The 57,671-nt window shown below is 47.3% G+C and carries 54 protein-coding genes and 3 other annotated features (2 of these 57 cut by a window edge); of the genes, 40 read left to right on the top strand and 14 right to left on the bottom strand.

The features are described from left to right. Positions 1-82, top strand: partial view of an ABC transporter permease gene (locus VN447_RS12035; protein WP_325525602.1) — the end only. It extends 578 nt beyond the left edge of the window; 82 of the gene's 660 nt are visible here — the last part of the coding sequence; its start codon lies off the left edge, out of view; its stop codon occupies positions 80-82. A gap of 17 nt (positions 83-99) precedes the next feature. Next, on the top strand, positions 100-1,170 hold the full coding sequence (locus VN447_RS12030) for an ABC transporter ATP-binding protein (RefSeq protein ID WP_325525601.1): 1,071 nt from the start codon (positions 100-102) through the stop codon (positions 1,168-1,170). A gap of 2 nt (positions 1,171-1,172) precedes the next feature. On the opposite strand, the gene uvsE is transcribed toward VN447_RS12030, so the two are convergent. Then, complete coding sequence (gene uvsE, locus VN447_RS12025) at positions 1,173-2,126, bottom strand: UV DNA damage repair endonuclease UvsE (protein ID WP_325525600.1); 954 nt, start codon at positions 2,124-2,126, stop codon at positions 1,173-1,175. Positions 2,127-2,290: 164 nt separating this feature from the next. Here uvsE and VN447_RS12020 point away from each other — a divergent pair, with 164 nt between their 5' ends. From VN447_RS12020 to VN447_RS12000, 5 genes are all read left to right on the top strand, one after another. Beyond that, a complete protein-coding gene (locus tag VN447_RS12020; protein ID WP_325525599.1) occupies positions 2,291-3,922 on the top strand; it encodes a putative manganese-dependent inorganic diphosphatase in 1,632 nt (543 codons plus the stop codon). Between the two features lie 68 nt (positions 3,923-3,990). Continuing rightward, complete coding sequence (locus tag VN447_RS12015; RefSeq protein ID WP_325525598.1) at positions 3,991-4,236, top strand: TIGR03905 family TSCPD domain-containing protein; 246 nt, start codon at positions 3,991-3,993, stop codon at positions 4,234-4,236. 177 nt (positions 4,237-4,413) lie between these two features. Next, the gene (locus tag VN447_RS12010; RefSeq protein WP_325525597.1) at positions 4,414-4,725 is read left to right on the top strand and encodes a hypothetical protein; all 312 of its coding nucleotides are present in this window, start codon (positions 4,414-4,416) and stop codon (positions 4,723-4,725) included. Between the two features lie 58 nt (positions 4,726-4,783). After that, positions 4,784-5,028 (top strand) — a binding site (T-box leader). Positions 5,029-5,069: 41 nt separating this feature from the next. After that, positions 5,070-6,086: a 3-deoxy-7-phosphoheptulonate synthase gene (gene aroF, locus VN447_RS12005; protein WP_325525596.1), complete on the top strand. Its 1,017-nt coding sequence runs from the start codon at positions 5,070-5,072 to the stop codon at positions 6,084-6,086. Further along, positions 6,083-6,991 carry a prephenate dehydrogenase gene (locus VN447_RS12000; protein ID WP_325525595.1) on the top strand — a complete coding sequence of 303 codons (909 nt, stop codon included), beginning with the start codon at positions 6,083-6,085 and terminating at the stop codon, positions 6,989-6,991. The genes aroF and VN447_RS12000 overlap by 4 nt, the downstream gene beginning before the upstream one ends. Here VN447_RS12000 and VN447_RS11995 read toward each other — a convergent pair. Beyond that, the gene (locus VN447_RS11995; protein WP_325525594.1) at positions 6,960-8,588 is read right to left on the bottom strand and encodes a GDSL-type esterase/lipase family protein; all 1,629 of its coding nucleotides are present in this window, start codon (positions 8,586-8,588) and stop codon (positions 6,960-6,962) included. The genes VN447_RS12000 and VN447_RS11995 overlap by 32 nt on opposite strands. A gap of 177 nt (positions 8,589-8,765) precedes the next feature. On the opposite strand from VN447_RS11995, the gene VN447_RS11990 reads away from it, so the two are divergent. Continuing rightward, positions 8,766-9,905: a phosphatase PAP2 family protein gene (locus VN447_RS11990; protein ID WP_325525593.1), complete on the top strand. Its 1,140-nt coding sequence runs from the start codon at positions 8,766-8,768 to the stop codon at positions 9,903-9,905. 59 nt (positions 9,906-9,964) lie between these two features. Here the strand turns inward: VN447_RS11990 and hydG are convergent, their stop codons facing one another. From hydG to VN447_RS11975, 3 genes are all read right to left on the bottom strand, one after another. Then, complete coding sequence (gene hydG, locus VN447_RS11985) at positions 9,965-11,398, bottom strand: [FeFe] hydrogenase H-cluster radical SAM maturase HydG (protein ID WP_325525592.1); 1,434 nt, start codon at positions 11,396-11,398, stop codon at positions 9,965-9,967. Next, positions 11,391-11,672, bottom strand: coding sequence for a TM1266 family iron-only hydrogenase system putative regulator (locus VN447_RS11980; protein ID WP_325525591.1), 282 nt, complete (start codon positions 11,670-11,672; stop codon positions 11,391-11,393). Before VN447_RS11980 ends, hydG begins: the two co-directional genes overlap by 8 nt. A gap of 180 nt (positions 11,673-11,852) precedes the next feature. Then, positions 11,853-12,953, bottom strand: a complete 1,101-nt coding sequence (locus VN447_RS11975; protein WP_325525590.1) for a PRK06851 family protein — start codon at positions 12,951-12,953, stop codon at positions 11,853-11,855. Positions 12,954-13,084: 131 nt separating this feature from the next. Here VN447_RS11975 and VN447_RS11970 point away from each other — a divergent pair, with 131 nt between their 5' ends. The 12 genes from VN447_RS11970 (at position 13,085) to VN447_RS11915 (ending at position 25,463) form a co-directional block, all read left to right on the top strand. Beyond that, positions 13,085-14,041, top strand: a complete 957-nt coding sequence (locus VN447_RS11970) for an acyl-CoA dehydratase activase (protein ID WP_325525589.1) — start codon at positions 13,085-13,087, stop codon at positions 14,039-14,041. Positions 14,042-14,052: 11 nt separating this feature from the next. After that, positions 14,053-14,976 (top strand): acyl-CoA dehydratase activase-related protein, encoded by a 924-nt coding sequence (locus VN447_RS11965; RefSeq protein ID WP_325525588.1) that lies wholly within the window; start codon positions 14,053-14,055, stop codon positions 14,974-14,976. Then, the gene (locus tag VN447_RS11960) at positions 14,973-16,040 is read left to right on the top strand and encodes a hypothetical protein (RefSeq protein ID WP_325525587.1); all 1,068 of its coding nucleotides are present in this window, start codon (positions 14,973-14,975) and stop codon (positions 16,038-16,040) included. The genes VN447_RS11965 and VN447_RS11960 overlap by 4 nt, the downstream gene beginning before the upstream one ends. A 62-nt stretch (positions 16,041-16,102) precedes the next feature. After that, positions 16,103-16,495, top strand: coding sequence for an ATP-binding protein (locus tag VN447_RS11955; protein WP_325525586.1), 393 nt, complete (start codon positions 16,103-16,105; stop codon positions 16,493-16,495). A gap of 154 nt (positions 16,496-16,649) precedes the next feature. Continuing rightward, on the top strand, positions 16,650-17,108 hold the full coding sequence (gene trmL, locus VN447_RS11950) for a tRNA (uridine(34)/cytosine(34)/5-carboxymethylaminomethyluridine(34)-2'-O)-methyltransferase TrmL (RefSeq protein ID WP_325525585.1): 459 nt from the start codon (positions 16,650-16,652) through the stop codon (positions 17,106-17,108). A gap of 24 nt (positions 17,109-17,132) precedes the next feature. Beyond that, positions 17,133-17,996: a TIM barrel protein gene (locus tag VN447_RS11945; protein ID WP_325525584.1), complete on the top strand. Its 864-nt coding sequence runs from the start codon at positions 17,133-17,135 to the stop codon at positions 17,994-17,996. Between the two features lie 59 nt (positions 17,997-18,055). Then, positions 18,056-18,406 carry a YlbF family regulator gene (locus tag VN447_RS11940; protein WP_325525583.1) on the top strand — a complete coding sequence of 117 codons (351 nt, stop codon included), beginning with the start codon at positions 18,056-18,058 and terminating at the stop codon, positions 18,404-18,406. Between the two features lies 1 nt (position 18,407). Further along, positions 18,408-19,331, top strand: a complete 924-nt coding sequence (murB, locus tag VN447_RS11935) for a UDP-N-acetylmuramate dehydrogenase (protein ID WP_414714906.1) — start codon at positions 18,408-18,410, stop codon at positions 19,329-19,331. Positions 19,332-19,498: 167 nt separating this feature from the next. Then, positions 19,499-21,112, top strand: coding sequence for an MBL fold metallo-hydrolase (locus VN447_RS11930; protein ID WP_325525582.1), 1,614 nt, complete (start codon positions 19,499-19,501; stop codon positions 21,110-21,112). Between the two features lie 128 nt (positions 21,113-21,240). Next, a complete protein-coding gene (typA, locus tag VN447_RS11925) occupies positions 21,241-23,055 on the top strand; it encodes a translational GTPase TypA (protein WP_325525581.1) in 1,815 nt (604 codons plus the stop codon). An 85-nt stretch (positions 23,056-23,140) separates the two neighbouring features. Continuing rightward, positions 23,141-24,856, top strand: coding sequence for an adenosylcobalamin-dependent ribonucleoside-diphosphate reductase (locus VN447_RS11920; protein WP_325525580.1), 1,716 nt, complete (start codon positions 23,141-23,143; stop codon positions 24,854-24,856). Between the two features lie 67 nt (positions 24,857-24,923). Beyond that, positions 24,924-25,463, top strand: coding sequence for an isochorismatase family protein (locus VN447_RS11915; RefSeq protein ID WP_325525579.1), 540 nt, complete (start codon positions 24,924-24,926; stop codon positions 25,461-25,463). Positions 25,464-25,549: 86 nt separating this feature from the next. Here the strand turns inward: VN447_RS11915 and VN447_RS11910 are convergent, their stop codons facing one another. Continuing rightward, entirely contained in the window at positions 25,550-26,803 is a 1,254-nt protein-coding gene (locus VN447_RS11910; protein WP_325525578.1) for an Nramp family divalent metal transporter, read from the bottom strand. A gap of 253 nt (positions 26,804-27,056) precedes the next feature. Between VN447_RS11910 and VN447_RS11905 the strand changes: the two genes are divergently transcribed. From VN447_RS11905 to VN447_RS11885, 5 genes are all read left to right on the top strand, one after another. Further along, on the top strand, positions 27,057-27,674 hold the full coding sequence (locus VN447_RS11905) for a hypothetical protein (protein WP_325525577.1): 618 nt from the start codon (positions 27,057-27,059) through the stop codon (positions 27,672-27,674). A 211-nt stretch (positions 27,675-27,885) separates the two neighbouring features. Continuing rightward, complete coding sequence (locus VN447_RS11900; protein WP_325525576.1) at positions 27,886-28,323, top strand: cell division protein SepF; 438 nt, start codon at positions 27,886-27,888, stop codon at positions 28,321-28,323. A gap of 103 nt (positions 28,324-28,426) precedes the next feature. Then, positions 28,427-29,101, top strand: a complete 675-nt coding sequence (locus VN447_RS11895) for a response regulator transcription factor (protein ID WP_325525575.1) — start codon at positions 28,427-28,429, stop codon at positions 29,099-29,101. 2 nt (positions 29,102-29,103) lie between these two features. Further along, the gene (locus VN447_RS11890) at positions 29,104-30,378 is read left to right on the top strand and encodes a HAMP domain-containing sensor histidine kinase (RefSeq protein WP_325525574.1); all 1,275 of its coding nucleotides are present in this window, start codon (positions 29,104-29,106) and stop codon (positions 30,376-30,378) included. A gap of 128 nt (positions 30,379-30,506) precedes the next feature. Further along, complete coding sequence (locus VN447_RS11885) at positions 30,507-30,797, top strand: hypothetical protein (RefSeq protein WP_325525573.1); 291 nt, start codon at positions 30,507-30,509, stop codon at positions 30,795-30,797. A gap of 9 nt (positions 30,798-30,806) precedes the next feature. Here the strand turns inward: VN447_RS11885 and VN447_RS11880 are convergent, their stop codons facing one another. The 6 genes from VN447_RS11880 to VN447_RS11855 form a co-directional block, all read right to left on the bottom strand. Then, a complete protein-coding gene (locus tag VN447_RS11880; protein WP_325525572.1) occupies positions 30,807-32,201 on the bottom strand; it encodes an FAD-binding oxidoreductase in 1,395 nt (464 codons plus the stop codon). A 26-nt stretch (positions 32,202-32,227) separates the two neighbouring features. Further along, complete coding sequence (locus VN447_RS11875) at positions 32,228-33,415, bottom strand: electron transfer flavoprotein subunit alpha/FixB family protein (RefSeq protein WP_325525571.1); 1,188 nt, start codon at positions 33,413-33,415, stop codon at positions 32,228-32,230. A gap of 11 nt (positions 33,416-33,426) precedes the next feature. Continuing rightward, positions 33,427-34,215 (bottom strand): electron transfer flavoprotein subunit beta/FixA family protein, encoded by a 789-nt coding sequence (locus VN447_RS11870; RefSeq protein ID WP_325525570.1) that lies wholly within the window; start codon positions 34,213-34,215, stop codon positions 33,427-33,429. Positions 34,216-34,387: 172 nt separating this feature from the next. After that, positions 34,388-35,692: an aspartate aminotransferase family protein gene (locus VN447_RS11865; RefSeq protein ID WP_325525569.1), complete on the bottom strand. Its 1,305-nt coding sequence runs from the start codon at positions 35,690-35,692 to the stop codon at positions 34,388-34,390. Between the two features lie 34 nt (positions 35,693-35,726). After that, positions 35,727-37,697, bottom strand: coding sequence for a peptidase U32 family protein (locus tag VN447_RS11860; protein ID WP_325525568.1), 1,971 nt, complete (start codon positions 37,695-37,697; stop codon positions 35,727-35,729). A 28-nt stretch (positions 37,698-37,725) separates the two neighbouring features. Then, the gene (locus VN447_RS11855; protein ID WP_325525567.1) at positions 37,726-38,601 is read right to left on the bottom strand and encodes an ABC transporter substrate-binding protein; all 876 of its coding nucleotides are present in this window, start codon (positions 38,599-38,601) and stop codon (positions 37,726-37,728) included. A 265-nt stretch (positions 38,602-38,866) separates the two neighbouring features. Here VN447_RS11855 and VN447_RS11850 point away from each other — a divergent pair, with 265 nt between their 5' ends. Continuing rightward, positions 38,867-42,259, top strand: a complete 3,393-nt coding sequence (locus VN447_RS11850) for a DNA polymerase III subunit alpha (protein WP_325525566.1) — start codon at positions 38,867-38,869, stop codon at positions 42,257-42,259. Here VN447_RS11850 and VN447_RS11845 read toward each other — a convergent pair. Next, entirely contained in the window at positions 42,249-42,833 is a 585-nt protein-coding gene (locus VN447_RS11845) for a YdcF family protein (RefSeq protein WP_325525565.1), read from the bottom strand. The genes VN447_RS11850 and VN447_RS11845 overlap by 11 nt on opposite strands. Positions 42,834-43,039: 206 nt before the next feature. Between VN447_RS11845 and VN447_RS11840 the strand changes: the two genes are divergently transcribed. Next, on the top strand, positions 43,040-43,825 hold the full coding sequence (locus tag VN447_RS11840; RefSeq protein WP_325525564.1) for an electron transfer flavoprotein subunit beta/FixA family protein: 786 nt from the start codon (positions 43,040-43,042) through the stop codon (positions 43,823-43,825). A 20-nt stretch (positions 43,826-43,845) separates the two neighbouring features. Further along, positions 43,846-45,045, top strand: a complete 1,200-nt coding sequence (locus VN447_RS11835) for an electron transfer flavoprotein subunit alpha (RefSeq protein ID WP_325525563.1) — start codon at positions 43,846-43,848, stop codon at positions 45,043-45,045. 83 nt (positions 45,046-45,128) lie between these two features. Here the strand turns inward: VN447_RS11835 and VN447_RS11830 are convergent, their stop codons facing one another. Continuing rightward, the gene (locus VN447_RS11830) at positions 45,129-46,022 is read right to left on the bottom strand and encodes a DMT family transporter (RefSeq protein WP_325525562.1); all 894 of its coding nucleotides are present in this window, start codon (positions 46,020-46,022) and stop codon (positions 45,129-45,131) included. A 280-nt stretch (positions 46,023-46,302) separates the two neighbouring features. Between VN447_RS11830 and VN447_RS11825 the strand changes: the two genes are divergently transcribed. From VN447_RS11825 to VN447_RS11770, 12 genes are all read left to right on the top strand, one after another. Beyond that, positions 46,303-47,568: a glutamate carboxypeptidase gene (locus VN447_RS11825; RefSeq protein WP_325525561.1), complete on the top strand. Its 1,266-nt coding sequence runs from the start codon at positions 46,303-46,305 to the stop codon at positions 47,566-47,568. Between the two features lie 150 nt (positions 47,569-47,718). Then, the gene (locus VN447_RS11820) at positions 47,719-48,459 is read left to right on the top strand and encodes an HAD family hydrolase (protein WP_325525560.1); all 741 of its coding nucleotides are present in this window, start codon (positions 47,719-47,721) and stop codon (positions 48,457-48,459) included. Beyond that, positions 48,452-49,402, top strand: coding sequence for a phosphatase PAP2 family protein (locus tag VN447_RS11815; protein WP_325525559.1), 951 nt, complete (start codon positions 48,452-48,454; stop codon positions 49,400-49,402). Before VN447_RS11820 ends, VN447_RS11815 begins: the two co-directional genes overlap by 8 nt. Before the next feature lie 24 nt (positions 49,403-49,426). Beyond that, positions 49,427-49,683 (top strand) — a binding site (T-box leader). Positions 49,684-49,797: 114 nt separating this feature from the next. Then, a complete protein-coding gene (trpD, locus tag VN447_RS11810; RefSeq protein ID WP_325525558.1) occupies positions 49,798-50,838 on the top strand; it encodes an anthranilate phosphoribosyltransferase in 1,041 nt (346 codons plus the stop codon). Next, the gene (locus VN447_RS11805; protein WP_325525614.1) at positions 50,823-51,452 is read left to right on the top strand and encodes a phosphoribosylanthranilate isomerase; all 630 of its coding nucleotides are present in this window, start codon (positions 50,823-50,825) and stop codon (positions 51,450-51,452) included. The genes trpD and VN447_RS11805 overlap by 16 nt, the downstream gene beginning before the upstream one ends. Next, positions 51,442-52,236 (top strand): indole-3-glycerol phosphate synthase TrpC, encoded by a 795-nt coding sequence (locus VN447_RS11800; protein WP_325525557.1) that lies wholly within the window; start codon positions 51,442-51,444, stop codon positions 52,234-52,236. The genes VN447_RS11805 and VN447_RS11800 overlap by 11 nt, the downstream gene beginning before the upstream one ends. Next, entirely contained in the window at positions 52,229-53,413 is a 1,185-nt protein-coding gene (gene trpB / locus VN447_RS11795; protein WP_325525556.1) for a tryptophan synthase subunit beta, read from the top strand. The genes VN447_RS11800 and trpB overlap by 8 nt, the downstream gene beginning before the upstream one ends. Then, a complete protein-coding gene (trpA, locus tag VN447_RS11790; protein ID WP_325525555.1) occupies positions 53,410-54,201 on the top strand; it encodes a tryptophan synthase subunit alpha in 792 nt (263 codons plus the stop codon). The genes trpB and trpA overlap by 4 nt, the downstream gene beginning before the upstream one ends. Beyond that, the gene (gene trpE, locus VN447_RS11785; protein ID WP_325525554.1) at positions 54,201-55,691 is read left to right on the top strand and encodes an anthranilate synthase component I; all 1,491 of its coding nucleotides are present in this window, start codon (positions 54,201-54,203) and stop codon (positions 55,689-55,691) included. Before trpA ends, trpE begins: the two co-directional genes overlap by 1 nt. 1 nt (position 55,692) lies before the next feature. Continuing rightward, complete coding sequence (locus tag VN447_RS11780; protein WP_325525553.1) at positions 55,693-56,292, top strand: aminodeoxychorismate/anthranilate synthase component II; 600 nt, start codon at positions 55,693-55,695, stop codon at positions 56,290-56,292. Positions 56,293-56,322: 30 nt separating this feature from the next. Next, positions 56,323-56,589, top strand: a binding site (T-box leader). A 37-nt stretch (positions 56,590-56,626) separates the two neighbouring features. After that, on the top strand, positions 56,627-57,460 hold the full coding sequence (pheA, locus tag VN447_RS11775; RefSeq protein ID WP_325525552.1) for a prephenate dehydratase: 834 nt from the start codon (positions 56,627-56,629) through the stop codon (positions 57,458-57,460). 146 nt (positions 57,461-57,606) lie between these two features. Then, a protein-coding gene (locus VN447_RS11770; protein ID WP_325525551.1) for a LacI family DNA-binding transcriptional regulator crosses the window boundary here: on the top strand, positions 57,607-57,671 show its start. The gene runs 979 nt beyond the window's last position; the window shows 65 of its 1,044 coding nt (coding positions 1-65); its start codon is at positions 57,607-57,609; the stop codon falls past the right edge of the window.

Genomic DNA, 57,671 nt, shown 5'->3' with positions numbered 1-57,671 from the left:
GGTGCTCAGTTTTATTCTGTTAATAGTCGCATATAGCATTGTTGCCGCCTTGACTTATTTGCAGAACCGGACGGCAAAATGAGTGTGGGCGGAGGGGCTATGGAAAAAACAATTGTAAAATTGACTGGAGTCAAAGTATATCGTAATAGCCAATTAACCCTGGATATTGAACAATTAGCGGTAGCACCAGGTGAGCTTGTAGCGGTGGCAGGCGCCAACGGCGCTGGCAAAAGTACACTTTTGCAGGTGGTAAATATGCTGCTGCCCTTTCAGCAGGGCCTGCTTACGTTGTTCGGTCAGGATGTTGCTAAAGGCGGTCAGGAAATCGCCCGCCGTTCTAGTTCCATGATGTTTCAGGAAACACTGCTCATTAATGGTACGGTATACGACAATGTGGCGCTGCCGCTAAAATTCCGCAACTACCCGCGCTCACAGATTCAAGAGCAGGTAATGACGGCGCTTAGAACTTTCCAATGCCAACATTTAGCTTACCGTCAGGCCAAACAACTGTCAGGTGGTGAGGCGCAGCGGGTCGGCCTAGCGCGCGCGCTTGTATATCAGCCACAACTGTTATTATTAGATGAACCCTTTGCTGCCCTTGATACTGCCTCTCGCACGGCGATTTTGACTGATTTGAAACAAGTGGCGGCGCTAAATAAGCTGACTGTTTTGCTAATCAGCCACAATTTTAATGACGTGCTGTATTTTGCCGATCGAGTAGTCGTCTTAGCAGGCGGACGTGTGATTCAGGATGATCGCCCGGAAGTGGTTCTGCGCCGCCCTGCCAGCCGGGCAGTGGCTGATTTAGTTGATATGGACAATATTCTGCCCTGCCAGGTGGAATGGAGCGGTCAGGAGGCGATTATACGTCTGAGCTGCGGACTCGCCTTCAAACAAAACAGTTCTGTTCCTGCCGAAGCGGTCGCTTGCTGCCTGCCCGGTGATGCTATCCAGATACTTAATGAAAGCTCTGCGTTACGGCATCAGCCGTTAGTTACTGTTAGCGGAATTGTAGCAGGGATTACGCCAGGTATTGGGGCTTACAAAATTAAGGTTGAGGCCAACGGCTTGTTCCTGACGGTCAGAGCCCCTCGTGAACAAATTTTAGCCCTTACGACAGGCAGTAAAGTTGAAGTGGCCTTTAGCCCTGACGAAGTTCAGCTTGTCTGACGTTATAGTTCAATGACTGCTTGTTCTACTCGTTTAATGCCAGGTATCTGCTCAAGCTCGTCCAAGAGTTTGAACAGTGCCTGGTCTTTGTTTTTGGCTTCAATCATAACGTCAAAATCCTGACCGGTTTCTTTGGCTATAGTCAGGAAAGGTAGGAAATCAGGCAGATTTATATTATCAGCGTGGCTGCGAATATCCTTATCACTTTTCGGACTGGAGAGGTGGATTTTTGGGATGGTTCCGTTCCAGGTTCTGACGATGGCCGGCCATAACTCGGCCAAATTTTCACCATAGTTGATACAGGTATGATGGTGAATATCAAGCACCATGGGGCTGCCGACTGTTTGACAAAGGCTAAGCACATCGGCAGCCGCGTATACCTTATCATCGTTTTCCAGCATAAGCCGGAGGCGGATACGATCAGGCAACTGATTAAACTGGTTAATAAATCGACCAAGTGAGGCCGCCTTCGCTTTGTACAGTCCACCGACATGGATGACCAACTGTGGAGCAGGCGGCAGGCCCATGGCTTCCAGCATGTTAACATGATAGTCAAGGTCAATGAGTGAAGCTGTCAACACCTCTTCCTTGGGGCTATTTAACAGTGTATAATGGTCAGGATGTGCGCTGATCCGCATATTACGGCTTTTAATGTAATCGCCGATTTCCCGCCACTCGTCAGCAAACTCGTCTATATAGCTCCATTCAGCAGCAACAGGGTGGGTTGCTAATGGCACTGTTTTAGAAGTAAGGCGGTATACATGAATGTCGTGGGCTGAGTTGTAGCGAAGGATGCGAAGTGTATTTGCTAAGTTTTCCCGTGTTAAACGGCGCAGACGGTGGATACGACCCTCTGGGTCGGGAATTTTCTCAAGGGTTTTTACTGTCACGCTTTTATTTGGTGAACCTTCGGCAATGTTGAGAGCGATTGCGACATAACCAAACCGTACTCGCATAGGAAGTTACCTCTTTTTTTCGTAAGGATTCTTCGTTATCTTATATTATAGTATATACTATAACGAAGCATGTTATTGGCCGCTCGGAAAAAGAGTAAGATAGCTTGCAATTTGCCTAGGGTAGGGTTTAGAATGAGAAGAAAAGTCCTAGGAGTGAGAATCGCTTGTCCAAACCGATCTATGTAATTGGTCATCGTAATCCTGATACAGATTCTATTTGTTCAGCAATTGCCTACGCACACCTTAAAAAAGCTTTGGGCGAGCATGTACTCCCGGCACGCGCCGGAAAAATCAACGCGGAGACTAAGTATATTCTGGAGTTTTTTGGTATACAACCGCCGCAGCTTATCTTAGATATGTACCCCCGGGCAAAAGATGTTATGCATGAGAACATAGTTACTATTCATCCTTGGAATACCCTGAGAAAGCTTGGCCAACTGATCAAACAGCATAGTGTAAAGTCTATTCCTGTTGTAGATGATGACGGCAGTTTAGTTGGCATGGTTACTGTTGGAGATTTGGCTGAACGGTATGTAAACGAATTGGGAATGCAAGATTTGCGGGAAACCGGGGTCGACTATGCTGGGATTCTTAGGAGTCTTAATGGCACACTCATTTGTGGCGGGGATTTATCCAGAAGGATCGAGGGCAGTGTCAAAATTGCGGCTTCCCGGACACAAACTATGGCCAAAGTCATTAAGCCTGGCGATATTGTTCTGGTCGGCAATCGTACTAATGTTCAGCTGACCTGTATTGAGGTCGGTGTTACTTGCCTAATTGTAACAGGTGATTATGAGGTGGCGCCAGAGGTGGAATTTGCGGCCCAGGCGGCGGGAACGTATATTATCAGAGCGCCTTATGATACCTACACCTGCGGGCGTCTTATCAACCAAAGCATCCCGGTACGAAAAGTCATGAAGCCCAATGTTACCTCATTTAAGCCTGACGATATGGTTGCTGATATAAAAAATATCATTATTCGTACCGGATACCGTAATTATCCGGTTGTCCAAAGCGGCAAAATGGTTGGACTCATTGATCGTGACCGGCTCATTGTCCCGGAACGTGATCAGATTATCTTGGTTGACCATAACGAGCGTTCACAGGCGGTCGATGGTATTGAGGAAGTTAAGATTGTTGAGATTGTTGACCATCACCGGCTGGGGGGGCTGGAAACCAGTGAGCCGATCTTTATCAGGCATGAACCGGTAGGATCTACGGCTACCATTGTCGCCAACATGCATTGGCATCGCAATGTGCCAATACCTAAGAATATGGCTGGGCTCCTGCTTGCCGCCGTCATTTCAGATACAGTGTTATTTAAATCGCCGACAGCCACAGATAAAGACCGTGATACTGCCAATAAGCTGGCAGAGATTGCCGGACTTGATATTCAGGAATTTGGCATGGCGATGCTAAAGGCCGGTTCCGTGATTGACAAGCTAACTCCAGGAGATATAGTAGCTACTGACTTAAAGGAATTTCAGATTGGCGAGTACTATGTTGCAATTAGTCAAATCTCAGTCATGGACCCTGAGGGCGTACTAAGGCAGAAAGATCAACTCCAAGAGGCCCTACAGGCTATCTGCGAAAAAGAACAGTATAATATGGCGATACTGCTGATTACTGGCATACTGGATGAGGCTACTTACCTGCTGCATTATGGGCAGCCATCAGGGTTGATCGCTGCCGCTTTTGGCGAGGGACGGCCTGATGGCACCTGGTATTTACCTGGTGTAATGTCGCGAAAAAAACAGGTTGTCCCCCCGCTGATTGATGCCGCTCGCCGGCTCTGATAGGAAAAGCCGTTGTTTTATGGTATACTTATTCCCATAATTACCTATATGGGAAGGAATGTGGGAATATGCCAAGTTACACGACCAGTGGTGTATGTGCGAAAAAAATTGAATTTATGGTAGAAGACGGAATTGTAACAAAGATTGAATTTCAATCAGGCTGCTCAGGTAACCTGCAAGGCGTAAGCCGGCTTGCTGAGGGAATGAAGGTTGAAGACGTTATTAATAAGTTAAAAGGAATTAAATGCGGCGATAAAAACTCCTCGTGTCCTGACCAGTTGGCGCGGGCGTTAGCGGAGTTTCAGGCAAAATAAAGAAGGCGGCTTAACCTGTCGCCTTTCTTTTCCTGATAGAAAGCATAACTTTCTCTGGATAAGGGCAACATCGGCTTCCGCTTTCGCCATAGGCTCGGCGCAAGCCGTGTTTTCTTTATTTCGTTTTTGACGGAACATACTTAACAAATCGGTTACAAAGATGAGGAGCTAAGAACGATGTACTGTGAAATCACCTATCAGACTACAGGTGAACGCTGGGGGATATTTCCACGCGATATTGGTGAGTTTCAGGCCCGAATGTCAATTCCAGATAGTATAAATAGTGGTGACAGTCACGATACTATTGTCAAGAAGTCGGTCAAAATTGAGATTATGTCATGTTCATTTACGCCTGATGAAAAGAATAAACGTCATAGAGAGGCTCTGGAAGGCTTGGTTGACCGGTTAGTGAAGGCTGGCTGGGAACAAATGACTGAGCGTGGAGCTGAGTGGTATAATATTAAGTTTCATAAAGAGATGCAGAAATAGATCACAAGACTATTGACAGTAACGATTTTATCTGGTATATTCATTTGCAATAGCATATACAAATGCAATGAACGGGATAAGTAAATTGGCTGCGCTATTATCAGAGAGCCGGGGGGTGGTGTGACCCGGTAGGCGTGCTTATTGAAATACACCCGTGAGCAGCAGGTCGAAAGTAATCAAGTAGACTGCGCCGGAACGCCACCGTTATCATAGGCTAGGGTATCGGAGTTTTCCCGTACCTGAAAAGAGCGGCTTGCTATTTAGCAAGCAGGGTGGTACCGCGAGTGAAGTCTCGTCCCTGTATAGGGGATGGGACTTTTTATATTTTTATGGAGGCGATATACATGATTATTGTAATGAGTCCAACAGCTACTCAGAATGAGATTGAGCACGTGGTTGCCCGGGTAACCGGAGCCGGATTAAAAGTACATTTGTCAGAAGGTAAACTTCGTACAATCATTGGCCTCATCGGTGAGAAAAAACTAATGGCGCAGCTGCCACTAGAAGCTATGTCTGGTGTTGAAAAAGCAATATCGGTTACAGCCGGCTACAAACTGGTCAGCCGGGAATTTAAAAATGAAGATACTGTTATTGATATTGGGGGCGTACTTGTTGGCGGCTCTCATTTAACAGTCATGGCTGGGCCTTGTGCAGTTGAGAGCAGGGAACAACTCTTAGAGTCAGCAAGGATTGTCAAAGAGGCAGGGGCCCAGTTCCTGAGGGGCGGTGCTTACAAGCCGCGCACGTCCCCCTACTCTTTCCAAGGTCTTGAAGAAAAAGGCCTGGAAATGTTGGCAGAGGCTAGAGCTGTAACTGGCCTTAAGATTGTAACTGAGGTTGTTGATATTCAGTCTGTGCCTGTAGTGGGTGCCTACGCTGATGTACTGCAAATCGGGGCACGCAACATGCAAAACTTTCAACTGTTGAAGGCTGTAGGCAAGAGCGGCATGCCGGTGCTTTTAAAACGAGGCATTGCGGCTACGATTAATGAATGGTTGCATGCTGCCGAGTATGTTATGAGTGAAGGTAATTACAATGTTATGTTCTGTGAGCGAGGCATTCGAACGTTTGAAGACTATACCCGCAATACCCTGGATTTAAGTGCTGTGGCAGCACTCAAAAATTTGAGCCATCTGCCTGTTATCGTTGATCCGAGTCACGGTACCGGCTTATGGAAGTTAGTGCGGCCAATGGCAAGGGCAGCGGTAGCCGGGGGGGCTGACGGCTTGATGATTGAGGTTCATCCCAATCCGGCGGAAGCCTTGTCTGACGGCAATCAGTCCCTAACCCCTGAAAATTTCCGGGCACTGATGAATGAAGTTGGGGCAATTGCGTCTGTAGTGGGCAGGAGAATGGCATGAGTCTAACTATCAGGCGGATTGCGATCATCGGTATGGGTTTGATCGGCGGTTCGCTAGGCCTGGCGCTTAAAGCGAACAGAGGTGCGAAAGTTGAAGTTACTGGTATTGACACTAACGAACTGTCGCTCATTAAAGCCCGGCAGCGTGGCGCCGCAGATATCGTTACTGCTGATTTAAAAGCTGGCGTAGCTAACGCCGATATGATTTTTTTATGTACGCCTGTGCTGCAAGCTGCAACGCTGGTCAAAGAAATAGCGCCTTATTTAAAGCAAGGCGCTATTCTGACAGATACCGGTAGTACTAAAAGCTATTTGATTGAAACGATAGCAGCTTTACTACCCCATGGTGTCCATTATGTACCTGGCCATCCTATGGCTGGACGCGAAAAAAGCGGCATTGAAGCCGCTGACAGTTCGCTTTTTCGTGATAAATGGTATATCCTAACGCCGGTAGGGCCTGGCGAATCCACGGCTATCGTAGCGGTGCGTCAGGTTATCAGCTGGACAGGAGCCAGAATTACGGAGATGGATGCTACCCGGCATGATTGGTGTACAGCCTTGATTAGCCATGTACCGCACATTGGCGCTGCCGCTTTGGTAAATTTGTTAGCCTATTCCGAGGATAAGGACAGCAGCATTAAACTGGCTGGCGGCGGTTTTCGTGATACCACACGCATTGCCTCCTCTAACGCCGATATGTGGGCCGATGTTTGCATGACAAATGCCGGACCGATTGCCGATAGCCTGGATAAGTTCAGCCAGATCATCGGCGAGGTCGCCTTGGCTATTCGCCAAGGCGACCGGGCGAGTGTCCATGGATTCTTTGCTGCTGCTAAAGAGCGTCGGGACGAACTTTTGGAACTGGAGCAGGCTGTTACCGAACAACCCTTGTCCAATGGGCGTTAATGATTTGCCCCATGAGCTTTTTTCCTTCAATATCAGGGTGTAGTCCATCTGTGGCAAAATGATCGGGTAGTTCCCGGTTACTATCAACAAAATGTGGCTCAAGGTCGATGAAGTACCGTTGCTGCCTGATAAAGTTATTAACAGCATCAAATTCCTCTCGCCAATTGGATACGGTTTCTTCATTAAAAGCCGCATCAATAGCGGCCGGGTTGATAGGTGGCAAGGTCAGGAATATTGGTCTGATGCCATTTATAAGGCATTTATCGCGAATAGCTGCAAGCTCCGAGATAACCTGAGCTGAGGGAACTCCACCACGCAGACTGTTGGTACCGCCAAGAATGATTAAATATTTGGGCTTAAACGGGAGCACATCATGGTCAAATCTGGCCAGCATAGTTTCAGAAGTGTCGCCGCTTTTGCCCAGGTTGACAGCCGGAAAATGAAGATAGGTCTGATAGCTGTAATCAGTATCGGCTGGAGAATAGGAGATAGCGCCGCCCCCATGGGTGATGCTGTCGCCAAAGGTTGCGCAATACTGCCCTCTGGTTAAATCAACCGTGAACTCAGCTGTATCAGAATAGCCACCTACCGGATTACCGCCGGCATCAATACCACGGACACGCCAATAGTATTTGCCGGGAACGATACGAGGCTGGTCGTCATAACAGTCATTTAGGCCAGTGACAGTTTTGCTCCAGATACGGTGGTTAGAGGCTTCAATACCGCCCGGGTTTTCTGGCGGTTGATTTGTAAGCTCGACTTCATAACTTACGGCGCCAAATACTGGTATCCAGGCATAGGCAGGATAGAGCGGCGTCGGCAGGGTGGCTGGTTTATAGTGGTTATTAATGAGCGGCTTGACCACCGGGTTGATATTGCGGTCAATCCAAATTTCTGTCGCATTAGAAAATACTCCTAAGGGATTGCCCTTGTAGTTAAGCGCACGGACTCGCCAGAAGATGCGGTTGCCTTCATACCAGGAGAAATCGGCATTATAGCCATTGGTAAAAACTTCACGGGTTAAACGAAGTTGGTTTTCAGATGGCAAAACATCATTGGGATTTTCGGGCAGCATCGTTAAGAACTCAAGCTCATAATACACGGCATTCGGTACTAGCGTCCAGGTAAGCATCGGACGAAGAGATGCCGGTGCGTTCACTGGATACGAGGAGGTTGGCATAGGTTTGACCTTGTCAAACTCTTCGGCCGTCCGGCCACTGGCCTCAGTCAAGCTTATGTGATTGGAATATTTGCCCAGCGGCTTGTGAAACAGGGTTTGAGCAGAAACTCGCCAATATGTATGGAAAGGAAAGTGTTCATCAATTGAAAATTGGTTTTTCCAGGTATGATAGCTGACAATGCGCTGGGAGTCATCGACATCCTTGTGGTCATCTATTGGAGGGGTATTTAGAGCCTCAATTTTATAGTAAGCAAGATAGGGAAGTCGGGGCCAGCTCAAAATATACTCGTTAGTTGCGTAGTTGACCTCGAGACTTGGTTTAAAACTGTTAAGACCAACGGCTTCAGAGCCCTCAAGGATGTAGGACATTGCCAGAGTTAAGAGTGTAATGAGTATAATACGTTTCAAAATATACACCTGCCGATTAAAATTGAAACTAGCTATATATTACCACATTTTAGTATTGCCAGAAACTGGCCTGAGCATTAGTTACGGCGTTTGCGTCAATACTGATAAAGAGAGCTTGGTCATTGGGTACCTATGCATGCATTGCGTAACGCAAAGGTGGTGTAAAGTCTGGTAAAGCGTAAACAGATGATTGGTTTTAGTTTATTAGTGGTCATTTGCCTGCTATCGGTTTCTGTCATAGTCTTTGACAGCACTTCTGCAAATAAGACTGAATATCCAGATATATTTAGACATGAGGATGTATATATCGCTGTAAGCCAACATGTAGATAGGCTACTAGTCGCAAATGGTAATGCCGAAGTTGCTGGCAAGGTTACAGAAGGGATCATGATTGCTGACGGTGATCTGACGCTCCAGCCAAGTGCTGATGTTAAAGGGCTTGTTGTCGTAATTGGTGGTCATGCTGAAGTCAAACAGGGAGCCCGGTTGGAAGAACGAGTATGGGTGATCCCGCCACAGGGTTATCGCATGGTGCCATTTGTGATTGGCACTCTTTTTGTTATTGGGGCAATAAGTCTTATTCTTTTGCCTATACTTTTATGGGTAGGTGCATATTTTTTTAAACGCACGCCTTGGTATCTCCCTTTTCAAAAATGTATCCAAGAGGTGCAGCGGCGCTGGCCAGCGCTATATATTTTCGCCAGCTTAACTTTTAGTGGATTGATGCTAATTGCATTTACGGCCATGGCCTGGGAAACAATATTCCGCAATGCAATGGGTTTCTTTGATAACGCTATCATTTGGCTTGTTCGCTACTTTACAAGTCCTTTAATCGACAAAGTAATGATCTTTATTTCAGATTTAGGCTATGGCTTACACTATACAGTGATTATAGCGGCTGTCTTTTTGCTCTTGTCCTATTACCGGCGCTGGCGTGAAATGACCGGCTTAGCGGTTTGTTTATCAGGCGGGGCCGCTCTTAATTATTTGTTAAAGCATTTGTTTCAACGCTCACGGCCGGAGCTGTTCCGTGTGGTTCAGGAATCGGGTTACAGTTTTCCCAGTGGCCATGCTATGGTATCTTTATGTTTTTATGGGATGCTAGCCTTTTTAATTATGCGGTTTATCCCTTCCTGGCGTGGGCGATTAACAGTTATGACTTTGGCTGTTATTTTAGTGGTAGCCATCGGTATTAGCCGTATATATCTGGGAGTACATTACCCCTCAGACGTAGTGGCTGGATATGCTGCAGGTTCAATGTGGCTGGCTTTTTGCATCTCGCTGTTAATGTGGTGGGAGCGAGAACGGAAGCAGAAACGTAATTAAAATGGAAATAAAAAGAAGCTTTGTGGAAGTTCCGCAAAGCTTCTTTGCTTTTTATAGCTTTAGAAATATAAATCTCTCACGCCTGCTTCAATCTCTTTTAAGCGCTTGGCGGTAGCTTCCCTGGTTGCAGCCACAGGTATCTCGGTCAGGTGCTTTTGAATAGTGACTTCACCTATTTCTCTAATCGAGGGGTCGGCGTAGTCGAGGAGATATTCTTTGAAAGTTAAGAGGGCATTTGGCAAGCAGACATTTTGAATTTCGCCGCTTTTGGCGAGGCTCATAAATCTGTCGCCGGTACGGCCTTGCCGATAGCAGGCTGTACAGTAGCTGGGGACAAAACCTTGCTGACAGAGCATGCTGACAATTTCCTGAGGAGAACGGTTGTCGCCGGTCTCAAACTGAAGGCCTTTAGCTGGGGCGTTAGTTACCTGCTCTTTGTAAACCTGATGGTAGCCACCGACACCTGTGCAGGAACCGGCACTAATCTGGGATACGCCATATCTAATGAGTTCATCCCTAAGTTCAGAAGACTCACGGGTTGATAAAATCATACCAGTGTAAGGAACAGCCAATCGAATAATGGCCACGATCTTTTTGAAATCTTCATCGCTGACTAAATATGGAAACTTAGTCAAGTCCATCCCGCTGGCCGGACGTATACGGGGTACTGAGATGGTATGAGGGCCAACACCTTGGGTTTTGTCAAGATGTTCGGCATGAAGGAACATAGCAACAGTTTCAAATTTATGATCATAAAGCCCATAGAGTACGCCAATACCGACATCATCAATGCCAGCCTGCATAGCCCGTTCCATGGCAGTTGTGTGCCAGTTGTAGTCGCGTTTAGGGCCGGTAGGATGTAGTTCAGCGTAGGTGGGGCGGTGATAAGTTTCCTGAAAAAGTATATAGGTACCGATTTCTACCTCTTTTAGCTTGCGGTATTCTTCAATGGTAGTAGCCGCAATATTAACATTAGCGCGGCGGATACTGCCGTTGCCGTCTTTAATGCTGTAAATCTGACGAATGGCATCTACTACGTAGTCAATCGTACAGTTGACAGGGTCTTCACCGGCCTCGACAGCCAGGCGCTTATGTCCTAACGATTCTAGGATTTCGACCTCTTCTTTGATTTCGTCAAGTGTCAGCCGGCGGCGGAGTTGTTCTGAATTGCCGGCGCGATAGCCGCAGTAGGTACAGTTATTTATGCAATGACTAGAAATATAGAGAGGGGCAAATAATACAATCCGGGTGCCATAGATAGCCTGTTTAACATCGGCTGCTGCTGCAAACATTTCGGTTTGTAAGTCAGCGTCAGTTACTTCAAGCAGAACGGCGACTTCGGCGGCAGATAAGCCGTGATACTCGCGAGCCTTAGTAATAATGGCCCGGACATAATCTTTATCCTGGGACTTTGTTTTAGCCTCGTCAAGAAGTTTGTAAATTAAGGCATCATCAATAAATGCATCAGAGGTACGTTGGGCGTTATCAATCATTTTTTTTCTCCCCTTTAGCTGCCGCTTCTCTGGCAGTAAGGGCCGATTTGACAGTAACGCCGGGAAGGTTGCCAAGTTTGCCGGTAAGCGCCCCCACCTCATCAGTGGTGCCCTCAATAATCAGGGCAATAACGCTGACCTCTGCATCATGCCGGGGAATACCCATACGGCCAATAATAATCTTACTGTAATCGCTAATGATGCAGTTAACTTTATCAACGATACATTTGGGATCGTCGATCACTATGCCGATTACTCCGATACGTTTAGCCATGAATTATTCCCTCCATCTTCCTGAGCGTAGGCTTCAGGCCCTTGCTTCAGACTGGCGACAATATTTAGTATCCTTGACAGGGCGGTTTGCCACCATGTCTCAGACCCATACATCTTACCTATGATTATACATGATTTTGTGAAAAATAAATATAATTAATTTTCCACATTTCCAGAAATTTCATTTATTATTTGTTGCATACTCGAATATTCTTGCCAATGTCTTGTCTCTGAGGGTGTCGACGCCGCTAAAATTAATATTTGGCACATAATAAGTTTCAAGTTGATCATGTAGTTTCTTAGCCTCATTGATATATGCCCCAGCCTTGCCAAAAAACTCCCAAAACGCGGTACGATCATAATCGGTTACAGGTTCTAAACGGTGGATCATTTCCTGATCAAGACACTCATTCATATTGATAATGGCTGTGGCGCCGTATGTGGACAGATTATGCGGCGGAACAGAGGTAATAAGCGCTGCGCTTAATGCTGGTATGATTATGTGTTCCACCTTAAGTGGATCAAGCGGGCAGTGATAGGTTTCAATATCCAGCCCCTTAGCTATGGCAGTTTCAGCTACCTTATCCAACAGTGTCGCTTTGCCTGTGCCGGGAAAGCCTGTGAGGATATAGCGGTATGACAGGTCAACCGCGATTGAATCAATATAATTTACCGGGCCATCGGGGGTGATGGCAGAAGCAAACAGTTTGCGGTTTTTGCCGTGGCCTACAGTGGTTACATTGGCAAAAAGTTTTTCGATAAGCTCAGCCGCTTTTTGGTTGGCTAGCTTATAATTCATAGCCTCATTATTTGCGGCTTCCCAGTCGTCATATACCGCTTTGGCAGCTCTCAGCATACGGTAGGCACGCTGGAAACGCTTACTGATTTCTTTAGTACAGGTTAGGATACTGGTTTTGTTATTGACCAGTTTACTCTCATTCCAGTATTCGCCCAGGTTAAGGATTTCGTCAACACAGCCTGGGTGCTTAGGGTCAACAATATGGGGCGCAGTGCCGTCTATGAGGGCAACGCTAAGAACAGGTATGACTAGGCCATCCAAAGAATTCGGATCACTTGAGCAGTGGTGGTGCTCGACAGAAAACCCGCGTTCGATCATTGCCTGGCTGATTTTTTTCATAAAAGTCGATTTACCGACACCAGGTCCGCCTTTCAGTAGGAAAATTCGCCCAGCATCAACAGGTATTACGTAATCGTAATAGGAGAAAAAGCCTTGGGGGGTATTACCGCCAGGGAACATATGCTTAATTTTTCCTCCAGCCATTTTTATCCTCCCTTTTGTGGCATTTTGTTACTGCCGTCTCTCTACAATGTATGATTCATGCGGCACGAGTATATCTTTCCTTTTTGCAGGTAATAATACCAATGTATACCAAATGTAACGGAGGGATGGTTTTGCAGCAGCGTTTAGCCAGCTACCTGGGCATTGATGTCGGCTCAGTAAGCACTAACATTGCCGTATTAGATACCAGCGGACAAGTACTTGATACCCTTTATGTAAGAACCCAGGGACAGCCGATTGCGGCTGTGCAGCAGGGGCTTAAAATAATAAAAGAGCGTAACAAGGCGCTTGAGGTTAAGGCAGTAGGCACAACAGGCAGCGGTCGTCAGTTGGCAGGTGTAATGGTAGGGGCCGATGTTATAAAAAATGAAATAACAGCCCACGCAGTGGCCGCTATGCATGTTGCACCAGATGTCAAAACGGTTGTAGAAATCGGCGGGCAAGATTCCAAACTGATTATTATTCGTGACGGCGTTGTCACCGACTTTGCAATGAATACTGTTTGCGCGGCTGGAACAGGTTCTTTTCTTGACCAACAGGCAGCAAGGCTTAATATACCAATAGAAGAATTTGGCGGCAAGGCGCTGGCGTCAACAACGCCGGTCAGAGTAGCCGGACGCTGTGCAGTTTTTGCCGAGTCGGACATGATTCACAAACAGCAGACAGGCCATCAGATATGCGATATAGTAAACGGTTTATGTCATGCGCTGGCGCGCAACTATGTCAATAATGTCGGCAAAGGGAAAGACATTAAAGGGCCAGTGTTGTTTCAGGGTGGGGTGGCTGCCAATCAGGGGATGAAACGGGCGTTTGAAGAGGTACTGGGCTGCCAAGTGATTATACCGCCCTATTACGATGTTATGGGGGCGATTGGTGCCGCACTCTTAGCTAGGGAAGCCGTAGCCAACAAACCAACCGTCTTCCGGGGGTTTGAGATTATTGACTATACCTACTTGCCGCGAAGCTTTGAGTGTGGTGGTTGTCCTAACATGTGCGAAGTCGTTGAAATCAGTATGAACGACCAGATGGCCGCGCGCTGGGGTGACCGCTGCGGCAAATGGGGTTGCTAGGAGGGAATGGTTTGCTGGAAGCAGTACGCATTGGGCTACCACGTGGGCTTTTATACTATGAGTATGGGAGCCTGTGGAAGAACTTTTTTGAAGCCCTCGGCGCCCAGGTGGTTGTATCAGATGAGACCACAAAAGAGATGCTTACTACCGGCGGGGTACTTGACGAAGTATGTTTGCCGCTTAAGGTGTATGTCGGCCATGCCGCCAGTTTGGCAGGTAAGGCCGACTGTCTGTTTGTGCCTCGTGTTGTAAGTGTTGCTCGCCAGATGTATACCTGCCCGAAAATGATGGGCTTGCCTGACCTTATCCGGAGCAATCTTAGCAATATACCTGAGCTTATTGATACCAATGTCAGCCTCCGCCAGCGCAGTGGTAGTTTATTTGATTCAGTTATCAGTACCGGCTACCGGCTAGGCCAAAGCAAAGTCGCCAGTCTTGGCGCGTGGTACTGGGCTTGGCGACAGGCGGGTGTAAAGCAACCTGTAGTGATAGACATTCCAGGGCTGCCTGCGGATGCTGTACGGGTTGGCTTGATTGGGCACTCTTATCTTATTCAGGATAAGTTTATCAGCATGAATGCCAGAGACAAACTCACCGCTATGGGAATGGCTGTCATTACGCCTGATCAGGTACCAGCGCGACAGGCGCAACTGGCCGCGCGCAATCTTGATAAAGAAATTTATTGGTCATATTGTCACCATTTGGCGGGAACATCGCTGGCGCTTATCAACGAAAAGGCGGTTGACGGACTGATTTTCATGACTTCCTTTAGTTGCGGCCCGGACTCGATGATTTGCGAAATGATCAAGCGCAAAGCCGAGGCCGGTAGTATTCCCTTTATGCTGCTAAATCTTGATGAACATACTGCTGAGGCCGGATTCCTTACCCGGTTAGAGGCGTTTGCCGATATGCTCAAACGGAGGAACCGCCGATGATTGTCACTTTTCCTCACATGGGTCCCCTTTATGTGACTATGAAAAGCCTGTTAAGCACCCTGGGGCTTACCGTAATGGCGCCTCCACCCATCAGCAAGAAAACTGTGGAAACCGGCGCAAGGTATGCGCCGGAAACAGCCTGTCTACCACTTAAGGTGACCTTAGGTAATTATATTGAAGCCCTGGAATCCGGGGCTGATACCATTGTTACCTGCGGCGGGGTAGGGCCCTGCCGGTTAGGCTATTATGCCCAAGTCCAGCAGGAAATCCTAAAAGAGCTTGGTTACAAATTTACTATGGTAGTAATTGAACCTAATGTCTTTGATGTTTTTAAAACAATCCGGCAATTGGCGCCTGGTGCAGGTGTACCGTCCGTATACCGTGCTTTTACGCTGGCCGGTGCAAAGATGAGTGCTCTTGATACGTTAGGTGACGTGCTGCGTCAGGTACGGGCCACAGAACAGTTCCCAGGAACAGCGGATGCCGTTTATCAGGAAGCTGTTGCAGAAATAGAGGTTGCATCTGATCCACGGGTCATGCCGGAGATTGGCGATTTTTATCGGGAAAAGTTGCTCCAGGTTGAGCAAAATGGAAAGGTGCCGCTTCAGATCGGGCTTGTAGGCGAGATTTATGTGATGCTTGAAACCTTTGTTAATCAGGACTTAGAACAAAGGCTTGGTCAGCTAGGCGCTCATGTCCACCGGACTATGTCATTGACTGACTATGTCCGGACACATTTGTTGAGAAGCAAGCCCTATTTGATTAAGTATAATGAAATCGCCAAAGCGGCTGCACCCTATCTTGGTCATGGTGTAGGCGGTCATGGTCTCAGAAGCGTTGGGGCTACAGTAGATATGGCAAACCAGGGGTTTGACGGTATTATGCATGTTTTTCCGTTTACCTGTATGCCTGAGGTGATTGCCAAAAATATCTTGCATCAAACCAGTAATGATCATGGCATACCGGTGCTCTCGCTGGCATTTGACGAGCAGTCCGGGGAAGCCGGAGTGGTCACTCGTTTGGAAGCTTTTATTGATTTACTTAATTACCGGCGTAAGCTGTGATTCATATCACTAGAGAGATTTGGTGAGTATGTTATACTATAGAAAAAAGGGGAGAGCAGAAAATGAATAAAGTTACCAGAAAGATTGTCAAGATTAATAATGACTTGTGTACCGGCTGTGGTCAGTGTGTGTCGCCCTGTGCGGAAGGTGCAATAGAGCTTGTTGATGGTAAGGCACGGGTACGCCGCGAAGAATTGTGTGACGGCGCCGGATTTTGTCTGGGTGTGTGCCCGACCGGGGCTCTTACGTTAGAGGACCGCGAAACCGTAGCTTTTGATGAGGAAGCTGTGCATGAACACAAAAAAACACTTGCCGATAAACCCGAATATAACGTAACAATGAAATGTTCGTTGTGTGGTATTACTGAGCATGAGCGGCCGCTGCTGCCTATCAAGAGCAAGGGTGAGAGTGACTGGGTGTGTGTGCGGTGTGTGCCCCGTCTGATTCACGGCTAAATTGTATAAATATATTATGTCTGTTGGCATATCCTACCTGTAGCGGGTAGGATTTTTGTTTTTTGTGTAGAATAACTTTTACTTTGATCTTTTGTCACTCCAATTTTACTGCAGACCGGGAGTGATAATAAACTGTATAACTGAGGTGATTTTGATGCATATTGTACTGGTAGAACCGGAAATTCCCGGCAATACCGGCAACATTGCCAGACTATGCGCGGCAACCGGATGTGAATTGCATCTGGTAAAACCGCTTGGATTTTCTATTGAAGACCGGTATTTGAAACGGGCAGGGCTTGACTATTGGCATTTGGTCAAAGTGCATGTACACGAAAATTTTGGCGAAGTACTTGCGCTCTATAAAGGTCATAAGATTTATTTTAATACGACAAAAGCCAGCAGGTGTCATAGTGATATTGTTTATCAGACTGATGATCTACTGGTGTTTGGCAAAGAAACGGCCGGATTGCCGCAGGAATTACTAGCGGCTTATCCGGAAAACTGTATCCGCATCCCAATGCTTGACGATGCCAGGTCGTTGAACTTGTCTAACGCCGTGGCCGTTGTAGTCTACGAAGCGCTTCGGCAGCAAGGTTTTGCCGGGCTCAGATAACCCAAAATTAGGGATGGTGATTGCATGTTTGCACAATTTGGACCGGCGGGGAATCCTGACGCGTTTTATGAAGCAGGATTCAAGGCTTCGGCTGATATGCCAGAGTGGCTGGCCGGTCTGAGTCTAAAAGCATATGAGTATCAATGCAGCCGTGGGGTACATGTCGGGCAAGCTACTGCTGAACTGGTGGGAAAACAAGCTGCCCACTACGGCGTTAAGCTTAGCATCCACGCGCCATATTATATAAGTCTGGCCACCGAAGATGAAACTATCGCCGGTAATACCCTGCGGCATTTTCAGCGGTCGCTTGAGGTTGCAAAATGGATGGGCGCTGAACGGATTGTATTTCACATAGGCGGTCCTGGTAAGGGCGGAGACCGTCGGCAGGCTATGGAAAGGGCTAAGAGCCTGTTTGCGCAAGTGTTGGAGCAGGCTGAGCGTCTGGGATTGACAGGGCCGTTACTGTTGCCTGAGACTATGGGTAAACAAAATCAACTGGGCTCGCTTGACGAAGTACTTGAGCTATGCAAACTGGCTGATTGGGTACGGCCGGCTGTAGATTTCGGGCACTTGCATGCTCTGACCGGCGGGGAGTATACAACAAGTCAGGAGTTTGCCGCTGTATTTGATAAAATAGCTGAAACACTGGGGGAAGCGGCTGCTCAGAACCTGCACATCCATTTCAGCCGGATTGAGTTTACCAAGGCCGGTGAGCGACGTCACTGGACGTTTGCTGATCCCTATGGGCCGCCGCACGAACCGCTACTTGGGATCATTGCTGAGCGGGGTTATACGCCGCGGATTATTTGTGAGTCAGCTGGCACCCAGGCCCAGGATGCCATAACAATGCAGGAATTTTATAAAGGTCTGTTGAAAAAAGATTTTTAATCGTATAAGCACAATAAATCACGCATAAGATAGATGGTGAATAAATGGAGGAATTGCTAATGAATGTGCATGACAAAGCCCATGATCTGGGAAGGGCGCTGAGAACTTCTGAGGAATACCAGGCATTTTTGACTGCAAAACAGCAGCTTGACAGTGATGCAGCAAGTAAAAAGATGGTGCAGGATTTTTTCAAAAAAAAGCTGACTGCCGAGTATGATTTAATGGCTGGTAATCCTGAAGATAAAGAGAAGTCAGAGGAGCTGCAAAAGATGTATGAACTTATTGTTCTTAATCCGAAGGCTCGGGACTTCATCCACGCCCATATGCGTTTTCAGCAAATTGCGGCTGATATTTATAAAATAATTGGCGATGCGGTCGCCGAAGGAATGGATTTATTTGGCAAAGAATGAGATGTTGGTTACGATGCCTGTGGAGTTTGCTGCCGAATTAGAAAAAACTATTCCCCCGGAACGGCTGCTAGTTGATGAACCTATGTCTAAACACACTACCTTCAAAATCGGCGGCCCGGCTGATTACCTGGTGTTTCCTGCAGCGGTTCAAGAAGTAGCCTCTGTGCTTGATACGGCCAAACAGTATGGGGTACCTGTTACTGTGCTTGGCAATGGTTCTAATGTGCTGGTATTAGACCGGGGTATCCGCGGTCTTGTTGTTAAGTTCGGCCCGGAAATGGGCTATATCAGGCATAGCGGCAGTACTCTTTTTGCCGGCGCTGGTGCGCTATTGGCAGATGTATCAAAGTATGCTGCAACAAATAACCTGACAGGTTTTGAGTTTGCCATTGGCATCCCAGGCAGTATCGGCGGTGCGGTATTCATGAATGCCGGCGCTTACGAGGGTGATATGAGCCAAGTAGTGCAAGCTGTTACGGCAGTATGCGTGAGTGGCGAACTCAGACGTTTTACGAGGGAAGAGCTAAAGTTCGGCTACCGGCACAGTATATTTCAGGAAAATGACTGTCTTGTCTGTGAAGTAGAATTAGGGTTATCTGAAGGTGAAGACAACTCTATTCGTGGCCTGCTTGATGACTACACAACCAAGCGGGAAAGCAAGCAGCCGCTGGAAATGCCCAGTGCCGGCAGCACATTTAAGCGACCACAGGGTTATTTCGCAGGAACTCTGATTGAGCAAGCCGGACTCAAAGGCACGAGTGTTGGCGGTGCGCAAGTTTCCACAAAGCATGCCGGCTTTATTATTAATGCTGGCGGGGCAACGGCTCAAGACGTGCTGGCGCTTATTAGTAAAGTACAGGATAGTGTTTATAAGCAGTTTGGTATTTCGCTGCATCCTGAAGTAAAGGTATTGGGAGAAGAATAGGACAGGTACTACATAATAATCTTAAAACCGGAGCGAATGCTCCGGTTTTTGCTATCTCTGCAGGAAAATAGCCGGATGTGTAGAATTTAGAAAATTAAGAGGTTTCTAAAATTCAACAGAAATGACAAACTCTCATTAGAAGAATGCTAAAAAAAGGAGACAAGCTTATGCGTTTAACATTTTTAGGGGCTGCCGGAATGGTAACCGGATCCTCCTACCTTTTAGAGATTGGGACAAAAAAGTTTTTAGTTGACTGTGGGATGTTTCAAGGATCAAAAGCTATTATTGCGCTAAACAGACGACCATTCAGCTATAACCCAGCTGATATTGACGGGGTACTCTTAACCCATGCCCATATTGACCATAGCGGCCTTATACCCCGCTTGTGCAAATCAGGTTTTAAAGGACCCATCTACGCCACCAAAGTAACAGCAGAACTGTGTAGTATTATGTTGCCTGACAGTGGTCATATTCAAGAGTTTGATGCTGAGATTGCCAATCGAAAGGGGCAGCGCGCCGGCCACAAACCGGTTGAGCCACTCTATACTGTAGATGAAGCCTATGCCTGCCTGAAACAGTTTTCCCCGGTAGCTTATAATACTGAGGTAAAACTCTCAGAAGAGGTTACGATTTCATTTAGGGAAGCCGGTCATATTCTTGGATCGTCCATGATAGAAATTTGGGTAACCGAAAATGGCGAAACGGCTAAAATTCTATTTTCCGGTGATTTGGGTCAACCTGACCAGCCTATTATCAAAGACCCAACCATGATTGCCCACGCCGACTATGTCATTGTTGAATCAACATATGGGGCCCGTAAGCATGATCCAAGCGATCCTGTTGAATTGTTAGCCAAATATATTAATGACACTGTAGAAAAAGGCGGCAATATCATAATTCCATCGTTTGCCGTAGGCCGCACGCAGACACTTTTGTATCACCTGCATACCTTATTTAAAGGCGGTCTGATTCCTGATATGCCGGTGATTATCGACAGCCCGCTGGCTATTTCTGCGACAGATATATTTTTGAAAAACTCGCAGGAATATGATAAAGAAGCCTATGATATGCTGTACAAAGACCATGACCATCCGCTTCGCTTGCCGCAATTGACTTATACCAAGACGTCTGACGAGTCCAAGGCTATCAATAAGCTAGGCCGCCCGGCCATCATCATTTCGGCTAGCGGCATGGCCGATGCTGGCCGCATTCTTCACCACTTAAAACATAATCTATGGCGGCCTGAGAGTTCAGTTCTGTTTGTCGGCTATCAGGCTCAGGGCAGCATGGGGCGCAGGCTGTTAGAGGGTGTCAAAAAAGTAAAGATTATGGGCGAAGAGATTAGTGTTAAGGCCAAGATTTACAACCTTGACGGTTTTTCAGCCCATGCGGACCAGGATCAGCTGATGACCTGGTTGGGTAAGTTTGAAACTAAACCGGCGAACATCTTTATTGTGCATGGCGAAGAAGACATGTCAGAACCCTTTGCGCAGCTCATTAATGAAAAGTTTGGAATTTCCACATATATTCCGCATTATGGCGATTCAGCCATGATTGCTGGACGTGACTGGAAAATTGAGCCTTCTACCGTAACTGCTGTTGAACCTGCAGTCCAGCAGCTTAGAGATTATCTTGCTGAAATGGAGAAAGAATACGCCGAATTGCGGCTCAAGCTCGAAGACTCGGTCGCTACAAACTCTGGCAAACTCCCGGATGCGCTCAGTCGTGCTGATAAAATTCGGGCGTTTACTAAAAAGATGCTGAGTGATTTATCGTCCTGAAACCGAGTGTAAAGTAAAATTTAATTTGACATATGCTAACTGGTATAATATAGTGAATTGTGCATGACACTACAAAAGGGTGCAAAATAGCATCCTTTTGTTCATTATAGGGAGGACAATCATTTTATATGGAACGCAAAGACTTACGTAATATTGCCATCATAGCCCACGTTGATCACGGTAAAACGACTCTGGTAGATGCCATGCTTAAACAAAGTAATGTATTCCGCGCCAATGAACACGTAGCTGAACGCGTAATGGATTCAAACGATCTTGAACGCGAGCGCGGTATTACCATCTTATCCAAGAACACCGCGGTAATGTACAAAGAAACTAAAATTAACATTGTTGATACCCCCGGTCACGCTGATTTTGGTGGTGAGGTTGAGCGGGTACTCAACATGGTTGACGGCGTACTGCTGTTAGTAGACGCTTTTGAAGGCCCAATGCCTCAGACTAAGTATGTACTGAGAAAAGCACTGGAACAAAAACTTAAGCCTATTGTAGTTATTAATAAAATTGACCGCCCTGACCAGCGGGTAGAAGATGTTGTTGATGAAGTGCTGGAACTGTTCATTGAGCTTGAAGCCAATGATGAGCAGCTTGATTTCCCGGTTGTGTACGCCGCAGCCAGGGAGGGTGTTGCTAAAATGGCGATGGCTGACGATAGCGACAATCTGCAACCGTTATTTGAATGTATTGAGAAAACCATACCTGCCCCGCGGGGTGAGATTGATGGACCACTCCAGGTTATGATAACCACCCTTGACTATGATGATTATGTTGGACGGATTGCTATCGGCCGGGTTGTTAGAGGCCGTATTGCTGGCGGTCAAAATGTTGTTATTCTCAACGGCGAGACGGAAAGTAAGGCTAAAATCGGTAAGGTGTACATTTATGAAGGCTTAAAGCGCACTGAGGTTAAAGAGGCGGCATTAGGCGACATCATTGCTATGATTGGCCTAGAGTCAGTCAATATCGGCGATACCGTGGCTGACACTGAGAACCCGGAGGCATTGCCTACAATCAGAATTGACGAGCCAACATTGTCCATGGTGTTTGCCGTCAATACCAGCCCATTTGCCGGACGTGAGGGTCAATTTGTTACTTCCCGCCACGTTCGTGACCGTCTGTTCCGTGAAGCAGAAACTAATGTCAGTTTGCGGGTAACTGAAACAGATAGTGCCGATTCTTTTGAAGTGGCTGGTCGGGGCGAACTGCATTTATCCATCTTGATTGAGACAATGCGTCGTGAAGGCTATGAGCTGCAAATCGGCAAACCTCAGGTAATCTATAAACAAATTAACGGTAAGCGCTGCGAACCGATGGAGTTTTTAACAATTGATGTGCCGCAGGAATTCATGGGCGCAGTTATGGAATCACTGGGCACCCGGCGGGCCGAGCTTGTCAACATGGTCGAACTGGCCGGATACTTACGGATGGAATTTATTGTTCCGGCCCGGGGCCTGATTGGCTTCAGATCAGAGTTCCTGACCAATACGAAAGGCAACGGTATCATGCACCATGTTTTCCATGGTTACGTGCCATACAAAGGGGATATTCCCGGTCGTACCCGGGGGGCGCTCGTGGCCTTTGAAGATGGCGAGACTACAGGTTATGGTATTAACAGCATTCAAGACAGGGGCATTATGTTTGTTGTTCCTGGGCAAGCTGTGTATCAGGGGATGATTGTAGGGGAAAACGCCCGCGAGATGGATATGGACGTCAACCCATGCAAGAAAAAGCATGTTACTAACATGCGGGCCAGTGGTACTGATGACGCGGTTCGCCTGACACCGCCACGGATTTTGAGCCTTGAACAGGCGCTTGAATACATTAACGACGATGAAGTAGTGGAGGTTACGCCGCAAAGCACCCGCCTGCGCAAAGCAACTTTGGACAGGCATCTACGCGGACGCGAACGGAAAAAAGAATCACAGTAATAGCGTAAGCAGAAGCGAGATTGCTTCACGTTCTGAGAGCGTGGCAATCTCGTTTCCTCAATTTCGTTTAATATAGGGGGTAACCATGACATTGTTATCACCTGAAGCTGAGACTGTATTACACGCGCGATATCTGTGGGACGGGGAAACACCGGAATTGTTATTTCACCGGGTTGCTAATTATGTCGCAAAAGCAGAAGCCGGTTACGGACGGGATACTGCCGGTGCGGCTCAGGAGTATTTTGAACTGATGTCCTCACTCGCGTTTCTCCCTAACTCGCCTGCATTAATTAATGCAGGCAAGCCCAAGGCACAACTGGCCGCTTGCTTTGTCCTGCCAATCGAAGATACCCTGGAGGGTATCTTTGATACTCTCAAACATACCGCTTTGATTCATCAGAGTGGTGGAGGAACAGGCTTCTCCTTCTCTCGCCTGCGGCCGGAGGGAGATAGGGTAGGGACAACAGGCGGTGTCTCCAGCGGCCCCATATCTTTTATGCATATCTACGATATGGCAACCCAGGTCGTAAAACAGGGCGCTGCCCGGCGTGGCGCCAACATGGCTATACTGCGGGTCGATCATCCTGATATTTTGTCCTTCATTACGGTTAAACGCCGTCGTGATGCGCTTAATAACTTTAACCTGTCGGTAGGTGTAACCGACGTCTTCATGGAGGCCGTCCATAATCAGACTGATTTTGAACTGGTCAATCCCCACGACGGTATGGCTGTTAAAACAGTACCGGCGAAAGAGATCTTTGACCTGCTTGTACAGATGGCATGGGAAAACGGTGAACCGGGCCTGTTTTTCTTAGATACTGTCAATAGAGCTAACCCTACGCTCCAATTAGGCAAGTTCGAGTCGCCCAATCCTTGCTCAGAACAGCCGTTACTGCCCTATGAGTCCTGTGTCTTGGGATCAATTAACCTGACCAAGATGTTGCATGGTAAAGGGCAGCAGTTAAGCCTTAACAAAGGTAAGCTGGCTCAAACCGTCAGGACAGCGGTCCGATTTTTGGACAATGTAATTGATGTCAACTGCTATCCGTTGCCTGAGGTCGCTAAGGCCACACGGCAAACCCGCAAAATCGGACTTGGCATTATGGGACTGGCTGAGCTATTTATTCTGCTTGATTTACCGTATGCCAGTGAGCAGGCTGTTCAATTGACGAGAGATATTATGGAGTTTATCACAGCTGAAGGCCGAGCAATGTCTGAAGAATTAGGCTGTGAACGAGGCAATTTTCCCGCCTTTACCGGCAGCATTTTCCCCAGGCAAGGTTATAGCAATATGCGGAACGCCACTGTCACCACCATTGCACCGACTGGTACGATCAGCATGATCGCCAACTGCTCAAGCGGTATTGAGCCACTATTTGGATTAGCTATGACCAGGCGGGTTTTGGATGGCAGACTGATTACCAGTGTAAATCAGGTGGCAATTGACTATCTCAAGAATTGGGGACTATATAGCCAGGATGTTTATGAACGAATAGCAGAATTAGGCAGTGTAGCCGGATTGTCTCTGCCTGACAGAGCAAAGAACGTGCTGGCTACTGCCCACGAAATAGAACCAAGTTGGCATGTCGCCCATCTGGCAGCTGCACAGCAATATACTGATAACGGTGTTTCCAAAACAGTAAATCTTCCTAAAAATGCAACACTCCAGGATGTGGCCGAGGTGTTTTTGACAGCCTATGCTCGAGGATGCAAGGGAGTAACGGTATATCGGGATACCAGCCGGGATCAGCAGGTACTTACCCACGGGGTCAGCGGTAGTTGTGAGGAGTGCCAGCTATAATACCAGCATAAGCGTGACAGCAGTCGCGTTTAGACGCAAGGATGTCTGGCGAAAGGGGTAAAGAAAAATGAGAATTGAAAATGAGAACTCGTTGTTGTTGATAGTGGATATTCAAGAAAAGCTATTTCCACATATCAAAAATAATAAAGAATTGGCCCAAAAAACTGTAACTTTGTTGGAAGGCGTAAAGTCTCTCAACCTTCCTATGATGGCAGCCCGGCAATATCCCCGGGGACTTGGCGATACAATTGAAGTGGTGCGTCCTTACTTTACTACCGGGTATTGGGATAAAATGACCTTCAGTTGTTGTGGTAGTGAGCCTCTTCTGGCCCAATTACATGGAACAGGGAGGAAAAATATTATAATTGCCGGTATTGAGGCTCATATCTGTGTTCTGCAAACAGTCATTGATCTGAAACATAACGGATTTTTGCCAGTTGTGGTGACAGATGCTGTGGGTTCCCGCAACGAACGTGATTATGAGATTGCTTTGCGGCGGATGGAGTTTGAGGGGGCTGTGCTTACAACAGTAGAATCCATCCTATTTGAGCTTTGTCGTCAGGCAGGATCAGATGCTTTTAAAACTATTTCCCGTCTGGTCAAGTAAGGGGTAATCTATTATATAAAAAAACTAGTTCATATCACTAAAAGTGATATGAACTAGTTTTTTTTGACTACAAACCACAGATAAGCTTAATTGTAGAACTGATCAATAAAAAGCCAGATGTTGAGCAAGCTGACAATTAATCCAATCACAAGCAAAAGGAGGTTGTGAAGTTTACTGTTGGCATATTTACCCATGACTTTCGAGGATGAAGTTAAATATATCTGCAAAAAAATTGTTATTGGTAATTGTATACTGAGGAGCATTTGCGATACGACAAGTCCCTTAAAAGGATTGGAAATAAGAAAAATGAGAAAAACTGCAGATACATACGTTATTAAGACACCTACACGGGTATGCTGATCCTGAATGTTATACGGCTCGCGAAACATGCCGGCAAAAATACTGCCACCGGCCATACCGGCCGTGCTTGTTGATGATATACCAGCGAATAACAGGGCAAAAGCAAATACAACAGATGCAGTGCTGCCAAGTATCGGTGTAAGCATGTCCCCGGCTTGTTCAAGGGTATCAACATGGATTTGGTGCTGGAAAAATGTAACTGCCGCAATTAAAATCATTGCACTATTGATAGCCCAGCCGATAATCATGGAAAATAGCGTGTCAAGGAATTCGTAATTCAATTGCTTTTTGATAACCTCATCGTCCTCCAGATTCCACTGGCGACTTTGAATGATCTCCGAATGGAGAAACAGGTTATGGGGCATTACTACAGCTCCTAAGACACTCATAACAATCGTCAAAGAGCCATCCGGAACATGCGGCGTCACCCAGCCTTCCACCGCTTGCACCCAATCGATATTGACCAAAGTAAGTTCATATAAAAATGACAAGCCGATCAGTGACACAAAGCCAATAATCCACCGCTCCAAACGTCTGTAGGAACTGCTCCATAACAGCAGGCCTGATGTCAGTGCAGCTATGACTGAGCCAGCAGCCAGCGGGAGGTTAAGTAAGATTTTGAGGGCGATGGCCATTCCGAGTATTTCTGCCAATGCGGTAGCTATAGCGGCTCCTAACGCTGAGATTAAAGCCAGGCGTGAAAGCCAGGGCGGAAGGTACAGAGTGGCCGCTTCAGAGAGGCAGTAACCTGTTACGATGCCAAGGTGGGCTACGTTATGCTGGAGGATAATCAGCATAATTGTGGAAAGGGTCACCATCCATAATAAAGTATAGCCATAATCTGAGCCTGCTGCCATATTCGCAGCCCAATTCCCCGGGTCTATGAAACCAACTGTCACTAAAATCCCCGGACCGATGTAGCGCAGCCATTCACGGGATTTAATATCTGGCAAGTGGCGTTGGGCAAGAAACTTAAACATGATGATGGTAACCTCCACCGATATTTGATATGGAAATTCTACAGTCTGATTTCGAAATTTGCACCATACACTCTTTTTCGTCCAGAATAAGTCTTTGTCCTGCTCCATCTCTAGCATTTTGGATTATAACCATAGATTTCTAAATAATTCTAAAGAGGTTCTAAGAAAAAACAAAAAAATGAATAGTATACTACCGGTATAGCAAGTTAACACAACCATAAAGTATACGAAAATTTGAGGAGGAAGATTACCAATGAAAAAGCTGATTCTGACAACAGTGCTTGCTTCTCTAACCCTGGCCGGCACTGCTTTTGCAAGTGTACCGGGTATGGATGCAGCCGCAGGACAAGGACAAATCGGCTATTCCTATAATAATTTAAAGACAAGTGTGGGAGCGCTTGGCGATCTGGGCACTTTAAAAAATAATAATTTTCAAGCAGCCTATGGTCTAAATGATAAGTTTGCTGTTACCGGCGACTATCTGAATTCTGAGTCAAAGACATACTATTCACCTGGTTATGGCTACTATAATGATCTGAGCCACAATGCAACCGAAATTGGCCTTCAATACAAATTAAATAAAAATGTTGCTGTTTCTGTAGGTAATGTAAAATCTGAACTTAAGGCCAGCAACGACGCAATTTCGACAAGTGAAATGTTTGCCGGAGTTGCGTATAAAGGCTCTGTTGCCAACAATGTCGACAGCTATGCATCCTACATCCGTTCTGAGAATGTGCAAGACTGGAAAGCTGGTCTAACTTACGGCGTAGGTAGCAACATCACACTTGATGCAGGGTATCGTAGTTTTGAGAATAATGACTTGGGTATCAAAGCCAAAGGTATGGGCTTTGGTGCAAACTATAAATTTTGATTAGAGAGAACCGCCAAAAAAGACTACAGATGTAGTCTTTTTTGGTTATTACAGCGATTTTTGTCTTTTGCTAGTAGTAAAGTCCTAGCTTACTAGGATTTTTCGCTCTATTTTATCATTAATATGATTTTTCGCCTTGATCTGGCAGGAATTAGCATCAGACATGTCGAATATGCCAGAAAATGGAGTAATATCCTACGGGGAGGCATTCATGATGGCCCTTGGATTAATTGATAAATTAACTAATTTTCTAATACCGGTTGATGAAGAAGCTGTGGCACCAGAAAGGGCGGAAGTACCTGTTACGAAAGATGCTGCGCAAGAAAACGAACGTCGTCCCAAGTTGAAGGTACATAGTCAACCAGCAGGAAACTTGAAAGTAATCGTTGATTTACCAACAAGTTTCGATGATGTACAGACCTATGCCGACTATCTGAGAAACAGTATTGCTATTGTTGTCAATTATCAGCAGGTTGATATTGCTACTCAGCAGCGGATGAGTGATTTCCTCAATGGGGTTTGCTATATTTTGGGTGGCAGTGTACAGCGTATTTCAGAACAGGTGGTACTTTACGCTTACGCCAACATCGAGGTTGATAAAAAAATATTTGCCTATTCGGTGCCCACCTATGTACGGGTAAAAGAATGATTAACTAAGAGGCTGCGCAACTGCACTAAAAGCAGTTTGCATAGCCTTTTTTATTTAGGCATATCTTACACTTAGAATCACTTAACAGAACAGGAGGCCAAAATTGAGAATTCTTGTTGTCGAGGATGAAAAACCACTCCGGGAAGCTGTCACCGATGTCCTCAGCGAAGAAAACTATCTGGTAGACGGTGTTGGCACAGGCGATGAGGGATTATACCTGGCAGAACAGGGTATCCATGATTTGCTTATTTTAGATATTATGCTGCCTGAATTAAACGGGCTGGAAATAGTTAAGCGGCTAAGGAGCAAGGGTAATTCTACGCCTATTCTCCTCTTAACCGCCAGAGACAGCGTAGAGGATAAGGTAACAGGGCTGAATAACGGAGCCGATGACTATCTTGTCAAACCGTTTGCTGTACCTGAGCTGTTAGCAAGGGTAAAAGCGCTGCTGCGCCGGCGTGGCAATGTCGGGCAGGAGGGCGAGATTGCCTATCATGACATTTTAATCAATGCTAAACTTAAACAGGCAGCTATTGGCGAGCATCCTCTGGATTTAACGCTTAAAGAGTTTGAGTTATTGGAGTTTTTTGTGTTAAACAGTGAACAGATACTCACACGGGAGCAGATTTTCGATCGTATCTGGGGCTTTGAATCTGAGACAACAGCAGGGATTGTTGATTTGTATGTGCATTATCTAAGAAAAAAATTAGCTCCCTTTGGTAAAGATGCCCTTATTAATACAGTGCGCGGCGCAGGGTTTATGTTGAGGGAGAAATAAACATGTTTACCAAAACACTCCGCAAATTGACTCTGTTGAACTCTGCAGTTGTCATGCTCATTTTCTTGACTTTTGGCGCGACGCTTTACTCTTATGTGAGTTCGCAGCTGTTCAATAATATTGATAATGCCATGGAGGAACGGATTAGCTCTTTTAGGGTTGTTAACGGGCGGCCTGACATTAACAGGAGACGTTCGATATTCTTTGACCCCCGGGTTATTATGTTGCTGCGGGATCCCAATGGGCAGGTCGTCATTTTGACCCCTTTCGCATCTGAAGATGGGGAAAACCTTAAGGCGTTAGCTGCACAACTGGAAAGTGGCAGTCTTACCGTAAAGACATACGCCGACCATATATACAGAGTATTATGTTTGCCATATCAATATGATGAAAACGTTTTATTTAGACCAGACGGCAGCAAGCTGGAGATTCAGGAGGTTATTGCAGTAAGTATCGTTGACTCAGAGGTCTCGATGCTGAGACACTTGTTGATCATTATCGCCAGCGGGCTGTTTGCAGGAATACTGGTCATCGGATTAGCTGGATATTACCTGGCACGTCTGGCGCTTGTCCCTATTCAAACAGCGTGGGATCGACAGCAGCAGTTTGTGGCTGATGCCTCCCATGAGCTGCGAACGCCGCTGGCAGTAGTTAAAACCAACGCTGAACTGATGCTGCGTCATCCCGAAAAAACCGTCGAACAGGAGAGTGCGCGCGTCACTAATGTACTCCGGGAAGCGATACGCATGAATAAGCTTGTTTCTACCTTGCTTACGCTGGCAAGAGCCGACGCCAATCAGCTGGAGTTACAGCTTAAATCGGTTGTGGTTAATGAAGTGGTTGAGACAGTAGTCGAACAGTTCAGGCCTCTGGTTGAGCTCAAAGGCTTAGAGCTTAATGTAAGCATAGAACCGCAGATTGAACTGACCGCCGACCGTGAACGCCTGCATCAGTTGCTGGTTATCCTGCTGGATAATGCGTTAAAATATACCGTGCCGCCAGGCAAAATTACCCTTACCTGTTCCAAACTGCAAAATCAGGTTGTATTGAAAGTGGAAGATACCGGTTGTGGTATATTGCCTGAAGACCTGCCGCGCGTTTTTGGCCGCTTCTTTCGCGGTGACAAAGCCCGCCACCGGGAAACAGGCGGAGCCGGTCTCGGGTTATCCATAGCGCAGTGGATTGTTGAAAAGCATGGCGGCAAGATTCGGGCCGAAAGCACGCCTAATGTGGGAACACAGTTCTATATTACGTTGCCTGTTAAGAATAAGGTGTAGTAAACCCAAAAACAGCAGTGTCCTTGCCGGATGCTGCTGTTTTTGATTAATAAAGAAGATCGTGTTGTCATATACTTCATTGAGCCTACGCATGGGTCCAAAGTTTTTTGATGAAGGGAAGGGGTTGCATGAAGGGATTTAAGGCTAAGACCGGCAAGTTTGGTTCTTTAGTCAGCTTGATTGCCCTTAGCGCTATGGTTGTTCTGTTTGCGGCTAATCTACCTGTATTTTTGGATTCAACTTCCGGGCAAATATTTGCCGGTTTATGGGGCGCTTTTGCGTTGGTTATGTGTGCTGCACATATCGTCCGCCTGTCAGCTCAGCGGGAACGTCGCGTGGCTACATTGCCGCTTATGACAGGGCTGAAAGATGCCCGCACTCGGAAGAATCTCCGTATGGTACGGGCGATGCGGGGGTAGTTTCACTAGTTAACAGACTTTACCAGGATTTAATATGTTTTTCGGATCAAATGTTTTCTTTATATTCCTTAATAATCCTATGTGTTCAGTTCCTAGAGAACAGGCCAAATAGGGTTGCTTAGCGTGGCCGATACCATGTTCACCCGAAACTTGCCCGCCAAGTTCTGTGGCTTTTTCGTACATACTCTGCATCGCACCCGCAAGCCTGGTCTCCCACTCTTCTTTGGTAAGGGTATCCCGCAGCACATAGATATGCAGGTTACCGTCACCCGCATGTCCAAAACTTTGAATACGAACGTTCAGCTTGTTCTGCAAGCCTTGAGCGAACTTTACAAACTCTGCAATTTTATTGCGGGGTACGACCACGTCGCACTCATCCATCTCGGTGGTGGAGGCTTTAATGGCTTCAAGAAATGCCCCACGAGCCGACCAGATGGATTGCTGCCTCTCTGGGGTATTCGAGATGTAGACATCATGTGCACTGGCATCAAGACAAATATGTGCGATGTGCTCATAAGCCTTTTCTAACTCTTCGCTGCTATTACCGTCAAAGGTAAGCAACAAGTAGGCATCGGCGGATGTATCAGGAAACTTTTTGCCAAGGAACTCTTCAGCCGCTAGAATTACTTCGCGCTCCATAAATTCAATTGCGGTAGGAATTGACTTTGATTTTATTATTTTAGGTACTGTTTCAATGGCCTGACCAAGGTTAGAGAAAGGTATTAGTAAGCTGAGTGCTTTTTTGGGCAGAGGCAGTAGTCTTAAAATGGCTTTAGTTACAAACCCCAGTGTTCCTTCGGAGCCGACAATGAGTTCTTTAAGACTGTAACCCGAACTATTCTTTACATTTTTACCGCCTAATTGAATGATTTCACCATGGGCAAGCACCACTTCAAGTCCACGCACATAATCCCTGGTAACTCCGTATTTGACAGCACGCATTCCGCCAGCGTTTGTACTGATATTGCCGCCGATTGTTGCGCTTTTTTCACCAGGATCAGGTGGGTAGAAAAAATCATGTCTTTCAACATAAGCAGATAACTCCATTAAAAGTACACCAGGCTCTACCGTGATTGTCAGGTTTTCATCATCAAGTTCGAGAATTTTATTCATTCGTACTGTGCTTAGCATGATACCACCGTACAGTGCAACAGAGCCACCCACCAAACCGGTCCCCTGTCCGCGGGGGGTGACAGGAATGTTATTGTCATATGCGTATTTCATTACTTGCGATACTTCCTCTGTTGTTAACACCTCGACAACAACCTCGGGGTAGCTTCTTACCATACTTAATTCATCACGGCTGTAGATTTCCGGAACATCTTTTCCAACAAATACTCGTTTGATGCCGCAGAGAGAAACTAAAAAATCGATGTCTTTTTCATCAATCTTTTTATATGTCACACCACCAGCTCCTAACTAACAGATTTTTACGACCGGCTATTCTCAAGGGTTTCAATTAATTTTGGAATTATTTCGAATAGATCACCCACAATTCCATAGTGGGAGATGTTAAAGATAGGAGCGTTTTCATCGTTGTTTATTGCGATAATCAGATCGGCTTTATCCATGCCGGCCACGAACTGGATGGCACCTGATACGCCGCAGGCGATTATCAGTTTGGGTTTTACTGTTCTGCCGCTTAATCCAATCTGCAGCCTGGCATCAGCCAACCCCGCTTCGATAAGCGGTCTCGTTACGGCAACCATACCGCCTAGAAGTTCGGCCAAACTATTAAGCATGTCCAAATCTTTTTGATTTTTTATTGCCCGGCCAGCAACAATAATTACCTCAGCATCTTCAACACTGCGAACTTTTTCCTTGTTTTTTACCTGCAATACCTTGATTTTGGACTGCAGCGCTTGCCTGGCTATTTCACACAGTGTAACTTTTCCGGTTGGTTGGGGGATTTTGTCGGCGACAGAGAACACTTTATATCTGACAGTCGCAAATTGCGGTCGATTGTTAGGTGTATAAATGTGAGCCATAATGTTGCCGCCGAAAGCCGGCCGTATTTGGGCTAGATTAGTAGCTTCATCGACGTCGAGGATAGTGCAATCAGCTGTCAGTCCTGTGCGGAAGCGGGCAGCAACCCTGGGAGCCAAAGAACGGCCTAGGTTAGTACTGCCTACTAAGACAATTGTCGGTTTTTGTTTGTTAATAAAATCTTCAAACACAGCAGTATAGGGTTCGATTCTAAAATCCCTTAACTCTGGGTCATCATAAACAAATACCTCGTCTACGCCATAGGTCAGTAGTTTTTGGGCATCATTACTTATGTCATGACCAATAAACAGGCAATAGACAGGGTGATTAATTTTGGCGGCAAGTTCTTTTGCTTTACCAATAAGCTCATAGGTGACCGGATGGAGATTGCCCTGAGTATGGTCGACATAGACTGTGATGCCGCGCCATAATGTTTTGTCAATTTCTTCAACTTTTTCCTCATGGCAGGTAAATACCCCTTTGGGACCGTTTTTGACACATACATTACACATCTTGCAAGCGGCATTAATGGAAAGATACTGATTATCATATTCTATTGCACCAAATGGACAGATCTTAATTAAATCTTCTGGATTCGACACTAAATCTTGCCTAATTATGATTTTGGACATTGCCGTCCTCCTTAAACCAGCTTGAATTCGTGCAATTTTTTTGCAAGTTTGTTTGCGATGTTATCAGCGTTATCGTTCCAAATTTCTCTGTCAATCGTGGACACGGGAGTGAAGATTCTTAGCACCCTGGTTGGTGAACCATTTAGGCCGTATTTTAATTCGTCCTGGTCGGAAAAATCCTTCAATCCATAGAAAGGGATATCTTTGTCTTTAGTTTTTAGTTTTAATTTGAAAGAGGGCAAGCGAGGCTGAAAAATTTCTTTTTCAACGGTAATAAGACATGGAAATAATACTTCGACGGTTTCAACTGTATTTGTCATATCCATCTCAACTACTATGGATTGTTGCTTGACTTCTACTATCCTGCGGACATAAGCTACATGCGGAATATCCAGGAATTCCGCTAACTCAGGACCGACCTGCGCGGTATCGCCATCGGTGGTTTGTTTACCGCAGATAATTAGATCAAATTTGCCCAACTTTCGCATCCCCTGGGACAAGGTATAAGCTGTTGCCAATACGTCAGCTCCAGCAAACTTTCTGTCTGTCAGCAAAGCCCCGTTATCGGCCCCCATCATAAACGCTTCCTGAATAATTACAGCTGACTGAGGCGGCCCCATGCTTACGACCTGTACGGTCGCTTCATTTTCTTCCTTAATCCGTAATGCGGTTTCTACGGCGTATAGATCGTAAGGGTTCATTTTTGAATCTACCCCTTCCCGTTTCAGTACGCCTGTCTCTTTATCTACCTCTACTTCGGTTGTGCCGGGAACCTGCTTGATACATACGACAATATGCAAGAAAAAAACCTCCCTGTTTAACAGACAATGGGCTTCAAGGGTTATACATGTTCTTGTAGATATAGCATGAAGCTATCACGGTTACCTTATACTTTAGATTGAGAAATGTAGTAAGCTGCATAATAAAAAAGCGTCCCAGGTAAGAGGGACGCTTCGAGTGAGTCAATATGAATTAAGCTATCGATGCCAATACATCTGCAAGATGATTTAGCATAGTATCTAAGTCCTCGCGGGTAATGACAAGCGGCGGTTGGAAGGCCATGACGTTTCGATCAGGGCCATTTTTGCCGATTAAGAAGCCACGGTTTTTCATTTGTTCCAAGATAGCGTCTAGCTTCTGTGGTGCTGGCGATTTGTCAGGATTAACCAGTTCGGCACCAAGCATGAGGCCATGACCGCGAATATCACCGATAATAGGATATTTCTTTTGAAGTTCAGCCAGACCACACTTAAGGTATTCGCCAAGTTCTGCGGCCCGTTCGGGTAAGTTGTACTTGGTGAGTACCTCGATAGTCGCCAGCGCTGCGGCTGATGTTACCGGGTTGCCGCCCAAGGTGGAAGCACCGGGACGGGTATATTTATCAGCGATTTCTGGGCGGGAGGTAAACGCGCCGACAGGGGTGCCGTTACCGAGGGCTTTGGCCATAGTCATAATGTCAGGCTCAACGTCATAGTGTTCAACGGCAAACATCTTACCGGTACGGCCAAAGCCTGTCTGGACTTCATCTACAATAAGCAAGATGTTATATTGATCGAGAATTGCTTTTACCCGTTTGAAATAACCGGGCGGAGGGGTAATCATACCACCATTACCCTGAATAGGTTCAGCGATAAGGGCTGCTACTTGGCCGGAAGTGGCAGTCTTTATTACTGTTTCAAGCTCATTGGCACAGGCTAAGTCACACTCAGGATGGCGCTTGCCGTACGGGCAGCGATAGCAATAGGCATTAGGGGCGAAGCTGATGCCGCCGACAGGACTGGTGTCAGTGCGCCACATGGACAGGCCGGTAAGGCTCATGGTCAATTTGGTGCGGCCATGGAGGCCTTGTCGCAAGCTGATAAACTCATGCTTGCCAGTATAGATGGAGGCCAGCAAAGCGGCGCCCTCGTTGGCTTCGGTACCGCTAGAGCAAAAAAAAGTTTTTTGCAGACGGCCTGGTGTGATCTGAGATAGGCGTTCGGCCAGGTTAACAATGTTCTGAGTAAGATAGATTGTACATGTATGCTGCAGGGTAGTGACCTGGTCACAGATAGCTTTGGTAATCTCCGGATGACAGTGGCCACAGTTGACGACTGATACTCCGGCGAAACAGTCAAGATATTGCTTGCCGGTATGGTCGTACAGGTACTGCATTTCGCCCTTGACCAACTGCATCGGTTCAGCATAGAAATGATATACACAAGGAATAATGTATTCTTTCTTTTTACGAACTACTTCTTCAGGCCCGATGTAGGGGTTGCTGTTTATGTCAGTCATGGTTTCACCTCTCAACTTGTTCGCGAAGCTGTTATTATCTGGATATCCGGTAGCGGAAAGCGCCAATACCCAATTCGCGCGGGCTGGCAGTAGTCAGCTTATCGATAAGGGTTTTGTCAAAAGTATGGTCACCACCGGCACTCAACCTGTCAAGTTCAGTCCGGTACACAGCCGTGAGCAAGCCGACAAGCTCTGGGCTATAATGCTGACCTTCAATCCGGTAGTGGTTGAGCCCCGCACTGATAAGTGACGGCAGATGGGGAAGCAGGCACAGATCTTTGGCAAACAAAATGTGGTTGCGGGAATACTGGTCTATCTTAATGTCATGCCGTTCGCCGGCACTGTCTAATAGCGAATAGTGTTGTTCAGAGCACAGCTGAGAGTGGGAGTGAGCGGAGGTTCCCGCAAGGACAGCTGAGGGAACACAGTGGTCAAGCACCATAGCTTCAAGTGCACCATGGACAATCATTTCCAGCGGCAATTGGCTGCTTTGGGACAGTTCGGCAATTTGTTCATAGGTAGCTTCCAGCGAAATGGTGACCTTGCTTGCGCCATTGGTTTTGAGCCAGGCCGTAGTCAGGTGATTGAACAGGTTAAACGAGAAGTCGGCCTGGATAGGCAGGCTTGTGTTCTGCCGTGCCAGGCGTAACATGCCGCTGTTCGAGACCATCAGGCCATGCGGTTCTACCGTTTCAAGACTGGCGAAAAACTGTTCTAGTTCACCCGATTCACGTTCCATCGTAATGCGGGGAGTAGTAACAATAACCTGGGTGTTGTATTTTCCAGCTAGGGTAACAGCACTCTCTATATCCCTTAGAGTCAGCGGCTTGTTTGGTTTGAAAGCCTCACCGCCAATATAGGCAATATCTGCACCGTTTTCAAAGGCGGTAGCCAACGCGTCAAGCCCGGCAACCCGTACTGCCAGTGAAGGACGTTTAGTCGGGGGCCGGTTCGTTGATTCATGGGCTGAGGTACTTATTGCCGGGAGAGCAGCGTTAGCTGAGACACTTGCTTCTTTAACTGCCTGACTGAAAAAGCGCGGTTCACGCTCACCGGTATAGCCAATCGAGCTGGCTCCAGGATTGCCAAGCGCATAGCAGGTAGAAAAGTCGCGGGAACGGTAATCGTAGAGTTCCTGCCAGTCAGCAGCATCAAAAGTATAGCCGGTGGGGTCGGCGATATAACGGTCAATCGCCCGTCGATATAGTTTTACAATCCTACTGACAAAATCGGCAGTACGCATGCGGCCTTCAATCTTGAAAGAGCATACACCCGCCTGAATAAGCTCCGGGAGGGCATTGTACATACACATATCTTTCATCGCCAATTTGTAAGGGCCGGGGTCTTGGGCTGTTACCGCCTGACCGGTGGCGCTGTCAATAAGCTGAAAAGGCCAGCGGCACGGTTTTAGGCAGCGGCCACGGTTCGAGCTTTGCCCAAATACTATCCCGGAATGGTAGCACTGGCCGCTGTGGGCAACACACATATCGCCATGGACAAAATATTCGAGCTCAATACCGGTGCGCTCTTTGAGCAGTGTGAGCTGAGTCAGAGTCAATTCACGATTGGTTACCACCCGGGTTATGCCGTAATCCATCAGCGTTTTTATCGAATGCTCATTATGCGTATTCATCATAACTGAGGCGTGTAGCGGCACGGTTATGTTTAGTTCACGCGCCAGCTCGAGAATAGCCAGGTCTTGAACAATCAGCGCATCTGGCTGAAGCTGGTTTAACAATTTGAGGTAATCGCGCATGCCGGGGATTTCCCGTTCACTGATTAGGTTATTGACGGTAACATAGAGGCGGACATTATGTGCATGGGCGTATTTTACCGCGCGGGTCAGTTTTTCATCGTCAAAGTTGGTATCTGTGCGGTGCAGTCGCATATTAAAGCGTTTGCCACCAAGGTATACGGCATCAGCGCCAGCAGCAACCGCAGCTTCAAGTACGTCCCAGGTACCGACCGGAGCCAAGAGTTCAACAGATTGTGGGGTTAATCGCATTTATTTCACTCCAGATTTTCTATAGTAATTATTCAAATACTTCTTTTGCTTGTGCCAGCAGCGATTGAGGCAGTTCAACGCCTAAATTACCAGCAACAAAGGCATTAAGCTGAACTTCAGGATGATCCACAAGACCGACAGGTATGTCGCCAGGGTTGGCACCAGCAAGAATCTGTGCTGCTTTGGCGGCGCAGGCACGACCCAACTCGTAGTGATTGGCTACAAGAGCACCTAAAGCGCCTGACGGCACATTCGGCGCATGCGAGGTGATAATCGGCAGATTGGCTGATTCGGCATAGTAGGCCACACTGGCAAAGTTTTCTTCAATAACCCGGCCAATAGGCAGAAACAGAGCATCAAGATTAGGGGTTAGTTTATCAGGTAAAGTCGACAGATCCTCAGGCTTGTCTGCCGGCAGGTCAACCAGCGTAAATATATCGTTGGCTGCTTGTTTAAAATTCGCTGCCTCCAGCACAGCATTACTGTCGCCGGTGTGGTACAAAATTCCGAGGGTTTTGGCAGCAGGCAACAGTTCACGGATAAAAGCAACTTTGGCGGCAGCGGGAACCATGCCGGCTACGCCCGTAGCCTTGCCGCCGGGCTTGTCCAGTGTATTAACCAAGGCCACTCCTACCGGGTCAAACACAGGCGTGAATACCACTGGGATAGTACCGTCTAATTTTACAGCCGCCTGAGCAGCCGGTGTAGAACAGGCAAAGATAAGGTCAACTTTTTGCTCGGCCAGTTTGCCGGCAAGCTGTGGTAAATCGCCCAAAGCGCCATCAGCGTTCAAATAATGAAATTCAGCTATTAGGTTTTGTTCAGCCAGTCCGGCTTTAAAGCCGCGTACCGCGTCGTCAAGATTCTGCGTTAATTGTAAAATACCAATATGATGCAAGCGCACAACACCTCTGGTTTCCTTTTTTATTACAGTTTCCACATTTAGTTGATTAATACCTGCCGTGAATTTGACAAATTAACTGATAAGGTAGACTTAGCCGCTCGCCTGTGCCCTTTGGGTATAACTCCCACTTGTATACCCTAAAGGGCACAGGAAAGATGGGAGTCTTAGAGCGGGTTAGTCATCGGATAAAATTCTATCATTCACAGGTTGGCCCAGTCGTGGTAAACTAGGAAATATACGTTTACACCGGAGGATGCTTGATCTTATGTTTGTCCATTTGCACAATCACACTGAATATAGCCTGTTAGACGGAGCCGGACGAATTGCAGACCTGGTACGCCGGGCGAAAGAAATGGGGATGCCGGCGGTCGCAATGACTGACCACGGCACGATGTACGGCACCATTGATTTTTATAAACAAGCCAAGAAGCAGGGCATTAAGCCGATCATCGGCTGCGAGGTGTATGTCGCACCCCGTTCACGTTTAGATAAAGCGGCGGTTGAGGGTGAGTCGTATTATCACCTGATTTTGCTGGCCGCCAATGAGCAAGGGTATCGTAACCTTATCGAGCTGGTATCGCGTGGCTACAGCGAAGGTTTCTATTATAAACCCCGTATTGACCGGGAAATACTGCGCACTTACAGTGAGGGGCTTATCGGCTTAAGCGCTTGTATCGCTGGTGAAATCCCAGCGGCTATCTTGCGGGGGGATATGGATAAGGCAGAAGCACTGGCCAGCGAGTATATCGAAATATTTGGGACGGAAAACTTTTATATAGAGCTTCAGGATCATGGCATGCCTGAGGAAAAGCAGGCAAACAGGCACCTGGTTAAGCTGGCGAAAAAATTAGGGCTTGGTCTTGTTGCCACTAATGATGCCCATTATATCAACAAGCAGGATGCCGAGTGTCATGATGTTCTGCTCTGTATTCAGACCGGTAAGACGGTTGACGACCAGAACCGGATGAAGTTTCCTAGTGATGAGTTTTATCTAAAAAGTCCGGCTGAAATGGCTGAACTTTTTGCTGAATACCCTGAAGCGCTGGCCAATACCTGTAAGATTGCCGAGCGCTGCGATGTTACATTTGATTTTGACAAGCTCTATCTGCCCGATTTCCCTACACCAGACGGAATAAATGATGATGAGTATCTGGCTCAACTGTGCCGGGAGGCCATTCCCAGACGGTATGCTGAGTTAACACCTGAGGTAACGGCACGGCTTGACTTTGAACTTGACGTTATAAAAAAAATGGGATATTCCAGCTACTTCTTGATTGTCTGGGATTTTGTCAATTATTCCCGCAGCCAGTCTATACCGGTAGGTCCGGGGCGGGGTTCAGCAGCCGGCAGTATTGTGGCTTATTTGTTAGGGATTACAAATATTGACCCACTTAAATATGGTCTGCTCTTTGAACGGTTTTTGAATCCGGAACGGGTATCAATGCCTGATATTGATATTGATTTTTGTTATGAACGCCGTAGCAAAATCATTGAATATGTTGTAGCTCGTTATGGCAGCGACCGCGTGGCACAAATTATTACCTTTGGTACTATGGCGGCACGGGCAGCCATTCGCGATGTAGGCCGGGCCTTGAACCTGCCTTATGGTGAGGTTGACCGGATTGCTAAGCTGGTGCCAGCCGAACTTGGCATTACTCTAAAAAAAGCATTAACCGCCAACCAAGAGCTAAAAGGCTTATATGATACTGAAGAGACGGTGCGAAAACTTGTTGATCTGGCTATGGCGGTAGAAGGCTTGCCGCGCCATGCTTCAACCCACGCGGCTGGTCTGGTTATTGCCAAGGAGCCGCTGACTCACTTTGCACCGCTGCAGCTATCAAGCGAAGGGTTTGTCACCACTCAGTTTGACAAAGACCGGATTGAAGAAATTGGCCTCTTAAAGATGGACCTTCTGGGGCTTAGAACGTTAACCGTAATTGGCGATGCGATTGCCTTAATCAAAGAAAATCGTGGCGAGGAGCTCGATATAGAGCAGATTCCCCTGGCAGATACCAAAACCTGTGTTATGTTGTCCACTGGCGATACGTCAGGCGTATTCCAGATGGAATCAAGCGGCATGACAAATCTGGTGAAGGATCTTAAGCCCGAGCGGTTTGACGACCTAATCCCGTTAGTGGCGCTCTACCGGCCAGGGCCGCTTGGCAGCGGCATGGTGTCAGACTTTATTGACGGCCGTCATGAGAAAAAAGTAGTTACTTATTTACACCCTTTGCTTGAACCTATTTTGAAAGATACATTTGGCGTAATTTTGTATCAGGAACAGGTTATGCAGATTGCCTCGGTGCTGGCCGGTTTTTCGCTGGGACAAGCTGATCTTTTGCGGCGGGCGATGGGTAAAAAGAAACACGAGGTGCTGGCCGCTCAACGAGAGTCTTTTCTTAAGGGCGCGGCTGAGCGGGGAATTGATGCCAAGCTGGCCCATGATGTCTTTGAACTCATGACACATTTTGCCGACTATGGTTTTAATAAATCCCACAGCGCCGCGTACGCGCTGGTAGCTTATCAGACGGCTTATTTGAAGGCTCACTATTCTCAAGAATTTTACGCTGCCTTGTTAACAAGCGTAATGGGGACCAATGATAAGGTTGGCTATTATATTGAAGAATGCCGCCGCCGGGGGATTTCAGTTCTGTCACCGGATATTAACGCGAGCGGTACGGCTTTTTCTGTTGACGGCAATGCCATCCGCTTTGGCTTGGCCGGTGTCAAAAACGCGGGCGGCAATGCCCTTCAGAGCATCATCTCGGCTCGTCAGAAGGGTGGTAAATTTACCTCACTTGTTGATTTTTGCTCCCGTGTCGATATGCGGGTGGTCAACAAACGGGTGATTGAGAGTTTAATCAAATGCGGGGCGTTTGACTCACTTAAGGCCCGGCGTTCACAGCTTTTAAATGTACTGGAGCAGGCGGTGGAGGTGGCTGCCTGCCGACAAAAGGACGCGGCAAGTGGGCAGTTGGGTTTGTTCGGTGATGACACCATCGAGTGTGTGGATGATGTTATTCTGCCTGATGTACCCGAATTACCTCAGGAAGAGTTGCTGGCGTTAGAAAAAGAAATAACCGGTTTTTATGTAACCGGTCATCCGTTGGATAAATATCGGGCTAAGCTCTCGTCCCTGCCCGCGCTTGGCGGTTTAGCCGAAGGCCAATATACCGACGGGCAGCCCATTCGGGTGGGTGGACTGATTGCCAGTGCTAAGCGCATTAATACCAAGAACGGCAGCATGATGTGTTTTATTAATCTTGAAGATTTCACCGGACAAGTAGAGGTCATCGTATTTCCCCGGATTTTTGAAAAAACAGGTCGCCTGCTGGCGCCTGATTTGCCGGTGATGGTTTCCGGGCGTCTTAACATTCATGAAGAAGGCGCCAAGATTATGGCCGACGATATAATCCCGCTCAATAGTGCAGGTGCAGAGGTCAGAATCACATTGCGCAAAGAGCAGGAAACGCCCGCCACCCTAGCCGGGCTAAAAAAAATGCTGAATAAACATGCCGGTTCATCGGCCGTCTACCTGCATCTGGTTGACAGCAAACGTGTAATTAAAACAGAGCGCGATTTTTGGATTGAGCCGACACCGGCAGCTCTTGCTGCCATTGAAGGGCTTTTAGGCAAAGGGGCTGTCACTACCTGTTAAACACCAGGAGTGACAGCATAGCTGCACCTTCCCTGGCATATTGTTTGGCAGTAAGATAAGCATTATCTGCCATAGGGGCTGGCGAACCGCTGGCCTCTATGCCTAATTGTTGTGCTAAGACCAGCGACCGCCTGATATGGGAAGAGTTAGAGACAATGATGGCTTGGCGAAAGCCTTGATCGCGCATAATGTTTTTAGAATAAAGCAGGTTCTGATAGGTATTGAAGGATTTATTTTCGACATAGATTTTTTCGGGCGGGATACCTTTGGCGATAAGATAAGTACGCATAACATCAGCTTCGCTGGCTATTTCATCCAGGCCTTGAGCGCCACTAACAATGATGGAAGGGGCGAAGCCCTGATTATATAACTGTACTGCTTCATCAAGCCTAAGCCTAAGCATTGTGCTGGGCTGATCGCCGATCAGCTTAGCCCCTAAGACAATAATAGTATCGCTCGGAACAGGTTTGGTTAAGTAACCAACGGTAACAATGGGTATTTCAACAACTGCCACAGTAATGACTACAAGCAGTAACAGATAGCGTCTCAGTTTTTGGCTTAAAAGTAGCTTCATAGTGCTAATGCCTCCGTAGATATTTGTGAGTATCAATTTTATTATAGCACTATGGATAACCATGCGTGCTAATTTAACTGTATTAAATTTTGAGGAATTTTTAGTAGTTATGCGAAAAATGTTGCAGTTTGCCAGTAAAAAATATTAGAATAAGAGATGTTATAATTTGTTATCATTATTTGATATTTACAACAGGGGGACGTGTGATGGAAATAATCGTCTGTGTCAAACAAGTGCCAGACACTACTGAGGTTAAAATTGACCCGCAGACTAATACTCTGATTCGCCAGGGCGTACCAAGTATTGTAAATCCTTTTGATAAAAATGCGGTAGAAGAGGCATTGAAGCTAAAAGAAAAGCATGGCGGCCGGGTAACCGTAATTTCTATGGGACCGCCCCAGGCTAAAGAAGCCCTAAAAGAGTGTATTGCCCTGGGTGCTGACGAAGCAATTCTGATGAGTGACCGTGCCTTTGGCGGAGCCGATACGCTGGCTACCAGCCATACTCTGGCTGCGGGAATAAAAAAACTTGGTAACTTTGACGTAATCCTATGTGGTAAGCAGGCCATTGACGGCGACACTGCCCAGGTAGGGCCGGAGATTGCCGAGCATCTCGATATTGCTCAGATTACCTATGTATCCAAACTTGAAATTACTGATGGCATTGTTCGGGCTGAGCGCGAGCATGAAGAAGGCTATGAGATTATTGAGACCAAGCTGCCTGTACTGCTTAGTGTTGTGAAATCAATTAACGAACCGCGCTATCCCAGCATCAAAGGAACCATGAAAGCTAACCGCAAAGAGATACCTGTCTGGACAGCTGCTGATATTGAGGTAAATCCAGAACAGATTGGACTTAAAGGGTCACCTACTCAAGTGCGCCGTATCTTTACCCCCAAACAGCGGGTTCAGGGTGAGATTATTCAGGAGGATAATGCCCGCGCTGCTGTAACACGATTGCTGACTAAACTTAATCAGGCGAAAATCATCTGATATCAGGGGGGAGATTTAGAATGGCTGTTAATGTAGATAAAGAACTATGTATAGGCTGTAGTGCCTGTGTCAGCGCCTGCCCGTTTGGCGCGATTGTCATGGAAGGCGATAAAGCCGTAATTACCGATGCTTGTACGGTATGCGGCGCGTGTATTGATGTCTGTCCTGTAACGGCTATCAGTCGCCCGGCTGCTGGAAAACCGGCAGTAGATAACAACGACTATAAGGGTGTTTGGGTATATATCGAACAGTTTGAAGGCAAGGCCCGCAATGTTGGACTTGAGCTGCTGGGGGAAGGCCGTAAGCTGGCTGAGTCTATGGGGCAGGAATTAGCGGCTGTGGTCATTGGCGAAGGTGTTGAGCAACTGGCCAAGGACATGTTTGCCAGCGGTGCTGACAAGGTGTATTTACTAGAAGGCGCCGAATATAAGCACTATAGTACTGATGCTTATACGATTGCTCTTACTGATTTAATTAATACATACAAACCCTCGGTTATCCTTATGGGGGCAACCAATGACGGGCGCGACCTTGGCCCCCGGGTAGCCTGCCGGGTAGGCACAGGTCTGACTGCCGACTGCACCAGCCTGGGTATTGACGAAGAAACAGGGCTTGTCGCCTGGACACGTCCGGCGTTTGGCGGCAACATTATGGCCACCATTCTCTGCCCTAACCATCGTCCGCAAATGGGAACTGTCCGGCCTAACGTATTCAAACGCCCTGAGCAGGATATGTCCCGCAGCGGTGAGCTTGTGCGTGTTGCCAGCAAAGTGAAACAGGAAGATATCCGTACCAAGCTTATTGAAATTTTGTCACTTAGTGATGCGGCATCCTGCAATTTAGAAGAGGCCCAGTTTATTGTCTCCGGCGGCCGGGGAATGGGCAAACCCGAAAACTTTGTGCTTATCGAAGAATTGGCTAATGTTCTGGGCGGCGCAGTCGGCGCATCCCGCGCAGCTGTTGACGCCGGCTGGAAACCTGCTATTCACCAGGTCGGACAAACCGGTAAAACAGTAGCCCCCAAAGTCTATATTGCCTGCGGCATCAGTGGCGCTATTCAGCATTTGGCTGGCATGTCGACATCAGACATCATTATCGCGATCAATAAAGACGCTGATGCGCCTATCTTTAAGTCTGCCAACTTCGGTATTGTTGGCGATGCATTGGAAGTACTGCCTGTGCTGATTGAAGAGATTAAGAAAATCAAACAGGCTTGTTAGCAGTAGTAAAAAAGACAGTCCCGCAATCCGGTAATTTCGGAATGCGGGACTGTCTTTTTGCTTATAAGATCAGCTAGGCAGACTTATTGACATTTTTCTTCCGTCTGCACCATATTCTTGCTTCTGGCAACATACAGACCGGTCAAGATTATGACAGCGCCAATGAACTGCAGCCAGCCAAATGTTTCATCAAGGAACAGGTAGCCGGCGCCAACGGCAAACACGGGTGACAGGTTGTTATACAGAGAGGCTGTGGTGCTGCCAGCCTTGGCGGTACCCCAAATCCAGAGGCAGTTTGCCAGACAGAGCGGAAATACGCCAGAGTATAAGAAGCTGGCCCAGCCTTGCCAAGGGACCGACTGCCAGTCGACAGCCACTACTGCAGGCAGGGAAATAATTGTAAACAGTCCGGTGGAAATCAGCAGAATGTAGGCCGTCACTTGATACGCTGAATAAGTGGCAGCCAGCGGTCTGGAAAAGACAGTGTAGTAGCCATAACTCATTTGGGCAGTTAAGAGCAGCAAGGCTCCTAAAATATGATCTCCGGAGAGGCTGACTTCTTTGCCTGTTCCGGCTACCATTAGTGCTACACCGGCAAGAGAAATTATGATTCCCCTAATAACTCCCGGTTTGATTCCTTCCAGGTGGTGGAAATGGTTAATGATGGCTATACTGACAGGGAGACAGCCCAGAATAAGCGATGAGTTGCCGGCTGTGGTCAGTTGGATGCCAAATGTGAAGAAGAGTTGAAAAAAGAAGAACCCCAGACTGGATATGATGAGTGCTTTGCGATCTTCACGCCGGAGCGGTATCCAGGTACATAAACGTCGTAAGACAAGCCAGCCGACCGCTAGAGCAGCAAATAAGCGCACAGCATTGTATGGCATAGGCGGTATGTACAGAAGTCCGATTTTCATTACAGGCGGGTTTAAACCCCATAGAAAAGCAACAAGAACTAATATTAAATGTACGTGCATGTCAACACCTCAATATACATATACCATGAAAACGTTAGGACTCCTTCCTGCGTAAACTAGGAATGTTAAGTTTTTGGGGTGGGAGTCAGGGTGAACCAGCTTATTTCCAGGGCTGAAAGCTACGAACGTCAATAAATTTCGACATATGGAAGGATTTGTCATGTGGTCGGCGAATAATTTGATTATACACGTGGCAGGAACGGATGTCTTTATAGAGTTGAGGTGATAGGGTAAACCGGTGAACCAAATGCAGAACAGACAATGACGGAGGTATGTTTAAATGACTAGACTGCTAAGAAAAATTATTCCCACAGTCGTAATTGCTTTAATGGTATTTTCCGCAATTTCACCTGCGGCTATGGCTGCGGCAAAAGATGACGCTCTGTATCAAAAATGTGAGGAGCATAAAGCAACACTGCTCACAGACCTTGAAAACTACGTTAATATTGATACAGGCAGTGGTCATGAACCTGGGCTTAAAAAGTTTCAGGGTCAGCTTATTGAACGACTTAAGGAATTGGGGGCAGAAGTTACATATACTGAGGTGAACAAGCCCCAGGCCGGCTATAACATAAAGGCAGTATTCCGTGGTACAGGCAAAGGGACGGCACTAATTTTGGCCCATGCTGATACAGTATATGCTGCCGGTACGGCTGAAAAACGCCCGTTTAGTACCGATGGAATAAAGGCTTATGGCCCTGGCGTTTCTGATGAAAAAGGCGGATTAACACTTGCGCTACATGCACTGGCTATTTTAAAAGAGACTGATTTCCAGGATTATGACCGCATTACCTTTTTGATTAATCCTGATGAAGAAAAAAGCTCACTTGAATCTCGGGACTTAATCATGCAAACCGCAAAAGAGCATAAATATGCCCTGTGTGTGGAACCAGGGATTCCTGGAGATTATGTTATGAATTGGCGGAAGGGTATTGGCCGTCTGACAATGCAGGTATCGGGACGTAATGCTCACGCCGGTATTGAGCCAGAAAAAGGGCGGAACGCTACCGTTGAGCTGGCCCATCAAATTGTTCAACTCTCTAAGCTTGGCGACCCGGCCAAGATGACGACTGTAAACTGGACTCTGTTGGATAAAACCAAGACTCCTGTCAATGTAATACCTGATGCTGCTTGGGCCCAGGCTGATATTCGCGTGTTGTATCCGGAAGAATATGACCGGATAATGAAAGATGCCAAGACAATATCACAAAAACACTTGGTGCCTGATACTAAAGTAGAATTAGATCTGTTCCGCGGCCGGCCGCCCTTTGCTAAAAATGACAAAACCGATAAGTTGGTAACTCGCCTCCAAAATATCTATGACAAAGAACTCGGCCTTAAACTGGGTGTTCAAGGCTCGGGCGGCGGCTCTGATGCCAACTATGCCGCCATTGTCGGGGCTATAGCTGTAGATGGATTGGGAATTGTTGGCGGCAACGACCACACGCCAGAGGAGTTTATTGAGGTGGGCAGCATTACTCCGCGCCTGTATCTTTTAACTCGCATTTTGATGGACATTGGCAGTGGCAATGACGCTAAATGGTAAGTGTTGAATAATTGATAGCGATCGCGAGGTTGCCAACGGCAACCTCGCTTGATTTTGTTTATGTGGTATCAGGGCTGCTCCACTACTTGGCATATATGCACTTTTCTAGTAAACTGAATTACAAGACTATATTGAAGGAGTTACCCTTACATGATAAAAAGTGTGTTATTCGACCTGGATGGAACCTTACTGCCACTTAATCAGGACGAGTTTTTGCGGGAATATTTGAACCACCTGGGGGCGCGGGTCGCTAACGTTGCCGATCCAAAAAAATTTATCAGTCAGTTATTGGCCTCCACTGAAGTCATGATTAAAAGCAGGGATAAGTCCAAGACCAACCAGCAGGTTTTTTTTGATGATTTCTTGCCGAACATTGGCGTTGCGCCAGATATATTGATGCCTGTAATTGACAATTTTTATGAAACAGACTTTGTTTTGGTCAAACCAACGACCAAGTCTAATGCCGATGCCCGGCGGGCTGTTATGGCTGTAGCTGAGCTAGGGATTGACGTGGTTGTAGCGACAAATCCGATATTTCCCATAAGCGCTATTCGGCAGCGGATTGACTGGGCCGGGGTGGGGGATGTAAAGTTTACATTTGTCACTTGCTATGAAGAATGTCATTTTTGCAAACCTCATCCCGAATATTACCTGGAGATAGCCGAGCGAATCGGGCGCAAGCCGGAAGATTGCCTGATGGTGGGAAATGATGTCATAGAAGATTTAGCGGCTGCTAGGATTGGTATGAAAACATACCTGGTAACCGACTGCTTGCTAAATTCGCAAGAGGCGGAAGCAAAGGCTGATTATCAGGGAACACTGGCTGAACTGGCAGCGACAATCGCTGGGATTATTAGGACTGAAAATGGACGGATAAAAGACAATGAATGAGCTATTGCGTTATGGCTTAGATATAATAACCTTTGTGCAGCAAATGCGCAGTCCTGCCGCCGATGCCGTGTTTCGGGGTGTTACCCTGCTAGGACAGGAAGAGTTTTACCTGCTAGCATTGCCGCTTATTCTTTGGTGCGTCGACTTACGAAATGGGGTACGTTTGTCTTTTGTCGTGTTATTATCGCATTATGTAAATGTATCGATAAAGGATATCATTGCGCAGCCTCGCCCCTTTGTATTCCGCCCCGAGGTTCAGCTTTTTCCTGCTGGCGGCTATAGCTTGCCCAGCAATCATGCCCAAACTGGGCTGGTGTTTTGGCTTGGGTTAGCAAAACTGACCCAAAAGCGTTTTCTATGGCTTATCGGCGGGGGCGTAGCCGTATTCATTGGTTTTTCCCGCATCTATTTGGGCGTGCACTTTCCTACCGATGTACTGGCAGGCTGGGCCCTGGGGCTAGTATTGCTCATTGGCTGTGGTTCGGCCGAGCCGCTGCTGGTCAATTGGATTGTCCGGCTAAGGCCATGGCAGCAGGGCATGCTTGCCGTCATGGGGCCGATATTGCTATTTTGGCTGCACCCTGGCAAAGACAGTGCTTCGATTGTTGCGGCGCTGTCAGGGGCAGGTGTTGGTCTAATTATCGCGCAGCGCTATGTTGGCGCCGGTGGGTTGGTACCTCAGGGAGAATGGGCTAAATTGTCCGGCCGGATTTTAGTGGGGTTAACAGGTTTGTTCATCATTTGGGCTGGTTTAAAGACTGTGTTCCCGCACGAAAAGCATGCTTATTTTTTACTGTTTCGCTATATTCGCTACTGGCTGGCTGGAGGATGGATTACTTTAGGTGCGCCGTGGCTGTTTAACCTGCTGGGTCTTGTTCCGGCAGGTATAGCCGGAACAAAATCAGGAAAAAATATGCTTGACAATACAAAGTTCATAAGATAAAATGACTCTAAAGTTACATACTGTAAAACAGCTGTGAACAGGACGAGTACATATGTACACTATAGTACAGCGAGCCGGTGACCGGATTTCCGGAGGTGTGATGACCGGCCTAGAGAGCATATGGAATGGACCTGTGAGCTGCCCACCAAACGCATTTGCCAGTAGGCTGGGCCGGACGCCGACGTTAACAGGCTAGGGTATCGGATATAGTTCCCGTACCTGAACAAGGGAAAGTTTAGGCTTTTCAAAAAGGGTGGTATCGCGACCATTTCGCCCCTGGGGTGAGATGGTCGTTTTTATTTTAGCCTAAACTTTCCAAAATTAGGGTGGTACCGCGGACCATTTCGCCCCTGAGGTGAAATGGTCTTTATTTTTTTGCCAAGGAGGCTGGGGTCATGTTAAAAGACTATCTTTCGCAGGCAGTCGCAGGCCAAAACCTTTCCCGTGAGGAAGCCAGAGCAGCTATGCAGGTAATCATGTCAGGCCAGGCTAGTGAAACGCAAATCGGCGCTTTTTTAACAGCCATGCGCATGAAGGGTGAAACAAGCATGGAGGTTGCCGGCTTCGCAGAAACCATGCGCAGCCATGCAATCAAGGTAGAATGCGGTTCAAAGAAGTTAATCGACACCTGCGGTACTGGCGGCGATAAACAGGGAACTTTCAACATCTCAACGGCAGTCGCCTTTGTCTTGGCAGGAGCTGGACTCAGTGTTGCCAAACACGGCAACAGGGGTGTGTCCAGTTCCTGTGGCAGCGCTGACGTGCTAAGTGCATTAGGAGTAAAGCTGGAATTGCCACCCAAGGCCTTGGCAGAGGCCATTGACACCATCGGGGTAGGCTTTATATTTGCTCCTAATTTTCATCAGGCAATGAGGTATGCGGTCAATCCCCGGAAAGCATTAGGCTTCCGTACTGTGTTCAACCTGCTTGGTCCGCTGACCAATCCGGCAGGTGCGAATTGCCAGCTTATTGGGGTGTATGCCCCCGAATTAACTATGAAAGTTGCTCAAGCGCTTGCAGAACTGGGCGTAATGAGTGCGATGGTTGTTCACAGCTTAGATGGACTTGATGAAATATCAACAGCATCGCCAACGCAGGTTGCCGAAGTGCGCGGCGGTGAAATCCGTTCCTATGTGATTAACCCTGAAATGTATGGGTTTGATCGCTGCACGCTTGCTGATTATCAGGGTGGTACAATTGAGGACAATGCCCGGATTATTATGCGGCTGCTTACCGGTGAGCATGGTTTTAAACGAGACATTGTACTGATGAACGCTGCTGCAGCGCTGGTCGTGGCCGATGCGGCAGCTGATATCAGTGAAGGGTTGCACCTGGCTGCTGCTAGCATTGACAGTGGGGCAGCGTTGGTTAAGTTTGAAGCGTTAAAGACGTTTACCCAGAATTACCGGGATCAGGAGGGATTGCCATTATCATAAAGATTTGTGGTATCACTACAATTGAAGCGGCTCTGGCCGCGCGGGAGTTTGGCGCTGACCTGATTGGCTTTGTTTTTGCCGACAGTCGGAGGCATGTTACGGTGGAAAAAGCACAGGAGATTGCTTGCCAAATTTCTGGAATTGGCAAAGTAGGTGTATTTGTTAATGCACCGCTCACCAAGGTACAGTCGATTGCGCGGGAGTGCCAGCTAGACTATGTTCAGTTGCATGGTGATGAATCACCGGAATACTGCAGTTTAATCGGTTATCCGGTGATTAAAGCCTTTAGATTCAGACCGGGATTTAGTGTAGAGGCGTTTAACGGTTATCAGCAGGGGTGGACACTGCTTGATAGCTTTAGTGCCGGGCAACAAGGGGGAACAGGTATAACCTTTGATTGGCAGGAAGCGCAAGCGTTGGTATGGCAGACACCTAGGCCGTTCATGGTAGCCGGGGGGCTGACACCTGACAATGTGGCAGAGGCCATTCAGATACTTAAGCCGGATGGTGTTGATGTATCCGGCGGTGTAGAAACCAATGGAGTCAAAGATAGTAAAAAAATAGAGCGGTTTATTGCCGCTGTCCGAGGAGCGGAGGTGGCTGATGTTAAATAAAATTGTAGCTCAAACCAAACAAGCGGTAGTTTTAATGAAAAGGATCACCCCGCTTGAAATGATCATCAGCAAGCTAACGACAGGCAGCTTTGCCTTTAGCGCGGCCATTGCCGAGCAAGACTGGGCGCTAATCGCCGAGTGCAAGCTGTCATCTCCGGCCAAAGGAACCTTGTGCAAAGACTACACGGTGCCAGAGCTTGCTGCCATTTTTGCCAATAACGGTGCTGCCGCCTTATCTGTGCATACTAACGCCGCTTTTTGCGGCTGTTTGGACGACATCTTGAGGGTTAAATCTGCCGTCAATCTGCCGATGTTATGCAAGGAGTTTATCATTGACGAATATCAACTCTATGCGGCCAGAGCTGCGGGGGCTGATGCTGTACTGCTCATTGCCGCTATTTTGTCAGACGCTGAACTAAGCAACTTGTCACACATTGCAGCTAGCCTGGGGATGGACTGTTTAGTGGAAGTCCATACCCTATCAGAACTTACCAGGGTAAATCAAGCAGGAGCCAAGCTGGTGGGTATTAACAATCGGGACTTACAGACGTTTACGACTAATATTGAGCAGACGTTCAGGTTACTGCCTTATTGTGAACCAGGCTGTTTAATTATTAGTGAGAGCGGCATTAAGAACGGCGGGGATGCATTAAAACTAAAAAATGCCGGTGTAAAAGGTATTCTAGTTGGGGAAGGGCTGGTTACAGCCCCGGATATGCCTACTAAGACGTGTGAACTGGCTTTGTGTGGTTCACAACAAGAAGGGAGAGGTCAAGATGCCTAATCATAACGGAAGGTTTGGACAGTATGGTGGCCGGTTTGTACCGGAAACTGTCATGCCAGCCCTTATTGAGCTGGAAGCCAATTATCGGAGGTTAAAAGAAGATGCGGCGTTTCAGTCTGAGGTGGATTTTTATTTTAAAGAATATGCAGGCAGGCCAACAAAGCTCTATTATGCGGCTAAGTTAACACAGCACTATGGCCGGGGAAAGATTTATCTGAAACGGGAAGACTTGCTCCACACCGGAGCACACAAGATTAACAACGCGATCGGCCAGGCGCTCTTGGCGCGGCGGATGGGGAAAAAACGCATAGTTGCCGAGACGGGCGCTGGTCAGCATGGGGTAGCCTGTGCCACGGTGGCCGCGCTGTTTGGGATGCAGTGCTCAGTATTCATGGGTGCTGAAGATATGGAACGCCAGGCGCTTAATGTTTTCCGCATGAGGTTGTTAGGGACCGAGGTTGTGCCGGTCACGAGCGGCAGCGGAACCTTAAAAGATGCTACCAGTGAAGCGATCCGCTATTGGGTTACCCATATTCAGGACACTCATTATATTATCGGGTCTGTGGTAGGGCCGCATCCGTATCCGATGCTGGTCAGAGATTTTCAGGCTGTAATTGGTCAGGAGGTTGCCGCGCAGATTGCTGAAGCCGGCGAAAATTTAAAATACCTAGTGGCCTGCATCGGCGGCGGCAGCAATGCCATGGGGATTTTTTACCAGTTCCGTGACAACCCCTCCGTAATCAAAATTGGGGTGGAAGCGGCCGGAAAAGGGTTAAATACCGGCGAACATGCGGCCTCACTGACTAACGGAAATCCTGGTGTGCTGCACGGTTCCTTAAGTTATCTGCGGCAAGATAGTGAAGGTCAGATTATTCCTGCTTATTCAATATCTGCAGGTCTTGACTATCCTGGTGTTGGGCCTGAGCATTCCTGTTTTAAAGACACTGGGCGGGTAATATATACAGCGGTTACCGACGAAGAGGCTCTGGCTGCCTTTGAGCGTCTGGCACGGCTGGAAGGAATTATTCCAGCGCTTGAAAGCTCTCATGCACTCGCCTATTTGGAGTACCTGATGCCGCAGACAGAGCCAGACGATGTGATTGTTGTCTGCCTGTCAGGGCGGGGCGACAAAGATGTGCAGATGGTGGCACAGGTAATGGGGGGATTGGAAGGATGAACATAACCGAAAAATTTCGTACCCTTAACGCGGCAGGACGCAAAGGGCTGATTATTTACCTGACTGCCGGTTTTCCCGACTATAGTACGACTTTGCAGGCGGTGAAGGCCGTGGAGGCAGCTGGCGCCGATTTAATTGAGATTGGTCTGCCATTTTCAGACCCAATGGCTGACGGGCCGATCATTCAACATGCGGCGACTCAGGCGTTGGCTGCCGGTGCTACTGTTGGTAAAGCACTTGAGCTGGTAACGCTTATTAAGCAGGAGACGACAATTCCACTCGCTATTATGACATACTACAATATTGTGCTGCAGTTCGGAATTGACAAGTTTGCCGACAGTTTAGTCAAGGCAGGAATCAGTGGTCTGATTATTCCCGACCTGCCTATAGAAGAAGCGGCTGTTGTTGAACCGGCTTGTAGGAAGGCAGGGATAGACTTAATCAAGTTTATTGCCCCTACGACTACACCAGACCGTTTAGCAACAATTTGCAGTCAGGCTGCCGGCTTTTTGTACTGCATATCAAGCACCGGTGTTACCGGTGTGCGTCAGATTGACTATGATCAGCTTGCCCCGCTCATGACTGCTGTACGGCAGGAGACTGACCTGCCGCTGGCCATGGGTTTTGGCATCGGCAGCCCGGAAGCTGCGTGTCAGGCAGCTAAGTATGCCGACGCTGTCATCGTCGGCAGCGCCGTCATGGAACGCCTAACAAATAACGGTGTTGAGGCAGTACGGGAATTCACAAGCGCAATTAGGCAGGCGCTCGATAAGGAGTGTGGCTGCTGATGAAGGCATATCCAGATAAAGGAGAATTCTGCCAGTTAGCAATGACATATACTGTACTCCCGGTTTGTGCCGAGCTGTCTACAGATATGGAAACCCCGGTTTCTATGTATTACAAGCTAGTGGGTGATGCTCCGGGCTTTATTCTTGAGAGCGCTCAGACAGGCAAAACCTTTGGCCGTTATTCATTTATTGGCACCGAGCCGCAGGCTGCGCTTACTGCCTATAGTAAACAGGCCGACATCGTATTTGATGGCTGCGCATCGCAGGAGGTAGGCAAGCCACACCTTGTACTTAAGGAGTTTTTGCAAAAGTTTTCGATGCCGAATCTGCCGGAATTGCCGCCGTTTGCTGGCGGAGCGGTGGGGTATGCCGCTTACGAATCGGTAGCGTCCTGGGAACGGGTATGTGGTCTTAGTACTCCTGATGATTTGCCACTCATTAAAATGATGGTTTGCAAATATATCATTGTTATGGATCATCTGACCCATTCCACCCGGCTGATCAATCTGGTCGTTCTTAGACCAGGGGCTCAGGCTGCCGAGGAATATGACAGGGCGCGCCAGCAACTGGAAGGCTTGATGGCTAAACTCAAGCAGCCTGTCGTGCTGCCTGAATCCCATCCGGTAGGCAGCCAGGCTGACCTCAATGACCGGCTTGAGATAAGTTTAGAAGAGGACGAGGCCCTGCTTAAACAACAGTATATTCATAGGGTAGAACAGGCCAAAGAATATATTGCTGCCGGAGACATCTTTCAGGTAGTGCTATCACGCCCTTTTCACTACAAACTGGCCCGGCACCCGTTTGCACTATACCGGCGGTTAAGGCAGGCCAACCCTTCGCCTTACATGTTTTATATTAATTTTGGTGATAAGCAGCTTGTTGGCGCGTCGCCTGAACGCCTTGTAAAGCTGGAAGACGGCAAAGTACTAACCTGCCCGATTGCCGGGACGCGTCCCCGGGGCGGCAGTCAGGTAGAGGATGATGAGCTGGCAGAAGAGCTGCTGGCTGATGCCAAAGAGCGAGCCGAGCATGCTATGCTGGTGGATCTTGGACGCAATGACCTGGGCCGGATCAGTCTGCCGGGAACAGTAACTGTTGACAGAATGATGGAAGTCGAGAAATACTCACATGTCATGCATATTGTATCAGAAGTATCAGGTCAGGTTGACCCCAGGTTTTCGGCGGTTGATGTGCTGGCCGCGTGCTTTCCGGCAGGTACGGTGAGCGGCGCGCCTAAAGTGCGGGCCATGGAGATTATTTATGAGCTGGAAGGCGACAGCCGTGGTCCTTACGCCGGCGCTGTGGGGTACTTTGACTTCCGGGGTAACATGGATACCTGCATCACGATCCGCACGTTAGTTATTGACGGCCAGCAGGTCACTGTGCGGACAGGGGCGGGGATTGTCGCTGATTCCGTGCCAGAGATGGAATACCGTGAGATCATGCATAAAGCCCGAGTCTTAATGCAATTAGTAGAGGAGGCAAAATGACATGATCTTACTTATAGATAATTATGATTCCTTCACCTACAATGTGTATCAATATGTTGCCAGTTTAGGCTATGAGGTCACAGTCATTCGCAACGACAAGATCTCGCTGGATGAGATAAGTAATGCGGGTTATAGGGGCATCATTATCTCGCCCGGGCCGGGAACACCGGCTAATGCCGGGATAAGTAAAGCGGTTATAGCACTGTTCGCCGGGCAAATACCGATACTGGGGATTTGTCTTGGTCATCAGGCCATTGGTGAGGTGTTTGGCGGGCGAGTTATCCGCGCACCGCTGCCGGTGCATGGCAAGACCGAGTATATTATTCATAGAGGGAAAGGCCTTTATCAGGGGCTTCCTCAACCTTTTGTTGCAGGCAGATATCATTCACTAATCGTAGAAAAAGAAGGGTTGCCAGACTGCCTGGAGGTCACTTCTACGTCACAAGACGGTTTGATTATGGGGCTTAGGCACCGGGAGTTTGATATAGAAGGCGTACAATTCCATCCGGAGTCAATCTTGACGCCTAAGGGGATAATGATTTTGGAAAACTTCGTTAGTAAAACTAATGCCAATCAAGACAAAATTCGCTTGAATATATAACGAGCGCATGGTATATTAGGAAAAATAGTGTTAAAAACCATGAAGAGGAAAAGTAGGTATACTAGTTCCGCTACAGAGAGCCGGGAGGCTGAGAGCCGGCACGGATTGGTCTGCTGAAGTTCGCCTTGGAGTTGCTTGCTGAAATCTGATTGACGCGCGTCGCAGATGGTAGGCGGAGCCGGAGACCTTCACCGTTATCAGCGAAGGGGAGTATCGGTGCTAAGCCCGTACTTTATGAGGTGATCCGCGGGCAGCGGATAACAAAGGTGGTACCGCGAGTTAACTCTCGTCCTTTTACAGGACGGGAGTTTTTTATTTTGGGAGGGATTATTAAATGAGGAAAATTGGCTATCTGGGACCGCAAGGAACATATTGTGAAGAAATCGTGCTACGTTTATATAGTAGAAGCGAAGCCTGTTTGAAACCGTTTGCCGGTATTGATGCCGCTATTAGAGCGGTTGCGTTAGGTGAGGTTGATGAATGTATCGTCCCTGTGGAAAATTCGCTGGAAGGATCGGTCAATATTACGTTAGATACCATTGCCCATGACGTTAACCTATATATCACTAAAGAGGTTGTTTTGCCTGTCCGGCATAATTTGCTGGCTAAAAAAGACAGCCAAGAAATTGCTGCCATCGTCTCCCATCCCCAAGCACTTGCCCAATGCCGCAAAACACTGGCAAATCTATATCCTCAGGCCAAAATAAAGCCGGTTGAGAGTACAGCCGAGGCGGCCAGAATAGTTGCTGCAAGCGATGGCTTATATGCCGCTGTAGGTAGTTTGAAAGCAGGCGAAATATATGGGCTAACTGTGTTGGCAGCCGATATTCAGGATAATCAGGCTAACTCGACACGCTTCATCGGCTTGGAACGACAACCAGCAAACAACGTACAGGGCAAAAGCAAGACAACGCTTGTGTGCCAGATTAATGGCGAACGGCCAGGAAGTTTATGCAACATACTGCAGGAATTTGCCAACCGAGAAGTCAACCTAACGCGGATTGAGTCACGTCCTGCCCGCACCGGGCTGGGTATGTATATTTTCTTTTTTGATATTGAAGGCAGTACAATGGAAAGCAATATTGCTGCCGCTGTTAGCGCCGTTGAAGCAAAATGTTTGTGGTACAAAAATTTTGGTTCATACCCGATTTATCATGTTGGTAAATAGCAAATATAATCAAAATGGAAAATACCTGAAAAAACTCCTGAATTAAGCAGGAGTTTTTTGCAGAATGTTGAAATAATTTCTACAAACGATTGCAGAAAAATACTTGAAACTAATAAGAATAATTTGAAAGAGGATTAAATATTGTTATGGTAAAAATGGCAGAGGTCGCACAATTGGCTAGGGTATCCATATCAACAGTATCGCGGGTTAT

The sequence above is a fragment of the Sporomusa sp. genome, assembly GCF_035561155.1.
Lineage (GTDB): Bacteria > Bacillota > Negativicutes > Sporomusales > Sporomusaceae > Sporomusa.
This window is presented reverse-complemented; position numbering and strand designations above follow the sequence as displayed.

What these genes read in the sequence shown, in the direction of transcription:
- VN447_RS11875 (WP_325525571.1), bottom strand. Translation starts at nt 33,415, where the DNA reads ATGTCCAAAATCATAATTAGGCAAGATTTAGTGTCGAATCCAGAAGAT.
- VN447_RS11820 (WP_325525560.1), top strand. Translation starts at nt 47,719, where the DNA reads ATGATAAAAAGTGTGTTATTCGACCTGGATGGAACCTTACTGCCACTT.
- VN447_RS11905 (WP_325525577.1), top strand. Translation starts at nt 27,057, where the DNA reads ATGAAAAAGCTGATTCTGACAACAGTGCTTGCTTCTCTAACCCTGGCC.
- VN447_RS11920 (WP_325525580.1), top strand. Translation starts at nt 23,141, where the DNA reads ATGACATTGTTATCACCTGAAGCTGAGACTGTATTACACGCGCGATAT.
- VN447_RS11910 (WP_325525578.1), bottom strand. Translation starts at nt 26,803, where the DNA reads ATGTTTAAGTTTCTTGCCCAACGCCACTTGCCAGATATTAAATCCCGT.
- VN447_RS11885 (WP_325525573.1), top strand. Translation starts at nt 30,507, where the DNA reads ATGAAGGGATTTAAGGCTAAGACCGGCAAGTTTGGTTCTTTAGTCAGC.
- VN447_RS11800 (WP_325525557.1), top strand. Translation starts at nt 51,442, where the DNA reads ATGTTAAATAAAATTGTAGCTCAAACCAAACAAGCGGTAGTTTTAATG.
- uvsE (WP_325525600.1), bottom strand. Translation starts at nt 2,126, where the DNA reads ATGCGAGTACGGTTTGGTTATGTCGCAATCGCTCTCAACATTGCCGAA.
- VN447_RS12030 (WP_325525601.1), top strand. Translation starts at nt 100, where the DNA reads ATGGAAAAAACAATTGTAAAATTGACTGGAGTCAAAGTATATCGTAAT.
- typA (WP_325525581.1), top strand. Translation starts at nt 21,241, where the DNA reads ATGGAACGCAAAGACTTACGTAATATTGCCATCATAGCCCACGTTGAT.
- VN447_RS11890 (WP_325525574.1), top strand. Translation starts at nt 29,104, where the DNA reads ATGTTTACCAAAACACTCCGCAAATTGACTCTGTTGAACTCTGCAGTT.
- VN447_RS11865 (WP_325525569.1), bottom strand. Translation starts at nt 35,692, where the DNA reads ATGACTGACATAAACAGCAACCCCTACATCGGGCCTGAAGAAGTAGTT.
- VN447_RS11835 (WP_325525563.1), top strand. Translation starts at nt 43,846, where the DNA reads ATGGCTGTTAATGTAGATAAAGAACTATGTATAGGCTGTAGTGCCTGT.
- VN447_RS11980 (WP_325525591.1), bottom strand. Translation starts at nt 11,672, where the DNA reads ATGGCTAAACGTATCGGAGTAATCGGCATAGTGATCGACGATCCCAAA.
- VN447_RS11840 (WP_325525564.1), top strand. Translation starts at nt 43,040, where the DNA reads ATGGAAATAATCGTCTGTGTCAAACAAGTGCCAGACACTACTGAGGTT.
- VN447_RS11990 (WP_325525593.1), top strand. Translation starts at nt 8,766, where the DNA reads ATGATTGGTTTTAGTTTATTAGTGGTCATTTGCCTGCTATCGGTTTCT.
- VN447_RS11815 (WP_325525559.1), top strand. Translation starts at nt 48,452, where the DNA reads ATGAATGAGCTATTGCGTTATGGCTTAGATATAATAACCTTTGTGCAG.
- VN447_RS12010 (WP_325525597.1), top strand. Translation starts at nt 4,414, where the DNA reads ATGTACTGTGAAATCACCTATCAGACTACAGGTGAACGCTGGGGGATA.
- VN447_RS12015 (WP_325525598.1), top strand. Translation starts at nt 3,991, where the DNA reads ATGCCAAGTTACACGACCAGTGGTGTATGTGCGAAAAAAATTGAATTT.
- VN447_RS11830 (WP_325525562.1), bottom strand. Translation starts at nt 46,022, where the DNA reads ATGCACGTACATTTAATATTAGTTCTTGTTGCTTTTCTATGGGGTTTA.
- VN447_RS11940 (WP_325525583.1), top strand. Translation starts at nt 18,056, where the DNA reads ATGAATGTGCATGACAAAGCCCATGATCTGGGAAGGGCGCTGAGAACT.
- VN447_RS11915 (WP_325525579.1), top strand. Translation starts at nt 24,924, where the DNA reads ATGAGAATTGAAAATGAGAACTCGTTGTTGTTGATAGTGGATATTCAA.
- VN447_RS11780 (WP_325525553.1), top strand. Translation starts at nt 55,693, where the DNA reads ATGATCTTACTTATAGATAATTATGATTCCTTCACCTACAATGTGTAT.
- VN447_RS11975 (WP_325525590.1), bottom strand. Translation starts at nt 12,953, where the DNA reads ATGGCTGGAGGAAAAATTAAGCATATGTTCCCTGGCGGTAATACCCCC.
- VN447_RS11850 (WP_325525566.1), top strand. Translation starts at nt 38,867, where the DNA reads ATGTTTGTCCATTTGCACAATCACACTGAATATAGCCTGTTAGACGGA.
- trpA (WP_325525555.1), top strand. Translation starts at nt 53,410, where the DNA reads ATGAACATAACCGAAAAATTTCGTACCCTTAACGCGGCAGGACGCAAA.
- VN447_RS11845 (WP_325525565.1), bottom strand. Translation starts at nt 42,833, where the DNA reads ATGAAGCTACTTTTAAGCCAAAAACTGAGACGCTATCTGTTACTGCTT.
- VN447_RS11930 (WP_325525582.1), top strand. Translation starts at nt 19,499, where the DNA reads ATGCGTTTAACATTTTTAGGGGCTGCCGGAATGGTAACCGGATCCTCC.
- murB (WP_414714906.1), top strand. Translation starts at nt 18,408, where the DNA reads ATGTTGGTTACGATGCCTGTGGAGTTTGCTGCCGAATTAGAAAAAACT.
- VN447_RS11945 (WP_325525584.1), top strand. Translation starts at nt 17,133, where the DNA reads ATGTTTGCACAATTTGGACCGGCGGGGAATCCTGACGCGTTTTATGAA.
- VN447_RS11955 (WP_325525586.1), top strand. Translation starts at nt 16,103, where the DNA reads ATGAATAAAGTTACCAGAAAGATTGTCAAGATTAATAATGACTTGTGT.
- VN447_RS11960 (WP_325525587.1), top strand. Translation starts at nt 14,973, where the DNA reads ATGATTGTCACTTTTCCTCACATGGGTCCCCTTTATGTGACTATGAAA.
- trpD (WP_325525558.1), top strand. Translation starts at nt 49,798, where the DNA reads ATGTTAAAAGACTATCTTTCGCAGGCAGTCGCAGGCCAAAACCTTTCC.
- trpB (WP_325525556.1), top strand. Translation starts at nt 52,229, where the DNA reads ATGCCTAATCATAACGGAAGGTTTGGACAGTATGGTGGCCGGTTTGTA.
- VN447_RS11900 (WP_325525576.1), top strand. Translation starts at nt 27,886, where the DNA reads ATGATGGCCCTTGGATTAATTGATAAATTAACTAATTTTCTAATACCG.
- aroF (WP_325525596.1), top strand. Translation starts at nt 5,070, where the DNA reads ATGATTATTGTAATGAGTCCAACAGCTACTCAGAATGAGATTGAGCAC.
- VN447_RS11825 (WP_325525561.1), top strand. Translation starts at nt 46,303, where the DNA reads ATGACTAGACTGCTAAGAAAAATTATTCCCACAGTCGTAATTGCTTTA.
- VN447_RS12000 (WP_325525595.1), top strand. Translation starts at nt 6,083, where the DNA reads ATGAGTCTAACTATCAGGCGGATTGCGATCATCGGTATGGGTTTGATC.
- pheA (WP_325525552.1), top strand. Translation starts at nt 56,627, where the DNA reads ATGAGGAAAATTGGCTATCTGGGACCGCAAGGAACATATTGTGAAGAA.
- VN447_RS11860 (WP_325525568.1), bottom strand. Translation starts at nt 37,697, where the DNA reads ATGCGATTAACCCCACAATCTGTTGAACTCTTGGCTCCGGTCGGTACC.
- trmL (WP_325525585.1), top strand. Translation starts at nt 16,650, where the DNA reads ATGCATATTGTACTGGTAGAACCGGAAATTCCCGGCAATACCGGCAAC.
- hydG (WP_325525592.1), bottom strand. Translation starts at nt 11,398, where the DNA reads ATGATTGATAACGCCCAACGTACCTCTGATGCATTTATTGATGATGCC.
- trpE (WP_325525554.1), top strand. Translation starts at nt 54,201, where the DNA reads ATGAAGGCATATCCAGATAAAGGAGAATTCTGCCAGTTAGCAATGACA.